We start from the raw sequence: 46,578 nt of genomic DNA on the forward strand, positions 1-46,578 counted from the left end.
CCGAAACAAGACGCCGCATGCCTCCCTCACTCCGAGCCAGACCATGCCTGACCAGCGCAAATCAAGCGATCACGTTCGGTTGAGATACGGCTTCTGATGTCAGGGTGGGTGGTCATGGGTTGGGGTCGGGGTGGAGGTGGTGGAGCAGTTGGTTGATGAGGTTCTCGGTTTCTGGCTCGATGGGGCAGTCGAGTTGGGTGTTGATGTGCTGCAGGCGGGTGAGGGCGGTGTGGATGCCTTGTCGGTTGGCGGCCTGTGCTTCGATCCGCATCCAGTCGCGGTAGAGCAGCTCCGCGGTGTTGTCGGTGTCGAGTCCGGTGGCGATGGCTCGGCGTGCGGCGGTGAGGTTGTGGTGGGGGCCCGGTGGGGTGCGGAGGGCGGCGATCGTGTGGGCGACCGTCACGATCCGGGTGGTCATTTCTTGTTGATGAGGCTCCGCCCAGGGCAGGGGTTTGTCGCCGAAGGGCCGGCCGCGGACGAGGGCGAGTGCCTGTTCCAGTTCGTCGAGCCCGGCCGGGCCGAGGTTGAGGCCACGGTCGGTGAGAAGGCGGAACTGGTCCCAGTCGCACCGCACGCTGGGGGAGAGCTGGTAGGGGTCGTCGGCGTGGTTGCGGCGTGGGACGTAGGGGTGGCCGGCGGGGTCCTGGCCGAGCGCGCGGCGTAGGCCTTGGAGGCGGGCGTTGAGGGTCCGTTTGGTCCAGGGGCGGTCGGCGTCCATGTCGGCGCAGAGTGCTTCGGCGCTGCGGCCGGGGCGGAAGTAGAGCAGGGCGGCGAGTTGTGCTTGCCGGGGGCCGTGCCCGGTGGAGGGCACGCGGTCCATCTCGACGGGGCCGAGGACGCGGAGCTGGGGGGCGCGCGTATCGGGTGGTTCGCGGTGCGGGCCGGTGTGGTGGTGCTCTTGACGTCGCGCCTCTGCTGAGGGCGCTGGACTGGTGTGGGGCTGGTCTGGGGTTGGTGCCGTTGCCGTGCGGACGTGTGCCGGAGGGGGACGCATCGCAGCCTGGGGGCGGGGGTCATGCGGCGGGGGTGTCTGCGGGTGGCGGCTGGTGGCGGTTAGGAGGGCCGGGTAGATCGTGCCGTCCTCGGTGTGCGGCTCGGGTTGCTGGGCGGCCGGTGTGGTGTGGGGTGCCGAAGCGGCGGGTCGCTGCGGCAGGTCTGCCTCTTGTGGCCCCCTCAGCTGGACCGGCTCTGGTGGCTGCTGCGGTGTGGTGGCGTGGTGTCGGGCAGACGGCGGGTCAGGCGGTGCTGTGCCGGTCAGGGCCTCTTTGAGGTGCTGGTAGTCGGACGGCGTCACGCGTTGCAGGGTGACGTCTGTGTCGGTGCCGCCTACGGGCTGCGGGCCGGTCTGGGAGGCATCGAGGACTTCTGCCTCGGGGAAGTAGGCGGTGGCGGTACGGGCGGGGGCGATCAGGGTGATGCGGGCGCGTCGGGCCTTGCCGATCACGTCGGCGAGCTGTTGCGCCGCGTCGGCGCTGAGGGTGGGTGCGAAGAGCAGGAGTGCGGGAGGGCACGCATCGGCGGGCTGCTGGTGGATCTCGAGCAGGCGGGCGTTGAGTTCGCGCAAGGTTTGGCTGGCGTGCGGCAGGTGGGTGATCGGGCGGGTGGGCAGCAGGCCGGGTAGGTCGTCGCCGAAGGCGATGGCCCAGATTTCCGTCTCGTCCGCCCAGGGGCTGAGCGCCGCTTCCACGGTGAGGGAGGCGCAGACGGCTGTGATGTCGTCGGGGCTGCCCTTGAGGAGCAGCGCGGGCAGTTGAGTGAGATCGAGCAGGAGCAGCGCGCCGTCGCGGGTGGTGCCCAGGGTGATGAGTCCGGGGCATGGAGGCCGGATGGTGGACGCGGTCTGTTCATCGAGGAGCACGGCCCTGTCGGGCAGGGTCCACCAGCGGCGTGGCCCGGCGGTGAAGGGCGGCAGCGGCTGGTGGCGGCTGTGGGGGAGGACGTGCAGCGAGCGGGCGGTGATCCGTGCTGCCCGTAGCACGCTGGTGTGGCCGTGGTGGTGGGCGAGGGTGCGCAGGGCCGTATCCAGACGGGCGATGCCTTCGCCTTGCGCGGTGGGCACCGGGCGGGGCCCGGCTGGGTGCGGCGTGGCGGGTGTGGTGGATGCGCGGCGCGCCCGCTGGATGCGGCGCAGCGCGAGTAGTGCGGTGAGCAGGGCAGCCAGGAGGGCGCCGAAGCCCAGCAGTTGATGCGGCTCCGGGACGGGGACAGCAGGGGCTCTGGGGGAGGCTGCGGGGGTGGTCGAGGAAGAGGGGGGCGCCGCCGTATCGGCGGGGGATGGGGGCACGGCACTGGCGGTCGGTGCCGGCGAAGCGGTGGTGGGCTGTTGAGCGGGCGTACTGGCGGAGGTCGTCGGGGGAGCCGCGGAGGAGGCGTCCTGCCCCTTCTGACCGCCGGGGTGGTCTTCGATGAGTTGGCGCAGAGCGAGCGTGGTGGTGCCGAAGTCGAGGTCCAGGACTTTGGGGGTGGCAAGGGTGGCGCCCTCGAGGAGCGCGAGCGCCCCGTCCTCGGGGGCCGGCGCCGGGGAAGCCGGCGCCGTGGCGTTGCCCGGGCCGGGGCTGGGGCTGCGGTGCGGCGCGGCGATGGCGTGGGGGAGTGGCCCCGCAGCCAAGGGCAGGGTTGCGGCGAGAAGGAGGACGGCTGTGGCGGTCAGTGCGCGCGGAGGGCGGGCCGGCTGCCGGCGTCTGCATGCATGGGTGAGGGTGACCATGGTCATCGCGGGAGGGCGAGGGTGGCGGAGTCGAACTGGGGCAGGTAGAAGTCGACCTGCCGCGTCCCTGCGGGTGGGGCCGGGAACTGCATGAACACCGCGACGCTTTCCGCGGGTTGGAGGGTAGCCAGGCCCGTGGTGGTCAGCGGGCGCCCCTCCGTGTCGCGCAGCACGTAGTAGCGCTTGCGGCCGTCGAAGTCCACCAGCGAGGCGCCGCCCAGGGACTGGCCGTTCTTGACGATGTCGCGTTCGTTGCCGCGCAGGGCGGCCGGGACCACGGCCTCGTCGTCGCCGATGTTCGTCAGGGTGCCGCGCAGGGTGAGGAATCCGCCCCGCATCCGTTGTACGGCGCTGATCGTCAGCTTCAGGTTGTCCTGGCCCTTGATCTCTGCCAGGGGCTTGTCAGGCTCCGTCCGGGATTCCCGCTGCGCGGCCGCGGCTGCGCCGGAGTGGGAGTTCGCCCGGGAGGCGGTGCTTCGTGCTGTCAGGTCCCGGGTGAAGTAACCGGCAGCGGCAACGGCCAGGCACAGTACGACCGCCCCCGCTGCCACCGTTGTTCGGGCCCGGGCGGGCTGGCGCGGCCTCGTGCCGGCACCTTCGGACTGCTCCTGGGGAGGCAGGGACGGGCGTCCACCTCCGGACAGGTCCGCGTTTGCGGCTGCGGAGGGAGCGGGGCTGTCTGCGAGGCGACGGGTGCTGCGCGGGTCGGAGTCGGGGCCACTGGGCGTGGAGGGGGACTGCGAGGGCAGGCTCACTGGTCCCTCCGCGGGCGGGGCCAGACGGTGATGACGTCGCCGTCGAGGGTGACGTACCGGTGCGGAAAGTGGCTGCGGACCTGGTGCAGGTCATCGAAGTTGAAATCGCCGGCCGCTTGTATGACCCAGGCGTCGCCGACCTGGGACACGGACAGGGTCCCGGCAGGCCATATATCTGCACCGGATGCGTTGTTGCTGCGAACTAATCGCGCGTCAGAGCTCATTCTCGATCCCCCAAATCGCAGTTATGGCAGGGAAGTTCCTGCGGCAGGTGAGCGCTTAGGGCTAACGCTAGTGGTTCACCTAAGCAAAGTTCAATGGGTCGGCGGTAGATGCTGGTGTGTCAGGCGAGTCAGTCGCACGCTGTGCCGTGACCGTGACCGTGACCGTGACCGTGACCGTGACCGTGACCGTGACCGTGACGTGGACGGCCGGGGGCGCTCATTGGTATCTCGGCCCCCTCTGGTCGGGGCGCTCGCTGGTGGTGGCGGAGGCCTGCTGGACGAGGAAACCGGCAACCCGCTGCTGCTGGGCGGAGGCGGCGGCGGTGAGCTGGTCGAGGGGCAGGGCCCCGGCCATGTCCCGGGCGGTGCGCTCCAGGGTGGCGGCGTCCTGGGGGCGGGCGTAGTGGGCGAACACGTCGTCGAGGTGGGGGCCGGTGATCCGGGTCGGGCCGGTGCGGCGGCCGTTGACGGTCAGGGAGGCGTAGTGCTCGTACCGGTTGAGCGTGGCCACTTCGTCCGCGCTGGGGTTGTCGCCCCATTCCGCGGTGACGGGCGCGATCGCGGTCTTGGAGCCGGCGGTTGAGGCCAGGGTGGAGGCGTTCTGCGTGAGGGACATGCGGACTGGTCCGGGCAGGCGGCCCAGGAGCTGGGTCATGCCGTGCACGGTGACTTTGTACTTGCGGAAGTCCTCGAACATCGAGGCGATGGTCTCCGGGGCGGCGCCGGTCAGTGTGATCAGTTCGTCGAAGTACAGCCGGAAGGGCCGCCGAAGGTGTTCGGGGGTGTCGCGTCGTGAGCGGCCGGCCCGCAGCAGATCCCGGGCGAGCAACGCGGTCAGCAGCCGGTCGGTGGGCCCGTTTCCGCCCGGGCACACCCACACGACCAGTCCGGCGTCCATGGCGGCGCGGCTGTTGTAGACGCCGATTGGGTGGCCGAGGAAGGCGCGGGTGACGGGGTTGGCGGCAAGCCGGGCCAGGGGGTTGAGAACGACACCGAATGCGTCCGCGGGGAAGGCCGGGAAGACCATCCTCCACCAGGAGCGGGTGTCTGCGTCGAGCCGGTCGGCCACCGCGGCCAGGGCCACGGCCCGGAAGTCGGGGTCGGTGAGCAGGGACCGGACGTGGAAGAGGGTGGCCTGGTCGTCGGGGCGGCCGGCCTGGCAGGCGGCCTGATTGACGGCGGTCAGGACGGTGAGCGCGGCGGTGAGGATGGTGAGTGCCCTCGGTGCGGTGGCGTCGTCCCAGCCCAGCACGGAAGCGAACGCGTCGGAGACCGCCTCGACCACGTCGTGGGGCGCCTGTCCGTGGTGCATGGCCAGCGGATTCCACGAACTCAGCCGTGGATGGGGACCGTGACCGCCCAGGTCGATCAGCGCGATGCGCTGCATCAGATGCTCGTGGGCCAGGAAGGTGGTGGCGCGGGGCCAGGAGTCGCGGTGCGGGTCGAGGAACATCAGGCCTCCGCCCGCGTGCGCCCAACCGATGGCCTGCGCCAGCGCGCGTTCCGTCTTGCCGCCGCCTGCCTTGCCCACCGCGCACTCGAAGAGGGTTTCCGCAGCGTAGGTGGCGACCAGGCGACGGCGCCCGTCCGGGCCGCGGTAGATGCCCTGCAGCAGCAGTTCGGGATCCCCGTGCCGGAAGGTGGGCAGGTCGTCGGCGAGCAGCGGCAGCCGGCAGTGGACGGTCGGCGGCTTGAGCAGTCCGGTCAGTTCCTCCAGCCGTACCCAGTTCGCGCGGGGCGGCCGGCACTGGCCCAGGTTCCAGCGGCGCTCGAAACCACGCTTGGTGGGCCAGTGATCGGCGCCGATCCGCCATGGCCCGATCCGCCAGCCGCGCATCGCCCACCTCGAGCGGCCACCGAACACATCCAACGCGGCCTGGAGTTGGGCGAGCCGGGCCTGGGCGCGGCCCGCCTTGTCGGAGGCGCACATCACCAGCAGCTGCACCCGTACCAGGTGGTCGTCCTCGGCGAGTTTGCCCAGTGCTTCGGCCGGCTCCACCCTGTGCGGCACGGGCGGCATCACCAGCCGGCGCCCTGGGGAGGCGTCCTTGCCCGTGACCAGCTGCTGCATCTGCCACAGCGGCGAGTCGTCCATGCCGGAGGCGTCCTGGCGTGCCCAGCGGGCCGCGCGCTGGGCCTGCCGTCGTTCGGCGCGGCGGGCGGCACTCATCAGCTGCACACGGCGGGCCCGCAGCGCCCACTTGGGGGCACGCTGGATGTCCAGGCGGATCTCGGCGAGATCGCCGAGTTCGCCCCGCAGGTCGGAGACCGCATCCACCAGCGGCTGCAGCGGATCGGGATCCAGTGGCACCTCCCGGAGCGTGGCGGTGGGCCTGCCCCGTAAGAGGAATTCCGCTCGCACCACGTGCTGGCGCGGCGTGTCGGTGATCGGCCGGGCCCGCTCGACGGTGACCTGCGGCCCGAACGGGGTGATGGACAGCAGCCGTTCGCCCCCGGCCGGGCCCTCGATGCGATACCGCAGCGGTGTGCTGCCGTCCGCGCGCAGCCGGATCTGGACCGCCTTCGAGCGGCGCGGGGCCCACCACGGCATCGCGGTGGAGGCGCGTGTCAGCTGTACGCCGCAGCGGAAGATCTCCTCCAGGCCGGGGTCGAAGTGCCGGGAGGGGAGAAGTTCCAGGGCCGTCCGCTGGGCTGCGATCCTTTCCGCCAGGCGGCGAAGGACCCACTCAGCCAGGCCCCAGGACACGGCGACAGCAACGGCCGGCACGTACCAGTGCTCGTAGAGCCAGACGGCAGCGCTGGCCAGGCCGGTGAGCAGACTGAGCGCAGGTCCAGCGCTCTGGTCGGACAGGACGGCCTGTCCGGTCAGGTCGGAGGCTGCGGAGTCCACGTCGCTGGTCCTCTCGTCGCAGGTGTCCGGGTGAAGTGCCAGTCGGTGACGCGGCCGTCGGTGTAGGTGCCGCCGCGGTCGGTGCCCGCCCACACCAGATGCACCACCGCCCGGTTCGGTTCGCCGTCGCAGCGGGCGATCGCGGCCTGGATGCGGAAGCGAGCGGTGGCGAACGCCGGGGCTACGGCCTTCCTGGAGGGCTGGATGGCGCCGGGCCAACTCGCGCGGCCGTTGCCGGTGGCGTCCGCGTGCAGCAATGCGCGACCGGCGGTGAGCAACTCCCGCTCGTCGGCGGCGGGGAGGTCGGCGGGCCAGGCCGCTTCCAGCGCGTGCTGGATGGCCTGGTCGCCCGTCGTGCCCTTGCCGTGCGGTGGCAGAGCGGATGCGAGGACCGGCGAGGGTGTCGATGTGGCGGAGGGCGTCGTGGTGGGCGGTCGGTTGGCAGCGGCAGGTGCCGACGACGGCGCTGTCGTCGCGCGTGTCGTTGACTCCGTCGTCGGCGACGACTCGTGGTCGTGCGGGCCGTGCAGAAGTGTGACGCCGGCGACGGCGCAGATGAGGGTGGTCAGCAGGAGCAGACGCGGTGGGCGTGGTGGGGTGGTCACAGCAGCCGGGCTCCTCCCGCGTAGCCGGACAGGGCGTTGACCGCGTCCATCCGGACGGCCGTGCCCGGCCGGGCTGCGTTGACCATCCGACCGCTGCCGGTGTAAATGCCGACGTGGTGGATCGTCGAATCACGGCCGGGGGCGTAGGCGTAGAAGACGAGGTCACCGGGTTCGAGGGCGCCGGGACCAAGGCCGGCGGGTATCCGCTTTCCCACCCCGGCCTGGGCGGCCGCAGTGCGCGGCAGGCGGATGCCGGCCTGGGCGAACGCATAGGTGGTCAGGCCCGAGCAGTCGAAGCCCTTGATACGCGCGCCGCTCTTGCCGCCGGGGGAGCAGCAGATCCCGTACGAGGGGCCGTGCGCGGTGCCGCCGCCCCACGAGTAGGGAACCCCGCGCTGGGCGAGGGCCGCCTCGAGGACGGTGCGGACTTTCCCGGACGCCGCGTTCAGGTCGGGGTCTTTGGCTGCCGCGGCGTACTGGTCGATCCAGCCCAGCACGTTGGCGACGTACGCACTGGAGTGGTTGTAGGCATGGATCGCCTCCTTGAGCTGGGAGCGCTGCGTCAGGTCACGGCCCGTGCCGCACAGGTAGGTTGCGGCGCCGAGCGCGGCGTCATCGGCGTTGTGCGGGTCGGCAGCCTGGTCCCCGTTCGCGTCCCTGCCGACGCTCGCCCATGTGGAGGGCAGGAACTGGAAGGGACCGACGGCACGCTCACCTTGATCGGTGCCGTCCCACGTGCCGCGGTCGGTGTCCGGGACGACGGTGGTGTTTCCCCCGGCGCCGGAACCGTTGAGGAGCACCCCGTAGATCCTTGGGCGGATGTCGCCGTCTGCGGCGATGTTCCGGCCCATGGCGTGGTTGGACTCGACTTTGGCGATTCCGGCGAGGACCGGCCACCGCATGCCCCGGCATGCCGGTACCTGTTTCCGGACTCGCTGTGCGGCCTTCCTGTACGCCACGAGCATGCGCGGCGGGATGTCCGCGGCCGATCCGCCTGCGGCGAACCCGTCCTCCGCCTGCGTACCCGGCGCCGGCGCGACGTAGGCGCTGATCGTATTGCCGACCGGTACGGCACAGCACACGGCGGCGAACATCAGCAGCACCAGCATGCATCCGAACCGCCGGACGCGGTGTCCGTGCGGCTTCACTCCTCCTCACCGTCCTCGTTGTGGCGTTGGGTCTCTTCCCGGCGCAGGCGGTCGGCCTCGGGTGCGGTGCGCCGCATCAGTTCCTGCATGCGGGCCCGGGCTTCCTCCCGCGCTGGGGTGCGAGCGCTGGAGCCACCGGCCAGATGCGGCCTGCCCTGACCGGGCCGGGGCCGCGGGCCGTCTGCGCGCGGGGGCGGCGCTGTGGCGGGGCCGTCGGCTGGTGGAGCGGGCCGCGCCCGGGCAGGGACCGGTCGGCCCGCAGACCGGCCCGAGGGCGCCTGATGTTCAGGCGCTGCGGGGCGGGAAGCGGGGGCGGTGGTGGTCGGGGCCGGCAGGCGGCGGCTGGTGAAGGGGCCGGGGCCGCCGCTGTCGCTGTTCTCCCGCAGGACACCGGTCACCTGACGCCCGGTGTCTGTCCAGGCCCGGCCGTCCTCGCGAAGGGTGTTGCCCCAGACGCGCACCTGCTGGCGTGCGTCCTGGGAGAAGCGCGAGCCTTCCGCCCGGGCCCGGCGGACGTTGGCGGGCAGGCCGGCCGTCGCCCCGTACGCGGCCCGGCCCCCGCGGTGCAGGAGGCGATAGCCGCGGTAGCGGACCAGCCGGTTGTGGGCGCGGGTGGACAGCAGCGTGCGGTCGCCTCGCTGGTCGTGCAGGACCTGACCGGTGGTGCGGTCGATGACCTGGCCGTCCTCGTTGCGGTAGCGGTCGGGTGGGCCGCCGGGGCGACGCGGTCCGAAGCCGCCTGACCCACCGTCGGTGCCGGGCTCGCCGGAGCTGCCGGGCCCACCCGGCTCCTGGTCACCATCGGTGGTGGGTTTGCGCCACTTGGCCAGCTGTTCGCCCTCCGGACGTCGGCCGATCAGCAGCCAGTGCCCGCCCTTGGCGCCGAGCCGTGCGCCCAGGCCGCCCACCGCGGCCGCGGCAGCCAGTGGTGCGAGTCCGCGTCCCGATTCCGCGCGGGCGTCGGGGAGGACGCGCCCGGTGTCGAGGGGCATGCCGGTGCCGTCCGTGAGCGAGGCGAGCGAGCCCATCAGGCGCTGGCGGGTGCCGAGGATCCCGTACCCGCCTCCTGCGCCATGTGCGGTGAAGGCGCGAAGTCCACCGCCGTAACCACCGGATGCTGTGGGGGAGTGCATGGCGAGGGCGGCGCCCAGTTCGCTGGTGTCGCCGGGCAGATGAGTACCGCCGATCTTGGCGTAGCGCATCCTCATCGCCATCCGCCGCCCGAACGAGGTGATCGAGGCCAGCAGACGGCGGTGCCCTGCCGCGCCGACGATGGCCAGGACGTCGATGAGCAGAATCCGCTCGACCATCAGATCCGGACCGTTGGTGATGGTGGCGTCGACGGCGATCCCGAAGAACGGCACGAACGCGCAGATCCCCACCACCGCGAGGACGGCGATGCCCCACAGCGACAGCCACTTCCACACCGACTGCCGTGCCGGGCCGGGCAGCATGCCCGCGATGAAGGCGATGCCTCCGGCGGCCGCGGCCGCCGCGCACACGCCCTGGGTGCCGAGCAGCACGATCGCGCTGGACAGGAGCATGCCGCAGATGAACAGTGCGGCGATCAGCAGCAGGGCCGCGCCGCCGACCCGCCACCAGGTGGGCTGCTTGGCGTAGGCGGCGCACGCCGCGCCGACGTCCCCGGCCTTCTCCAGGTCGGAGAGGAACGCGGCGAACTCTTGGTCCTCCTCGGTGACGATCGCGTTCGGGACGTCCAGTAGTTCACCCCCAGGAGTCAGGGACGGCAGTTCGCTGTCCCCGGTCGCGTTGCCGCCGTTTTTGCAGTAGTCCTTGGCCGGCCCGTGGACGAGGCCGCAGGCGTCCTCGCGGTCCTGCTTCGACTGGCGGGCGTCGTAGCCGCCGGTGACCCACTTCAGATGCACGGCGTAGGCCTTCGTGTCGGCCTTTTCGGCGGGGTCGAGGATGCGCCCGTACTGCAGGAGCATGTAAGGCTTGACGATGAGTGCGTTGGTGACCGAGTCCTGCAGTGGGCGGGCCACTTGAGCTGCGGAGACGGGGCTTTCACTCTCACGTTCCAGGCACCGGATCTCGGCGTTGCCGGACAGGTCGTGGCAGGGCCCGATGCCGGCGAGCTTGCCGCCCCAGTCGTAGGAGTTGACGCTCTGCTGGGCGACCTCGGCGGCCACCTGCTGGGACTGCCCCAGCGGGCCGTCCTCGGCCAGCAGAACGTCAGGCCGCACGAACGTCGACGCGGCCAGCGCGCCGATGAGGAGGGTGAGGAAGATTTCCCCGAGCCCGCGGCCGACCCGGCCGCGCACGATCATGAATCCGGCGAACACGAACGCCCAGGCGAGGAGCAGACCCTTCAACCCCAGCGAGTTGACGACCACCTCGTTGTAGGTGTCCGCGGCTTTCTGCGCCGGCTGGGTCAGGATCTCAAGCAGCGGGAAGCGGAACGCGACCTCGATGGCCCAGCCCGCCAGGCCGACCAGCAGCCGGATCAGGGTGAACAGCCCGGACAGGGCGAAGGCCAGGGCTTGTGTTTTGAAGCTGACGATGGAGCCGCCCTCAGCGTTCAGCTCGTAGCCGTTGACGGGCACGCCTTCGGAGGAGGTGATGTTGAGCGGGGCGAGGAGGTCCCCGGTCTCGCTGTTGCTGCCCGCCGCGTGCACAACCTGGCTGTTGACCATGACGAACACGCCGGTGAGCAGCACCAGGACGCCAGCCGAACGCAGCGTCGGGCGGTCGAAACGGACCATCTCAGCCCCGCCTTCGCCCAGTTGCGCACTTGCGCCGCCGCACCATCCGCACGGTCACACCGGCGCCCGCCGGCACCAGGCGCCGTACGGCACCGGCAAGGTCCGGCCTCTTCGTGGTGGCACGCGCGGTGGGAGCCCGCTCGCAGTACTCCTTGGCCGGGCCCGCGATCAGGCCGCACGGGTCCCGGTGTGCGGGACGGGCCGTTGCGACAGCGACTCCGGCGGTGAAGGGACGCCCGGTGTGGGGGCACCACGCCTGCGGCAGCCCGGTCCCCACGGCGAGGACGAGTACGAGCGCACAGACTGCTACGACGGCACAGATGGCGAGGACAGCCGCGGCTGTGGCGGCGCACCGCGGGCGGGCCGGGCGCGCGGAGGTCATCACAGGTGCTCCTTCGGGCGGGACTGCGTCGTCTCACCGGCCGGCGGCCCTGACTCGCCGGGCGCGGCAGGGGTCGCTCTGCGGCCGGGTGTGGTGGTGATGGACCTGGAGACGCGCGGGATGGAGGGGATGGTGACCTTGATGCGGCCGGTGTTCTGCCGCGGGCCGGTCAGCAGGAACTCGCCCTCCCGGCCGCGTTGTCCGACGGGGGACAGGCCGGTGGTCACCAGCCGCAGCAGTTCGTCGTCGTGGGGGTCGAGGCCGATGAATTCCAGGCCGCGGCGGGCGCGTTCGCGATCCGTGGTGCGGGCGAGGGCGCGGTAGGCCATCAGGCCGCGGTCGGGGCCGAGTTCGGCGGCGTCGTGCGATCCGGCGATCAGGCCCGCACCGTGTTTGCGGCCGTCGTGGAGGATTTCGTGGACCAGCGCGGTGCCCTCGGCCGAGGAGGTGAGCCAGTACAGCTCGTCCGCGACGACCGCGGTGAACCGGGCGGGGTCTTCGAAGGCGGTCTGCCGGGCGAGCGCGGCGATCAGATAGAGCACCGCGCGGCCGATCAGCGCCTCCAGCGGCTGCTGCTGCAGGACCTCGGGGTTGGCGAAGGCTTGCTTCGGCGGCAGCTTCAGCCCGGTCGTCGTGATCACGATCATGTCGGAGGTGCTGGAGGCGTCCAGGTGTACCGGCGGCAGCGCGGCGTCGAAGACCATCCGTGCCAGAGGGTTGGTGGCGACCACGCGGACGAGTCCGGCGAGGGTGGCGGCGGCGTCCTGCCGCTTGCCCACCTCGCTTCTGGCCATCTCCTCAAGGACTTCCAGCACGCGGTGCATGGACGGGGTGTCGCCGGCGGCGGCCCCCTCGACCGCGTGATGCAGGACCTCGCCGCCTGTGCTCATCGGGCTGATGCCGAGCTGCAGAGTGAGGTAGGACAGGGCGTAGTGGCGGCCCTCGGGACCGCCGAACATGCGCATCGGGTCGATGGACACCTCGGCCCGGGCAGCGTCGATGACCTGCACGCGCCCCTTGGCCGCGGCGCGGGCGAACGTCGCCCACTCGCGGACGGGGGTGCGGTCGATGCAGATCGCGCAGCCGCCACGCGCCCACACCGCTTCCGCGATCAGCTTCTGCAGCACGCTCTTGCCCGCGCCGAGGTCCCCTACGACGCCCAGGGACGCGGACGCGTCCACCTTGGGCGCATCGGCCACGTTGATCATGACCGGGCGGGTGGTACCGCTGTCCAGATCGATGCCGAGGAACATGCCGTTCGGATCGCCGACCTCGTAGGCGGTGAAAGCCCCGCCCAGAGCCCAGTCCTCGGAGATCTGGTGCTGGGTGAACTCCCCCACCGCACCCGGGCGTACGGTTCCGGGCAGGCCGAGCGCGAACAAGGCTTCCTGCAGGCCGGTCGGGCGCACGGCCCGGTAGTCGGCGCCCCCCAGCACAGCCGTCAGTGCACGTGCCCGGGCGTCACAGATGGCGGCGGTCGGCCCCCACACCGTCAGTACGGTCACGGACTGCACCTCGACCTCCACGGATGTGCGCGACAGGCGGGCGTCCAACTCGCCGAGATCACGGGCGGCTTCGGTCAGCGAGGCCGGCATGCCGGTGGGGCGGGCGTCGTACTGGTCGGCCTGGTCGATGAGTTCGTTCTTCTTGCGCCGCACCTGCTCGCGGGCCTTCTCCGCCGGGACGAGGGCGAGGTCGATGGTGTAGTCGACAGGGAAGTCGAGAGATTCCAGTTGGGCGAACAGGTCAGCGGCGCTCTGGCTGACCGCGGGCGGGCACTCGGCCAGGGCGAGCTGCGCCTGGTAGCCCACCCCGGCGTCGGATTCGACCTGCAGCCAGCGTCGCCCGAGCGGTGAACCGCTGTTCACCCGCCACCAGGCCTTCCGCCCGGACCGCGTGATCCAGCCGGAGCTCCTGAGGCCGTCGACGTCATCGAGGCCGAAGTCAATGCCCCCTTCCTGCAGCCGTACTTGGCCAAGGTCGGCGTAACTGGGGGAGCGCAGCACACCGTCCCGCAGCTGCCCGCCGTACAGGTCGCTGGTCTCGGCCTCCGTCAGCAGCGGCTCCGCCAGGCCGCGGTGCAGGGCGTGCTGGATCATCCACACGACCTCCGCCGGGCGGGCGGGACGGAAAGCGATCCCGCCGCCGAGAGCGGCTTCCACCCGTGCTGCCTGTTCGCGGTAGGCGGTCACCTCACGTCGGGCGACGGGCGCCGGGCGCATACCGAGCATCGGTGACAGCTCCGCCCACGCCGCCCCGAGGGACGCCGACACCTGCAGACCAGCCGTCTCGATCTGCAGCGGAACCGCCAGCCACAGGGTGCGGCGGTGCATCTCCTGCCCGTCCAGCAGATCGAGCGTGGCTTCGACGTTCTCCACCCACGGATGCGCACCCGGCGTCTCGTCGGCCGGCCCGACGCCCTCGATCATGCGCAGAGCGATCTCGCCGGGATCGACCTGCGCGCACAGCCCGAACAGCCGCGGCGCCCCGGACAACGACCGCACCAGATGCGTGATCTTGGCGAGCTGTTCGTCACGGACCGCCGCAGCCACGTAGCTGCCCTGCACGTTCTCGTGACGCTGTCCCTGCGCGTCCGGGCCCGGGTGCAGCCGGTAGACGGCCCACACGCTGCCGTGCGTCGACCACACCAGGTGTCCGGCAACGTGACGGATCGGCACCCTCACCGCACACTCCTCGGCCCGGTCTGCTCCAGCAGTTGCTGCACGCCCGAACGCGGCCGTGTCGGGACGGAGGAAGCCGCCGCCTGCTGGTGGGGTGCGGATGAGGAGCCCTGGCCCGCGGCCGCTGTCGCGCGCGGCCGTCGACCCTCCCGCTGCCGACGGTGGGAAGGGGACGGGGCCCGTACCCCGGTTCCGGGCGCGGCTTCAACGGTGAAGCCGCCCACCAGCGCTTGAGGGCCCCGATCGCGGGCAGCGCGACCGCCGATCCGCCCGCCCCGCGGCTGCCGGCCCAGCCATATCCAGCCCAGCGCGGCCTGCAGCGGGGCACGGCCTCGGATCTTCGGACGGCGCACCGCCCAGATCGCCAGCAGCCAGGCCGCGACGGGGACCGGCCCCATCCACGACCACCACGAGACCGACTTGATGAGGAGGAAACCGCCGACGGTGGCGAGGGCGATCTGCGCCGGCGTGTACGGGCCGAGGGGAATCCTCCAGTCCGCGACCTTCCCCAGCACCCAGGGATGACGCCGAGCAGCGGTGTAATAGCGGCCCACCCGTCCCGCTGCCGCCGCGCTCACAGCCAACCCCCAGGGCCGCCGAAGTCGGCATCGCGCAGCGAGCCGGACGCAGGCCTGCCGCCGGGAACGGCGGGCGCGCCCTTGGCCGGGTGCTTGACCTCGTCCTCGAACATGTCCGCCAGGTCCTGGCGGGACCCGTACAGACCGAGTGCGACGATCATCAGCAGGAGCGCGCCGATACCCGCCTTCAGGCTGAACTTCTGGATCATGATGATGACGACGAGGACGATCAGGCCTGCCTGCAGACCCTTGGTGCCCCAGCGCTCGAACATGTCGATCCATGACTCGCCGAACTCATCGAGCCTGCCCGCAACAAGCAGACCTTCCCCGGTCATCACGAGCGCTCACCCCCGCCCTGAGCGGTGCCGTTCCGAAGCGCTGCGATCTCCCAGCGCCCCGAACGGGACGTGACGGAAAGTTCATAGGCCAGTGGCCACCGCCCGCCGGTGTCCCGGGCTTGAACCTGCGCCAGGAGGCGGACCTCCGTGCCGTCAGCCGGCATCTGCTCGCCGGCCGCGCTCTCCTCGACGGCGGACACCTGCGTGACGGTGACCGTCTCGTACGGGGCGGGGGAAACGGTCGCCAGGCTTACGCCGGGCGCAAGGTAGCGGGTCACTTCCCCGGCACCGGTCAGGTAGGCGGCGAAGAACCCTTCGAGGGCGGAAAACAGCTCACCCTCGGGGACGCTGACGCCGTACACCGACTGCGGCACCTCGGCCCGGCCGGGGCCGGCCACCACACCCGGCGCGCCGGTCACCGTGAACGAGCCGCCTGTGCGGTCAGCGGTCACCGACAGCGCGTAGTAGCGCAGTTGGCCGTCCGGGTACTGCGCAGCCACCGTCACCGACCACGCGCCCTGCCCGCGCTGCGCACTGCGCACCGCCGTCACCGACTCCGGCGCCGATTGCGTATCCGCCTCCTCGGCCGGATCGGGCAGTTCGACGTCCGGGCCCATGGCCTGCGCAAGGCGGGCCTGAGTACTTGTGGTGTCGTCCGCGCTGCTGCGCAGCCACGCAGCGACGAAAAGCTGCGCATAGCCTGCCGGGTCGGCGGCCACCGCCGTGGTGCGCACGGCGGCAGTGGGTTTGTCCGCCGTGGCCGCCTCGACGGTGGCCGGAGTGGAGGTGATGGCGAGGCCCAGGGCGATCGGGCCGGCCGCGATGACGGTCCACACCGCCAGGCGCGACAGACGCACCCGGCGCCGCATCGCTTCCAGTTGCACCCCTGCCGCCGTCGTGGCAGCGGCCTCGTTCCGCAGGGCGTGCTTGCCAGGGGATATGGTCGAACTCCCAGGTCAGAAAAGGTGGTTGCTGACCGTGAGGAAACTCGCGGGCCCCGACCCGACCACCGACCATGAAGCCCCGACCACGGTCACGATAGGGACACGAAGCCTGTGGTCGGAGGCGTGGCGGGCCCGACCACAGGCCCGACCACGGCTCAATGGCACACCGCCGACCGCCCACCCTTTCCGCCCCCGGCCCCGCGCGGCCAGCTGCCCGGCAGGCGGTCCGCCCCCTCCAGAACACGCGGTCCCCGGCGAAGCCAGCCCCAGGGCAGCACCCAACCCCGCGCACCAGAAGGCAGGAGGTACTGGGCGGCGTGCGCGGCCGCGGCCGCAAGCCGGGCTGCGCACAACCCCGACTGGTTGCGCAGCCCTGCTGCGCACCGCCCATTTCACGATGCGCAGTCGCTCTGCGCACTGCGTGCGCGGCTGCGAGCTTGGTGGCCGTGGTCGCCCCCACCACGGCAGTTGAGGCGAGTGTGTTGCCGGATCGTGATGGTTGGTCGGGGCCGGTGGCCGTTGGTCTGGTCGGGGTCGGCGAGTGGTCTGGAGTGCATGGAATCCAGGCACGCCCTCACGCCCGAGAGCACCGCCCGCCTGACGTCGGCGAGCCCAGCGTGTTGCCGTAACGAGCGGGCACGGCCGACGGGAGGACGACAGCGGTGAGGGGTCTCGGGGCGGGAATCCGCCGCGGGCTGATGGCGGCGGATCAGTTCACCCAGATCGCCAACGGCCTCTTCCGCGACAGCCGTCTGTCGTTCAAGGCGAAGGGGGTCTTCGGCTATGTCAGCACGCACCGAAACGGCTGGCAGGTCACGGTCGCCGGCCTCGTCCGTGTGGGCCCGGACGGACGGGAAGCGGTACGCACCGCTCTGCGGGAGCTGGAGGCGCACGGCTACCTGAGCCGTCGACGACTGCGCCGCCCCGACGGCACGCTCGGCGAGATCGTCTACTGCATCACCGATCGCCCAGCCGCGCCGGACTCCGCGTCGGTGGACGCCTCTTTTGCGACCGCGTCTCTGGAGGCCGGGTCTGCCGGCCGTTTCGAGGCGGGGATCCGGCGGGGAGTGATGGCGGCGGATCAGTTCACCCAGATCGCCAACGGCCTGCTCCGCCACAACAAGCTGTCGTTCAAGGCCAAGGGACTGTTCGGACTGCTCTCCACCCATCAGGACGGCTGGCGGATGACGGTTGCCGACATGGCGCGCCGCGGCCGCGACGGCGAGTCAGCCGTCAAGAGCGGGCTGAAGGAACTTCAGAACCATCGCTTCCTGGCCCGTGAACGCGAGCGCGACGAGCACGGAACCCTCCGCGCGGCCGCCTACTTCATCACCGACCTGCCCGCCCTGCAAAACATCAGGTCGCAGCCAAAGTCGGGTTCCCCACCAGCGGACAACCCTACGTTGGCTGACCGGCCCCAAAAGAACACCAACAGAAAGAACACCCACCAGCAGAACACCAGACCCCTCCCTCCCGGTGCCAGCGCCACGCGACCGCGTCGCGCAGCACCGCCGACCCGGCGGGCGGCACCGGCGGCCGCGGACGTAGCCGTGGACCTAGAACCGGGCGTCCGTTTGCTACTGGCTCTAGGCGCCCAATGCCCCGAACTGCTGCTGACCGGCAAGGCCCTCACTGAGCAGGGCCGGATCGTCACGGCGATGCTGGCTGCCGGCTGGAGCAATGAGCAGCTTCAGCAGGTCATAGCCGGCCGGCCTCTGCCGCGGCCCGTGCGCACCTCGGTGGGTGCGATCATCTCCGCCCGCCTTCGCGCTGCCCAGGCATACCCTCCGCCCGCCCTTGCTGCCAGCCACCACACCCCAGCAACGGATGACCAGCCACCACGATCAACCGCCACCGCCCGCACGGTGAGCGAGGCCCTCACCTACCGGGCGCTCGTCGAGTGCGCAGGCTGTGGCCTTCCCGCCACCGCCCCGGGCGAGGACCTGTGCCCGGCCTGTCTGGGCTGGCCCGCGTGCCGCACCTGCCCGGGCCCCACACCGCGCCGCGCCCGCCCCGACAGCGACGGCCGCTGCACCACATGCGCCACGACGTTGGACGACCACCCGGAAGGGAGCAGGCCGTGAACGATCTGCTCGACACCCCCTTGCTGCTCATTTACGAAGGCACCCCCTGGGGGCCGCGCGTCTGGACCGCGGTGACGGCAGCCACCCGATACGCCCCATTTGAACTGCGCCGCTCAGCCGAGATCGGCCACGCCGTGCTGCGGGAAGAGGTCTACGTCCTCCAGAACCACGACGCCCGCTCTGTCGCTGCCGACTTCATCGGAGGCGGACGGCTCAGCACCAACTCGCCGACCAGGTCGCACAAACCATGTACCGCGCTGCCCGTGACGAAGGTCCGCCGATTCGCAACCCAGCAGCGGGCCCAGGCAGCCCTCCTCGCCGCGCCCACCGGGCGTCCGTGCAACACAACCCAGCTCCATGCCCTACACACCATCGCGGAAGGGAACCGCCCTCATGTCCCAGCCTCAGCCGCAGTCTGAGTCCGCCTCGGCCGTCCGTACCCCGCGGGTCTACTTGTTGTTCGCGCACGAGCCGTACCACCCCGCCTCGGACACCCGGGAGATCAACACCACCGTGGTGGCCGCCGCCTCCCTGCTTCACCCTGCGGTACGCCAGCCCGACGGTGCCCGGATCCACAACCTCCTCACCCTGGGCCGCAGGCCGGGTGAGATCGTCCCCCTGTCCACCCTCACCCACGAACTGAACGGCGGCGCCCTGTGGCCGCAGGTCGGCGACTGGGAAGCCGTCACCGGTGAGCTCCTCCAGCTCGTACGGGGCGGCCAGTGCGACGGATTCAGCCTCGGCCTGCCGTTAGTCGCCCGTGCCCTGCTCTGCGCCGGCCCCGACAGCCAGGTGGTCCGTGCCCACGTGGGCGACGGCAGCCGTCTGACGACGTACGGGCCCGATGACCGCGGCACCGTGCTCGCCGAGATCGACAAGGTCCTCGCCCCCCTTGTGACCGAGCACGCACTGTGGCCCGGAGACGACCTGCTGCCCCCGCTCAGCCACCCCTCATGAGCCGATGGCTTGTGCAGCGTGCTCCGCTGCGCACAGCCACTGGCGAGAAGCGACGGATTCGCCGATCTGCCGGGCGGCAGCGGCGGCTCGGTCAACGGCTGTGTCAGAGGGACTGTAAGACGGGCTCGTCTGTAGTCGGGGCCCCAGCACCTGAGCTCGCAGTGGTCGCGCTGGACAGGGCAGGCAATTCCGGCTGTCCGCGACGGGCGCGGACAGCCGGAACGGGCATGTGGTTATGGATGTGCGAGCTGTTGGAAGAGGGGGCTGATCTGGTCTTGGTCCGCGATGAGCGGGAGTGTGTCGAAGTACAGTTCCCACTCGCCGCCGGGCCCGAAGCGGTCCACCATCCCGAACGGGATGTCGTTGCCTTTCGGGCCAGAGACCGTACCGTGCCATTCCACATATGTGGTGGTCCTGCCGAACGCGACCTGTCCGGCATTGAAGCGGACGTCGGCCGTGGCGAAGAACCGCTGGAGATACAAGGGACACGACCCGCGGCAGTAGCGTGTGCCCGTTGATGATCGAGGGGGCCGAGGCCTGGGCCCGCACCGCACCCGAAGTTGTGGCGCTTGGCTGACGCGAAGCGGCTCTGTCGCTCCCGGTCAGCCTCGCGGGCACGGACGCGTGACGTCCTATGTCCGCGCGGTTACGTTGCCCCGCCTCACCCCTGGCCGCCCGCCTACATGCCCGAGGCGCGCTGGGGATGTCGTGCACGTGGCAGACGCCCCTGACTCACCTGGTGCGCCAGCGGGGAACGTGTGGGCGGAAGACAGAGATCCAGTGGTCGGGCCCGTGCCGGCGGGCGAGCTGAGTTCATGGGCCACACGCCCGTCCGCCGAAGGCCATGGCCGCGATGCCCTCTGCCGCGCCGCCGAGGTGGGCAGGCACCTGGCGCCGGACACCGCCGGACTGCTCCAGCACACCCGCCCCGCCTTCTGCCTCCTCACCACGGCGGAGGGCCGTTGCGGCATCGAGCGGATCAGCCCCGTCCATGGCTGTCGAGCGGCACGGCACCCCTTGGCCCCGGGCCGGCTCTGCTCGCTCTGGTCGGGAACGTCGCCGGCGCGCGCCGTGCACCGGAGCGCACGCGCGGCGCCGTCGCGGGCGCGCATGGGTGAGGTGGCACTAACGGCCCGGAGACGGCTGCGAAATGCCAGGGAAACGAGCCGTCCCTAATTTCTGTCATCCGACAGGAATTTCGCAGGAACTCGCCTCCGCGACAGGGGAACCGCCATGACCGTGACCGCCGATCCCACACCACCTGCATCCCCCTCACCCGGCGACACGGGTGACGGCTCGCTCGCCGAGTTCGGCTACCGCCAGGAGCTGCGGCGCCGGATGGGCCGCTACGCGTCCTTCGCCGCCGGATTCTCCTTCATCTCCGTGCTGACCACGGTCTTCCAGTTCTTCGCCCTGGGCTACTCCTTCGGCGGGCCGCTGTTCTTCTGGACCTGGCCCGCCGTTCTCGTCGGCCAGTTGCTCGTCGCCGCCTGCTTCGCCGAACTCGCCGCCCGGCTGCCCATCGCGGGGGCGATCTACCAGTGGGCGAGCAGGCTCGGCAGCCCGGCCTTCGGCTGGTACGCGGGCTGGATCATGGTGGTCGGCCGGGTCGTGGTCGTAGCGGCCGCCGCACTCGCGCTGCAGGTCGTCCTGCCCGCCATCTGGTCCGGCTTCCAGATCGTCGGCGGCGACCCGGCACCGACCACGACCAGCGGCGCCGCCAACGCCGCCCTGCTGGGACTGGTCCTGCTCGCGCTCACCACACTCCTCAACGTCCTCGACAACCGGGCGCTGTCGGCCGTCAACACCATCGGAGTCACCGCCGAGATCATCGGCGTGGCCCTGATCGTCACCCTCCTCGCCACCCATGCGGAACGCGATCCCGGCATCACCCTGCACACCGGTGGCGAGGGCGGCCTGATCGCGGCACTGCTGGTGGGCTCATTCACCGCCGCGTACGTCCTCATCGGCTTCGAGAGCGCGAGCGAGATGAGCGAGGAGACCGTCAACCCCCGCCGCACCGCACCCCGCACGACACTCAGCGCGCTGACGACCTCCGGCCTGTGCGGCGGACTGCTGCTGCTCGGCGGACTGCTCGCCGCACCCAGCCTCACCGACGGGCGACTGGCGACCGAGGGCCTCAGCTATGTGCTGACCAGCACGCTCGGCGACGGCCTCGGCAAGGTGCTGCTCGCCGATGTGGCCCTGGCCATCTGTGCCGCGACCCTGGCGATCCAGACCTCGGCCACCCGCATGCTCTACTCCATGGCGCGGGACGGAGTCCTGCCGCAGTCGGCGCGGCTGGCGAAGGTGCCGCGACGGACCGGGATGCCCGGCACGGCCGCGGTGGTGGTCGGCGTCTGCGCCGGGCTGCTGCTTCTGCTCAACCTCGGCTCGCCGCAGGCGTTCCTGGCCATCGGCACCACGTGCATCGCGATGGTGTACCTGGCGTACGCGATGGTCACCGGCCCGATGCTGATCCGGCGGCTGAAGGGCCAGTGGCCGCCGGCGGACGGCGGCGACCGCGACGAGCTCGGCAGGCCGCTGTTCTCCCTCGGACGTTGGGGGCTGCCCGTCAACGTGCTCGCGGTCGGCTACGGGCTGTTCATGACCGTCAATCTCTCCTGGCCGCGTGGAGAGGTGTACGACCCGGAGGGTGGCCACTGGTACTTCCAGTGGTTCACCGTCCTGTTCGTGGGCATCACGGTCGCCACGGGTGCGGCATACCGCCGGTATCGCAGCCGCAGCCTCAGCCGTGCCGCATCCATGACAGAGGACCTTGGCGGCCGGGCTGCGTCCGAGCCCGACCTCGACGAGGCCGTACGAGGCTGAACGCCTCGGCGCCGGCCGACGCCGCGTCAGGCACCCGCCGCGAGGAGCTGCTGCCCCTCGCGGCGCAGCCGTCCCAGCGACCGCTGCGGTACGCCCGCGACCCGCAGCGCCGCGTCGGCCGTGGCGGCCGCAAGGGCCTGCGGATCGTGGCCGGGGCCGGCGCGCCGGATGAGGATCACGCTCTCGGTGAGGCCGAAGACGAGGTCCGTGCGCAGCGCCAGGTCCTCCGCGCCGAGCGCCGCCCCCGGTTCGGTGGCGGCCAGCAACTCGCCGTAGGCCGCCTTGAGTTCGACCCGGACCCGGTGGAAGACGGCGAAGCGCTCGGTCTGCACCTCGGGCAGGAGGTAGAGCGCCCCGAGGTTGTGTGGGCCGCTGCACAGCAGTGCCACGTCGGAGTGGCACAGCGCCCACAACCGTGCCTCGGGGGACGCCTGCGTACGGGAGACCAGTTCGTGCGCCACCTCCAGCGAGGGGCGGACGGTCCCCTCCATCAGGGCGGCGAGGATGGCTTCCTTGCCGTCGAAGTAGTGGTAGAGGGACGCCTGACGCAGGCCTGCCCGCTCGGCGACCGCGCGGGTCGTGGTCGCGGTGTAGCCATGGGTGGTGAACAGCTCGGCCGCGGCGGCCAGGACCTCTTCGCGCGGCTCCAGCCCGCTGGCGGGGCGCTCCTGGGCACGCGGACGGCCGACTCTTCTGCTGCTGCGGGTGTTCACGCTGTGATCCTCGCACAGGCCCGCGCGACTCCCTGGAGCGCACGTGTCCCGGTCCCGCGTGGTGAGAGTTTCCGGTAACTGGCCCGAAACGCACGGGCAATGGCCTCGAATCCCTCGCCCCCTAATTTCTGTCGCACGACAGAAATTAGGCCGAGTCGGAGGTTGAGCCGTGGCAGCAGCGTCACTGACAGCGTCGACGCAGGGCGCGCGCGACCATGCCCGCGCCCAGGAGGGCACGACGGTCGACACCATGCCCGTACTCCCCGCCGGCAGCTGGCCCGCGCCTCCCGATGGCGTCGTCGCCGAGAACATCGTGTGGGCCGAGACCGTGGCGGGCGGCAACTACACCCACCAGGTCCTGGCCCGCGGCACCGAACTGCGGCTGACCGACCTCACCGGCGACGCGTGCGCGCACCTGCTGCTGTTCAGCGCAGACCGTCCCTGGGAGCGGCTGAACACCGCCGACACCGTCAAGGTGCTCTGGAACGCCTACCTCGGCGAGGGGCACCTGCTCCTGTCCGACCAGGGCCGGATCCTCGCCTCCGTCATCGAGGACACCTCCGGCCGGCACGACTGCCTCACCGGCACCTCCACCCTCGCGCGCAACACCGAGCGCTACGGGGACGGAACCCCTCAGTCCCCCTCTCCGGCCGGGCGTGAGCTGTTCAAGCTCGCCGCCCTCAAGAACGGGCTCGCCCCGCGCGACCTCCCGCCGTCCCTCTCCTTCTTCCAGGGGGTCCGGATCGCCGAGGACGGCTCCACCGAATTCACCGGCTCCGCGGGCCCCGGCAAGACCGTCACGCTCCGCGCCGAGCAGGACATCACCGTCCTCATCGCCAACGTCCCGCACCCCTTGGACCCGCGCCCCGCCTACACCTGCACCCGGCTTGAGGTCCTCGCCCACCGGGCCCGGCCGACAGGCCCCGATGACCCGCTGTGGGACGCCACACCCGAGGGCCGCCGCGCCTTCCTGAACACTGCCGGCCACCTCACCGCCCGGGGGATCGCATGACCACCACCGCTGCCGGCCGGGTCGTCTCCGACGACACCGTCCCGGCCCGCGCCGCCTGGTCCGCCGTCGTCCGCACAGGCCAGCTGCTGACCATCACCGACCTGCACGGCAACCAGGCCGCCGACTTCCTCGTCTACGACGCGCACGACACCTCCGTGCGCTACAGCGCTCCCGACACCATCCACGCCCAGGGCAACATCTTCCTGACCACGGGCTCGGTACTGCTGTCCAACGAACACACGCCCCTGATGACCGTCGTCGAGGACACCTGCGGGCGGCACGACACCGTCGGCGGGGCCTGCTCCAAGGAATCCAACACCCTCCGCTACGGCCACCACACCTGGTCGCAGCACGCCTGCGTGGAGAACTTCCTCGCCGAGGGCAGCAAGCACGGACTCGGCAAGCGGGACCTGGTCTCCAACGTCAACTGGTTCATGAACGTACCGGTCGACAAGGACGGCACCCTCGGCATCGTCGACGGCATCTCCGCCCCGGGCCTGAAGGTCGTCCTGCGCGCCGACACCGACGTCCTCGCGCTGCTGTCCAACTGCCCGCAGATCAACAACCCCTGCAACGGCTTCGACCCCACCGCCGTGCGGATGACGATCACCGAGCCGGACGAGAGCGACGAGGGCTGACCACCATGACCTTCGACACCCTGCTGGTCGCCAACCGCGGCGAGATAGCCACCCGCATCATCCGCACCGCCCGCCGACTCGGCCTGCGCACCGTCGCGGTCTACTCCGACCCCGACCGCGGCGCCGCGCACGTCCGCCTCGCCGACGAAGCCGTACGACTCGGCCCCGCACCCGCCAAGGAGTCCTACCTCGACGCCGCATCGGTCCTGCAGGCCGCAAAGGACACCGGCGCCGGCGCCGTCCACCCCGGCTACGGATTCCTGTCCGAGGACGCCGGCTTCGCGCGCCGCTGCGCCGAGGCCGGCATCGTCTTCGTCGGCCCCACCCCCGAACAGCTGGAGCTGTTCGGCGCCAAGCACACCGCGCGCGCCGCCGCGCAGGCGGCGGGTGTGCCGCTGGCCCCCGGCACCGGGCTGCTGCCCGACGCGGCCGCCGCCCTCGCGGCGGCCGAGGCGATCGGCTACCCGGTCATGCTCAAGGCGACCGGCGGCGGCGGCGGCATCGGCATGCAGGCCTGCCACGGCCCTGCCGACCTCGCCGACGCCTGGGACCGGGTGCAGCGGGTGGCAGCCGCCTCCTTCTCCTCCACCGGCGTCTTCCTGGAGCGGCTGGTGGAGCGGGCCCGCCACGTCGAGGTGCAGGTCTTCGGCGACGGACACGGCAGGGTCGTCACCCTCGGCGACCGCGACTGCTCACTGCAGCGCCGCAACCAGAAAGTCCTGGAGGAGGCTCCCGCCCCCGGCCTTCCGGACCACATCCGCCGTCAACTCGCCACCAGCGCCCGCGACCTGTGTGCGGGGGTGGACTACCGCTCCGCCGGCACGGTCGAGTTCGTGTACGACGCCGTCCGCGAGGAGGCGTACTTCCTCGAGGTCAACACCCGCCTCCAGGTGGAGCACCCGGTCACCGAGGAGATCTACGGCATCGACCTCGTGGAGTGGATGCTCCGACTGGCGCAGGGCGACACCACGGTCGTCACCCAGCCCCCGGCGCCCACGGGCCACGCCGTCGAGGCGCGGGTGTACGCCGAGGACCCCTCCCGCGACCACCGCCCGAGCGCGGGCCTGCTGACCCGCGTCGCCTTCCCCGGGGACGTCCGCGTGGACACCTGGGTGGAGACCGGAACCGAGGTCACCACCTCCTACGACCCGATGCTCGCCAAAGTCATCGCGTACGGCGCCGACCGCGCGGAGGCCCTCGACCGCCTGGACGCGGCCCTCGCCGCGACCCGCGTCGACGGCATCGAGACCAACCTGGGCCTGGTACGCGCCGCGCTGCGGGACACCGACGTGCGCGCGGCGGCCCACTCCACCGCCTCGCTCGCCGCCATCGTCGACCCGACACCACGCATCGAGGTCGTCGCGCCGGGCACCTTGACCACTGTCCAGGACTGGCCCGGACGCACCGGCTACTGGCAGGTCGGCGTCCCCCCGTGCGGGCCGATGGACGACCTGTCCTTCCGGCTCGGCAACACCGCGCTCGGCAACGACGAGGGCGCGCCCGGCCTCGAATGCACGCTGCAGGGCCCCTCCTTGAAGTTCACCCACCCGACGACGGTCTGCGTCACAGGCGCTCCCGCGCGGGTGACGATCGACGGCACCTCCGTATCGCAGTGGGAGCCGGTCACCGTCGAGGCCGGACAGACCCTCGCCGTCGCGGCGCCCGAACAGCACGGCCTGCGCACCTACGTGCTGTTCGCGGGCGGTCTGGACGTACCGGAGTTCCTCGGCAGCGCGGCCACCTTCACCCTCGGCCGGTTCGGCGGGCACGGCGGCCGCGCCCTGCGCGCGGGCGACGTCCTGCACGGCGGCCAGCCCCGCACGCCGACCTCCACCGTTCCCCCTGACCAACGCCCCGTCTTCGGCGGCGAGTGGCGCCTCGGCGCGGTCGAAGGCCCGCACGCCGCCCCGGAGTTCTTCACCGAGGACGACATCCGCGACTTCTACGCCGCCGACTGGAAGGTCCACCACAACTCCGCGCGCACCGGCGTCCGCCTGGTCGGACCCAAGCCGCGCTGGGCGCGTACGGACGGCGGCGAGGCGGGCCTGCACCCGTCCAACATCCACGACACGCCGTACTCCGTCGGCGCCGTCGACTACACCGGCGACATGCCCGTCCTCCTCGGCCCCGACGGACCCTCCCTCGGCGGCTTCGTCTGCCCGGCGACCATCGCCACCGGACAGCGCTGGAAGCTCGGCCAGCTGCGGCCCGGCGACACCGTCCGCTTCGTCCCGGTGACCGCCGCGGCGGCCGCCGAGCTGCGGCGCCACCCGGCCGCAGCCCCGCCCGCCGACCGCGACGTGATCGTCGACGGCGGCATCCTCGCCCGCCTGGAGGCGACCGCATCCCGCCCGACGGTCACCTACCGGCGCAGCGGCGACGACAACCTCCTCGTCGAGTACGGGCCCATGCAGCTCGACCTCAGCCTGCGCATGCGCGTCCACGCGCTCGCCGAGGCACTGGCCACCCGCGACGTCGACGGCATCGTCGACCTCACCCCGGGCATCCGCTCCCTGCAGGTCCAGACGGACCCCGACGTGCTGCCGCAGGACGAGCTCCTCGACATCGTGCTGCGCGTGGAGGAGCAACTCCCGGCCACCGACGAACTGGTGGTGCCCAGCCGGATCGTGCACCTGCCTCTGTCCTGGGACGACCCCGCGACCCGCGAAGCCATCGCCCGCTACATGGCCGGCGTGCGCGACGACGCCCCCTGGTGCCCGTGGAACATCGAGTTCATCCGCCGCGTCAACGGCCTGGAGACGGCCGAGGAGGTCTACCGCACGGTCTTCAACGCCGAGTACCTGGTCATGGGGTTGGGCGATGTGTATCTGGGCGCGCCGGTCGCCACCCCGCTGGACCCGCGGCACCGGCTGGTCACCACCAAGTACAACCCGGCCCGCACCTGGACCGCGGAGAACTCGGTCGGCATCGGCGGCGCGTACCTGTGCATCTACGGCATGGAGGGCCCCGGCGGCTACCAGTTCGTCGGCCGCACCACCCAGGTGTGGTCCGGCTGGCAGCAGCGCGGCGCCTTCGAGCCGGGCAAACCCTGGCTGCTGCGCTTCTTCGACCGGATCAAGTGGTACCCGGTCGAGTCCGGCGAACTCCTGCAGCTGCGCGCGGACATCACCTCCGGCCGGTTCGTGCCGAAGACCGAGGAGGGCACCTTCTCGCTCGCCGACTACCAGCGGTTCCTCGCCGAGAACGCCGCATCCATCGCGGAGTTCCGGGCCCGGCAGGGCGCGGCGTTCGCCGCCGAGCGCGACGCCTGGGAAGCAGCTGGGGAGTTCGCCCGCGCCGACACGGCCACCGAGGTCGTCCCGACGCCCGCCGACATCAAGGTTCCCGAGGGCGGCCACCTGGTCGAGGCCGAGTTCACCGCCTCCGTCTGGCAGGTCAACGTCGAGGTCGGCGACCGTGTGTCGGCCGGCCAGCAACTGCTCGCACTGGAGGCGATGAAGATGGAGTCCCGGGTCCCGGCCCCCGCCGACGGCATCGTCACGGAGGTCCTGACCAAGCCGGGCAGCCAGGTCGAGGCGGGCACCGCCCTCGTCGTCCTCGCTCCCGCCCACACCACCCAGGCAGCCGCCTGATGCCGAAGTCACAGGAGAGGCGACTGAAGCCGTGCCCGGCGGGGCGCGCGATCGCACAGCAGGACGAGGACAGGCGCGCGGCCGGCCGAGCACAGGAAGGCAGAACCGGATGAGCGGCAGGTACCGCACGATCACCGCCGTGGAGCGGGTACGGGCCGCATACGCGCGCGTGGCGCAGGTGGACCGGCCCGAGGTGTGGATCAGCCTGCGCCCGCAGGCCGAGGCGGAGCGGGACGCCGCCGCTGTCGACGCCCAGGTCGCCGCCGGCCGGCGGCTGCCGCTGGCGGGGACGGTGTTCGCGGTCAAGGGCAACATCGACGTGGCCGGGCTGCCGACCACCGCCGGCTGCCCCTCGTACGCTTACCTGCCCAAGGCGGACGCCCCGGCCGTGGCCCGCCTGAGGACTGCGGGCGCCGTGGTCCTCGGCATCACCAACCTCGACCAGTTCGCAACCGGCCTGGTCGGTACGCGCAGCCCCCACGGCGCGGTCCGCAACGCCGTCGACCCGCACTACGTCTCGGGCGGCTCCTCGTCCGGCTCGGCGGTCTCGGTCGCGCTCGGCATCGCGGACTTCGCGCTCGGAACGGACACCGCGGGGTCGGGCCGGGTACCGGCGGCCTTCAACGGGATCGTGGGCCTCAAGCCGACCATCGGGCTGGTCCCGACCGAAGGCGTCGTCCCGGCCTGCGCGTCGCTCGACTGCGTGACGGTCTTCGCCCGCACCCTCCCGGAGGCCGAGCGGGCGCTGTCCTGCATGGCGTCGCCCTCAGAGCGGCAGCTCCCGGCGCCCGCACAGCGGCGGCCGGGCCCGTGGCGGATCGCCGTCCCTACACCCGCACAGCTCGGCGAGTTGGACAAGGGCTGGGCCGAGGCCTTCCGGACAGCCGCGGACGTGCTCGCCGACGCGGGCGCCGAACTCCTGCCCATCGACCTGAAACCCTTCACCGAAGCCGCGGCCATGCTCTACGAAGGCGCGTTCGTCGCCGAGCGTTACACCGCCGTCGGCACCTTCATCGACAGGCACGCGGACTCCGCGGACCTCGACCCGACCGTGGCCACGATCATCTCCCGCGCCCGGGACATCCCGGCCCACCGGCTCTACGCCGACCACGAGAGGCTGTCCTGCCTGCGCACCAAGGCGCTGGCTGCACTGGGCGACGCGGACGCGCTGCTCCTGCCGACGACACCGGGCCACCCGACCATCGCCGAGGTCACGGCCGACCCGTTGGGGGCCAATGCCCGGCTCGGCCGCTTCACCAACTCGACGAACCTGTTCGACCTGGCGGCAGTCGCCGTCCCGGCCGGCGAGGTGAACGGTCTGCCCTTCGGCGTCATGCTGATCGGCCCGGCGTCCACGGACGAGCGGCTCGCCCGCATCGCCAGGCTGCTCACCTCCCCGCCGCTGCGGCTCGCGGTGGTCGGCGCACATCTGTCCGGGCAGCCACTGAACGGACAACTGCTCGCCCTGGGCGGCCGACTGGTGTGCACCACCACGACCGCGGACACCTACCGGCTGTACGCGCTGAACACGGTGCCTCCCAAACCGGGCCTGGTCCGGGCCCGTGAAGGCGGTGCCGCGATCGAGACCGAGGTGTGGCAACTGCCCGCCGAGGGCCTCGGCGGGCTCCTCGGGTCGCTGCCCCGCCCGATGGCACTGGGAACCGTGGAACTCGCGGACGGAAGCCTCGTACCAGGCTTCCTCTGCGAGCCCGAAGCCCTCGACGGCGCCCGCGAGATCACCGCATTCGGCGGCTGGCGCGCGGCACTCTCGGCCCTGGCAAGCCTTCCGTGACGCGCGGGTGTACTTCGTGTGCCGGTCGCCCTTCGTCACAGGCAGCGTCGTCGGAGCAGCGCCATGATGACGACGCGGAGGCATCCCTGCCCGGCCGGCCATGATCTGCTTCTGGAGTTTCAGGCCGTGATGCGGAGTGAACGGGGTGGCGATGCCTTCGACGACCGCGGGCTCGTCCTCACGGAAGGCGTTGGCCGGGCAGCGAGGGCGAGAGGCGAGCGGCTGTGAGCTGCTGGAGCCGGTCCGGCAGCGAGGCGGCGTCGCGGGTGTCGAGCATGTCGGCGAACTGACGCACCAGCGGGCGTCGGCGGGTTGCCTGGCCGCATACGCTGACGGCTCCCGTCCTGCGAACAGGGGAGGGAGCCGTCCAGGTGTGGCTGGAGGCGTGGTGCCTTCAGCGGGTTATGCGTGGCGGTGGGTGCGTCGGTTGCCGGTGAGCAGGCGGTAGAGGGCGAGGAGGATGAAGGAGCCGGCGATCGCGGCGACCCAGGTGGAGAGGTCGAAGAATCCGTCGATGGAGTCGACGCCGAAGATCACCTTGCCGAGCCAGCCGCCGAGCAGACCGCCGGCGATGCCGATGAGCATGGTGATGATGATGCCGCCGGGGTCCTTGCCCGGCATCAGCATCTTGGCGATGGCGCCGGCGAGCAGGCCTATAAGGATCCACGCGATGATGCCCATGGTGTCTCTCCACTTCGTCGTATAAGGGCTGTGTAAGTTCACCGTCTGCACCGATCCCGCCCGGATAAACGTCTTCTGCGCCGCCGGTAGTGTCGGCTTCTGTCCGGCAGTGCCGTCTCTGGATGTGCGCGGGGGGTTGGCATCAGGGGGGCATTGATCGAAGTTTTGGTCCTGTCGGAGTCGCCGTGTGCTCCGGTGCGGGCGCGGACGCAGGAACCAGACGCATGCGGGAGCCTTGGGCAGCGAGGGCGGCGGGCTCGGACAGCGCGGTGCTGCGTACAGGGGTAGCTCCATTGGGGGGCACGGGCAGTCGGAAGGCGGGGCCGAGGATCGGCCGTGTCAGCGGCCGCCGCGGCTGGCGCGGTGACGGGAACGGAACTGCCGCAGCGGCAGATCTTGGCTGTCCTCGCCCACGCTGCGGCGGTCGCAGGACTCGCGCTCCTCGCCCTCAGCGACCGGTTTGCCTTCCGCCTCAGCGTCGTGTTCGACCGGTTGCCGGGAAACGACGGTCGACAGCGCCGAGAACCCGATTGAGGGCGAGCGGGCGCGAGGGCATTACACGGCCACCGACGCGCTGCCCCCGCGCCCGCCGGTGCCGCCGCGTGGGTCCCGGCTGTCAAAGGCAGGCGGCTCAGATCCTTGTCCGCTGCCCGCCGAGAGAAGTCACGCTCAGGCTGATCGAGAGGCGGGATATGGGGTACACGCCGGCGCATGGCACCGAAGAACGATCGTTTCAAGCTCCGGCAGGTGATACGGCAGATGCGCCGCATCCGGGCCTTCTACGCGCTGGGCGCCCTTCTGTGGGCGGCGACTGCCGCCTGGGGAGGTTGGCAGAGTCCCGGCAGTCGGCAGATGTGGGTGCCCGTACTCCTCTTGCTGGTCTTTGCCGGTCTGCTGTCCGCGACGTCCCTGTGGCTGCGCCAGCATCGGGACAACGACGCCGACCGGCCCGCCCGCCACGCGGCTCCACGGAGGTCGGCGTTCCGTCGGCACGCGAGCGCCTGACACGCGGACCTGCGAGCCCGGGACCTGTGGACCCGGGTCGGCGTTCAGCTGGTCAGGGAGCGCGGACCGGGTCCGAACTCCCGGCGCGACACGCCCACGTCATCCGTCCGTGAGCCGAGTGGTACATCGTCCACGACGCCCGCCGACGCTCAGCCCGAGGCCATCCCTTTCCGCCGCTGGAGCACAGCACAGCGCGGGTCGTTCAAGCAGCGCAACAACTCGTCGCGGGCCTCGTCCTCGGCTTGGAAGTGACCGGGGAGTTGCGTGGCTGGGCGATCGATGACCAGACCGGGTGGGCAGAGGAGCACACGCCGGCAGTCAATCAGCACCCCTTCGCGCTCCCGCCAAAGCTCGCCAGTCTGACCGACGATCAGCTCCGCCACAGCACGCCGCGGCACAGCAGCCTGGCTGGACGCACAGATCTCGCATGTGGCGGGCGCCGAGGAGCTCAACGACCGGCTCCGGCCACGGTGTGTCGAGGCCGGTCAGTGGCGCTCTCCCCTTTGTACGGCGGCAGAAGCGGCGGTGCCGTGGATGTACGTGGTGACCGCACGGCGCAGGGCGGTGTGGGCGTCCTGGCTGCGCTCGCGCCCGGCGCTCAGCGCCGCCTCGACGTCCGCGTCGAACCGGCCGTAGTCGTCGGCCGAACCGGGCTCGATGTCGCTCAGATCAATCGCCGACCACGCGGCGGCCATGGCGGCGGCGTGCAGCTCGGGGTCGGCGGTGAGGATGGCGAGCCGGTCGCGCGCCCGCGTGATCTCCGAGCGGGCCCGGAACAGAGCGGCCCGGTCCTCCCTGGTCCCCGCCTGGCCCTCGCGCAGATCGGCAATCAACAGCCAGAAGAGTTCGCGGTACTGCAGGACGGCGGCAAGCAGCTGGTCGGCGGTGTCAACGACACGCTGGTGCTGTTGTTCGGCGCGGTTGCGACGGTCGGTCAGGAACTGGGTGGAGCTGGCCAGAGCCACGCCGGCGAGGGTGCCGACCACTGCTATGAGCGCGTCCCACACGGAGGTACCTCCTTCGAAGTGTTCGTGGTGGTAGGCGGGTTACTGGTCGCTGGGCCTCTGCAGAAGGGGGCATCCGTTCCCCGACCGGCACCAACCGGCTTCCGTCGCCTGGAGGATTGTGTCGCGGCGGCGAGCAGTGATCAAGGTTCGGCAAGGTGGGCTCGACGGAGGCCAGTCCCTTCAAGTCAGCCGCTTCAGCTAGGTCGTCGAGGATCCACCGGAGCCGGGCTGTGGAAAGGTTGGGCTTCAGCCAGGCCAGGAACCATGCCCCACGCGGGCTCCGACCCGGCCGCCTATGAGGTTGCTCATGGCCCCGTTATGTGTTCAGCGCTGTGGGTGGCGGTTGCCGGGATCAGGATGGTGCCCTGGCGGCTGGCGTCCTGGACTTGGCGCTCGACGGCGCAGGTGCACTGGAACCGTGCGTCCAGGCGGAATGCGAGCTGCTCGAACCGGGCCCGGGTGGCTCGTTGTGGCAGTCCGCTCATGTGAACTTTGGGCTTACTTGTCCGGCGGTGTCCACATCACTCTGACGCGGTCGGCGGCGATGTCAAAGCCGAGCAGTGGCTCCGTACCGCCGCCCTCGGGGAAAAGCAGGACTGATTTGCCCAGCCGTCGCCCGATCACCGCCATGAAGGTGCACAAGACGTCCAGCTGTTCTTGTCCGTGGAGTTCTCTGAGGTCTACGTCGAAGTCGATGCGCTCGTCTGCGAGGAAGCGAAAGATCGCACAGATTCCGGGATCCGGCCACACTGTCAGGTTCAGGCACTCGGCGTCGGCCGGGCGGGAGAGGACGGCGTCGGCTCGGGGCAACGGCAGCACCGCGTTGCCCTCGGCGTACTCGAAGGTCCAGCCCTGCTCCTCGATCAGGTCGAGCACGACCTGCCAGTCCGCCGCTGTCGTCTCCTCGACGAACACGTCGGGGAGGTAGCCCCCATCGGCTGGATCGAGCAGCCACGCCACCTGGTCGTCCCACAGCAGATAAGCCATCTCGCCATCTTGCCCTCCGAGGCATGCCGGGCCGACTGAGTTTCCACCGGTCCTGTGCGCCTGTCTGCTGGCCTCGTCAACCGGCAAGGTCCAAAGAGCACCGTGGCGTTCGTGTTGAGGAAGACGGGGCCTTACCCGCCACCCCTGTTGGCGCGGGAGACGCCCCCCATGGCCGTTGGACGGGCCAGCGGTGGGAGGGCTTGGCCCGCCGCATCTCGACGTGCGGCGACGAGGGCGTGCTCTCGTTCCGGCACGCTCAGTGCTACGCCCCCGTACACCCATTTTCGGTTCCAAGCGTTCACGCGGCAGTCGGACCGACGGACTTCTCTTCCCCCATGACCCCGTGGCCGAAGTGTCGTGTGATCCGCCGAACTGCGCTTCCGTTGCACATGTGCAGTCGTCGCTATCAGGCGGCGACGAGAGTGGCGTTGTTAACGACTTCCGTGATCCGGCACAGAGCGTGTGGAGCGGTCGCGGAGCGTTGACTCGATGTTCGTTGGGCTCGTGGATGGCTACTCGAGCGCCAGGTATTCAGGTGACGGATGACTCAGCTCGGGGTGTTCCACCGCGTATCGATCGCCGTGGATCGACAGCATGGCCCAGTGCCATGCCTCGTCGTGAAAGACCAGTCCGCGAAACGACGCTTCGGCCGATTCGTATGGGTAGAACTCCAGGGCGGCCTCTCTCGCCTCCTCTGGCGCCAGCCCGCCGTGATGCTGCATGACCCATGCGTAGGCCCGCCGCTCGGCCTGCAGGTAGTCGAGATACTCCGCTTCGTTCCATGCCACGGCGTAAGGGTAGACCGGTCGCCGAAGGGGTCGGCGCGCCAGGTAACCCGACGTTCAGGCGGCCGCCATCGCCCCGGATGCGGCCTGGTGGGCCGCCCCCTGACGTACACCATCGTCCGTCTCGAGCACCTCCCGCACCGCATCAGCCTCTGCGCCGCGCTCATCGCCGCCCGGTAAATGGGCCAGGCCAGTGAAGGGCTCGATTCCCAGCGGCGCCCTCTCCGACCTCGTCTGCGAGATCCGCGGCACCCGCATCGCTGTCTCAGCTGAGGTAGCCGAGCAGGATGCCTGTTGAGAGCGGCGCTGAAGTTGTGCATGAGGGCCAGCGTTCATGTTTGGATCGCCCGGTCAGCGGCGTTACCCCCAGTCGGCCTCACCCCGTCGTGCTTTCTTTCACGGGCAGCCAGGGATGATGCCCGCGTGGTGACACACCTTGAGCTCTTCGCGGACTACTTCCAGATCCACGTCCTGGACGACGACTCCGAGGCGACCGAGAGGGGCATCGGTGATGTGTGGACCGATCAGGCCGTACTGGACGGGCTCGGCGTCGCCGAACATGCCCTGGCCATCGGCACGGCTGTCAACGTAACTGTCGACGTCCATATCGATCTCCTGACGGGCCAACCAGGCGATGACAGCGACGATTTCGACCACGTCGTCGAGGCCAGTCTCAACCTGGCCTCGGGGCGAATGGTCGTTCTGGGCTGCACTGACTACACCCCCGAGGCAGCACGCTTCGACATGCCCGCCGGATGGACCCGCATCCGAACGTCTCGGCGGAATCTCGAAGCCGTAGCCTTCCCCGACCTCGACTGCGAGGACGAGCCTGAGGACATGGAGGAGATTCGGATCCAGGCATGGCCTGCACCGCACGCACTGCCCGACATCATCAAGCGATGGACACGGCCCGACGCATAGGCCGTGAGCGGGTGTTCGGGTTCATTCTGTCGTCGCATGCTGTTCGCCGTCCTCTGGCGCGGCGACGACGGTCTGGAGGTCCAGTACAGCCTGCCCAGCAGGCCCTGTTCCTGCAGCCCTCCGACGACATGACGGGGGAGGGCCGAGTCGAGGCGATGGCGCTGCGCCGGTATGGGCGGAGCGCGCGGCATGGCGCTCGTGCGCCGTACCGCCTCGCCCGGGCGCCTGCGCGGCCATGACGCTCACCAAGTCGCTGCGGACAGGCGGCTCAACCCCTGTCCGTCCCGTCCGTACCCCGGGCTGTCCGGGGCAGGGGGGAAGGCGAGACCGGTCGGCGTGCTGAGGCCGGTGAAACCGAGCGTCACCTGTCCTCCTCCTGTCTCGCGGACGCGCACCACGCGGTTGTTGAACCCGTCGGCCACGTACAGGTGGCCGTTGCCATCGAGGGCCAGTCCGAGCGGGGAGTTCAGTCCGGTGACGGCAACGGTGCTCTGCCGGCCGCTTCGGGTGGCGACCTTCACCACGCGGTTGTTGCCACTGTCGGCGACGTACAGGTCGCCGCCGGTGCCCAGTGCCAGACCGGTCGGCTGGGAGAGGCCCGTCGTGGGCACGGTCTGCTGGCCGCCCCCGTCCACCGAGACCCTGACGATGCGGTCGTTGACGAAGTCGGAGACGTACAGATGCCCGTCAGATGCCCAGGCCAGCCCCCAAGGGTGCAGCAGTCCCTCCGTGGCCAGCACCGTCCGACTCCCGCTGTCGGCGGCGACCCTCACGATCCGGTCGTTGAAGCTGTCCGCGATGTATAGGTTCCCGGCCGGGTCGACCGCGAGCCCCAGCGGCCGCGACAGATCGCCCGCCGGTACGACCGACTGCTCTGCGCCGTCCGGAGGCAGGACGACGACCCGGTTGTTGCCGGTGTCGGAGACGTAGAGCCGGCCGGCGGCGTCCCAGGCCATGCCGGTCGGACGCACCAGGCCGTCGAGGGGGACGGTGACCTGTTCACCGCTGTACGCGGACAGGGTGAGCACCCGGTTGCCGCCGTAGTCGGACACGTACGGGGCCGGGTCGACGGGCGTGCGGGTGTCACCGGCCCGGACGGCGTCCGTCGCCCCGGCGGGCAGCGCGCAGAGCAGGACCAGTGCCAGCGCGGCGGCCAACCGCCGTGACCACCTCCGGGCCGGCCAGCCACCGTTCCTCGCCGATCCGGCCGTCATCCGTTCCATGACTCACCCGCCTGTGTGCTCGGACGGTCGGCTCCATGCCGTACCCCTCGCCGACCCTAGGAAGCGCCGCGCGCCGGTGCGGGAGCCACGCCACCGGCTGTCAGCCCGCCACTCCAATGCCCCGGAGCGCGTCAGTCCGGAGGGCGCCGCGGCCAGGCGCTCGGGCAGGAGGACTTGGCGCGCCCTCGGCGTACCCGACCCAGCGCAACATCCAGGTACTCGAAGCCGAGATCCCTCCATGAGTACGGTCACCGGGTGGGATCGAGAAGGATCTTGCGGACCCTGTCGGAGCGGTCGGCAGAGTCCACGACCACCGTGCCTGTCACGGCGGCCGGATTGACCAGCAGTGAGCGGTAGTCGGCCGGGCCCTGTGCTTGGTGCGCGGGCGGCGGGGCGGTGGGGTGGTAGCCGCCGGGCGGTCACACGCTGAGCGCCTCCCGGACGGTCTGTTCGGCGTCCGTGCCGCCCACGCCGGAGGAGGTCACCCGGCCCGCCTCCAGGACGCAGTAGTGCTGGGCGGCGCGCATGGCGAAGCCGACGTGCTGCTCGACGAGGAGGACGGAGAGTCCGCCGCCGCGGGTCAGGGCGAGGACGGTCTCCTCGATCTCCGCGACGATGGAGGGCTGGATGCCCTCAGTCGGCTCGTCGAGCAGGAGCAGCCGTGGCCTGGTGATCAGGGCACGGGCGATGGCCAGTTGCTGGCGCTGGCCGCCCGACAGCAGGCCGGCGCGGCGGCTGGACACCTCCCGCAGGACGGGAAAGAGGTCCAGCACCTCCGCGATCGCCTCCCTGCCCCCACCGCGGCCGTCGGCGACCAGTTGCAGGTTCTCGGCGGTGCTCAGATGCGGGAAGGACTGCTGGCCCTGGGGGACGTACGCCATCCCGCGGGCGACCCGCTGGTGCGGGGCGAGGCGGGTGATGTCCTCGTCGTCCAGGAGCACGCTGCCGCTCCTCGGCTTGAGCAGGCCCATCGCGACGCGCAACAGGGTGCTCTTGCCGGCGCCGTTGTGCCCGAGGACTGCGGCGACGCCGTCCTTCGGGACGGTGACCGTGACGTCGTGCAGGACGGGGCTGCGGTCGTAACCGGCCCGGATGTTCCTGATCTCCAGCATGGCGTCAGGCCTCCTGCGTCGACGCGACGGGTGCCGAGGACGCCACCTCGGGTTCGGAGGCCCGCCCGAGGTAGACCTCCTGGACCTTGGCGTCGGCCTGGACCTCGTGGACCGTGCCCTGGCTGAGCATCCTTCCGGCGTGCAGGACGCTGACACTGCGGGCGAAGGAGCGCATGAAGTCCATGTCGTGCTCGATGACGACGACGGTCCGCTCCTCGCTGATGCGCTGCAACAGCTCGCCGGTCGCCTGGCGTTCGTCGTGGCTCATCCCGGCCACCGGCTCGTCGAGCAGCAGCAGTCGTACGTCCTGCACGAGCAGCATGCCGATCTCCAGCCACTGCTTCTGGCCGTGGGCGAGAACCCCGGCCGGACGGTCGCGCAGCGCGGACAGACCGATCGTCTCCAGCGCCTGTTCGACCGGCTCCGGGACGCCTTTGCGGCGCCGCAGCATGGTCCACGGACCGCGTCCGGCGCCGGCAGCGATATCCAGGTTCTGAAGGACCGTCAACTCCTCGAAGACCGTGGCCGTCTGGAACGTACGGCCGATGCCCATCCGGGCGATCGACTGCACCGGCCTGCCCAGCAACTCCCGGTCGCCGAAGCGGGCCGAGCCGCCGGCCTTGACCAGGCCGGTGACGGCGTCGACCAGTGTGGTCTTGCCGGCGCCGTTCGGGCCGATGAGGAAACGCAGGTCGCCGGGGTGGATGTCCAGGTCGACGCCGTCGACGGCGGTGAAGCCGTCGAAGGTCACGCGCAGATCGCGGACGGTCAGTCCCTCGCCAGTCATGCGGTCTCTCCTGAACTGATGGGGCGGGTACGGCGGTTGCGTACGACGGTCGTCAGGGAGGCGAGGCCGCCTGGCAGGAAGCCGACCGCCAGCACGAACAGCAGGCCCTGCAGATACGTCCACGCGGCCGGGAAGGCGTCGGACAGCGTGCTCTGCGTCCAGGCGACGGCGACCGCGCCGAGTACCGCGCCCACCAGCGATGCCCGGCCTCCGACCGCCGCGCCGATGACGAAGCCGATGGATGGCACGATTCCGATCAGGGCCGGGGAGATGATGCCGACGGCCGGGACGAAGAGGGCCCCGCCGAGCCCCGCCAGCCCGGCCGCGACGACGTACGCCACCAGCTTGACGTTGGCCGGGTCGTAGCCGAGGAAGCGCACCCGCTCCTCGGAGTCCCGTACCGCGATGAGGAGTTCGCCGTACCGGCTGACGAACAGCTGACGGACCAGGACCATCACCAGCAGCAGGGCCGCCGCGATGATGAAGTACACCGTCCGCTGGTTGACCGGGTCGCGCAGGTCGTAGCCGAAGAATCCCTGGATGTCGGTGAGGCCGTTCGTGCCGCCCGTGGTGGCCTGTTGGCCGATCAGCCAGATCGCCAGGGCCGCGGCGAGGGCCTGGCTCAGGATCGCGAAGTACGCGCCCTTGACGCGGCGGCGGAAGACGAAGAAGCCGAGGACGGCGGCGACCGCCATCGGCAGCAGCACCGTCATGGCCAGCGCGAAACCTGGGTTCGCGAACGGTTGCCACCACCACGGCAGGGTGTCCGAAGTGCCGTACAGCTGCATGAAGTCGGGGAGCGTCTCGCCGGTCGCGGCGGCGTCCGCCAGCTTGAGGTGCATGGCCATGGCGTAGCCGCCGAGGCCGAAGAAGACGCCCTGGCCGAGCACCAGCAGCCCGCCGCGGCCCCACGCCAGACTGACGCCCACGGCCACGATCGCGTAGCACAGGTACTTGGCCAGCAGCGAGAGCCGGAAATCGGGAAGGACGAGCGGCGCCAAGCCGAGCAGCAGGACGGCGCCGAGGAGGAACCCGCCGGGCACCCGGAAGCGTGTCAGCACACCGGGGGCCGGAGTCTTGGCGGTCGCGGGGGTCATGGTTGTCGTCATGCCAGGCTCCGGGTGCGCAGTGTGTACAGGCCCTGGGGACGCCACTGGAGAAAGGCGACGATCGCCACGAGGACGGCGACCTTCGCGACGCTGATCGTGGTCGAGTACTCCAGCACCGCCTGGAGCACACCGAGCACGAAGGCGGTGATGACACTGCCCTTCAGCTGCCCGATGCCGCCCACGACCACGACGAGGAAGGCGTCGACGATGTAGTTGGTGCCCATCGTCGGGCCGATCGGGCCGACCAGGGTGAGGGCGACACCGGCCACACCCGCCAGGCCCGAACCGATGAAGAAGGTCGTACGGTCGACCCGTTCGGAGGCGATGCCGGACACCTCGGCGAGGTCGCGGTTCTGCACGACGGCCCGGATCCGGCGGCCCAGCGGCGTCAGCCGCAGCACGAGGGTGAGGCCGAGGACGCAGCTCAGGGCGAGGCCGAGGATGAACAGCCGGCTGGTGGCGAGGGTGAAGCCCGCCACCGAGATGTTGCCGGTCAGCAGATCCGGGGCGCGGGTCTGCACGTTGGGCGCGCCGAAGATGTCACGGGCGAGCTGCTGGAGCATCAGGGAGACACCCCACGTCACCAGCAGCGTGTCCAACGGCCGGGTGTACAGGCGCCGGATCAGCAGCCATTCCAGCAGTGCGCCGAGGCTGCCGGCCACGAGGAAGGCCAGCGGAAGCGCGACGAGCAGCGAGACGCCGGCACCGCTGATGGACTTCTGCACGACGTACGTCGTGTAGGCACCGGCCATGATGAACTCGGCGTGGGCCATGTTGATCACGCCCATCTGACCGAAGGTCAGCGTCAGTCCCAGGGCGATGAGCAGGAGGACGGCACCGATACTGATGCCGGTGAAGGACTGGTTGAGGATGACCGTCATGAAGCGGCTCCGGGTCGGGGACGGGCGTGCGGTCCGGGGCGCGGCCCGGCCTCGGTGACGAGGCCCGGGACTCGCGCGGGGCCGGGGCTCAGGAGAGACCGGAGGCCCAGGTGTAGCCCTTCAGGTACGGGTCCGGCTTGACCGGCTTGCCCGAGTTCCAGACCTCCTCGATAAGGCCGTCCGCGCCGACCTTGCCGATGCGGGCCGTCTTGTACACGTGCTGGGAGGCGCCGTCCACGGTGACCTTGCCTTCCGGGGCGTCGAGTTCGATGCCGTCGGCGGCCGCCTTGACCTCGGCGACGTCGAACGAGCCGGCCTTCTCGACCATCTCCTTCCAGAGGTAGACCGAGACGTACGCGGCCTCCATCGGGTCACTGGTCGGCTTGTCCTTGCCGTACGCGGCCTGGTAGGCCTTCACGAACTCGGTGTTGGCCGCGCCCGGCGTGGTCTGGTAGTAGTTCCAGGCGGTCAACTGGCCCTCCAGATACTGGGTGCCGATGCTCTTGACCTCCTCCTCGGCGATCGACACCGACAGCACCGGCATGCTCTTCGCGGTGAGACCCGAGGACTTGTACTCCTTGAAGAAGGCCACGTTGCTGTCGCCGTTGAGGGTGTTGAACACCGCGTCGGCACCGGAGTCCTTGACCTTGTTGACGATGGTGCTGAACTCCGTGGAGCCCAGGGGCGCGTAGTCCTCCCCGACCACCTTCATGCCGTTGGCCTCCGCGTACGCCTTGATGATCTTGTTGGCGGTGCGCGGGAAGACGTAGTCGCTGCCCACCAGGTACAACCGCGTCAATCCCTGCTTCTTGAGGTAGTCGAGTGCGGGCACGATCTGCTGGTTGGTGGTCGCGCCGGTGTAGAAGATGTACGGCGACTGCTCCAGTCCCTCGTACTGCACGGGGTAGAACAGCAGCGACTTGTGACGCTCGAAGACCGGCTTGACGGCCTTGCGGCTCGCCGAGGTCCAGCAGCCGAAGGTGGCGACGACCTTGTCATCGGTGATCAGGCCCTCGGCCTTCTCCGCGAAGGTCGGCCAGTCGGAGGCGCCGTCCTGGCTGACCGGCTTGAGCTTCTTGCCGAGCACGCCACCGGCGGCGTTGATCTCCTTGATGGCGAGGAGCAGCGAGTTGTGGACGGTCACCTCGCTGATGGCCATGGTGCCCGACAGCGAGTTGAGCAGCCCGACCTTGACGGTGCTGCCGGAGGTGTCGGCCTTGGCCGCGGTGCCGGACGACGTGTCGTCGCCGGTCTTGGCGCCGCACGCGCTGAGGGCGGCGGACGCGCCGATGGCAGAGACGCCTGTCAAAAGACCGCGACGGCTGATGCTGGGCCCGGACATGCGGTACCTCCTTGCCCCGAAGGGGCGTGGGAACGAGAGGAAGAATCGGGGACGGGGATGCGCGGGCACTCAGCGTGTGAAGGGCGGCTGGTGGGCGCGCGCATTCCCAGCCGTACGGTGCGGTGGCGGCCGAGCTGGTCGTCTGAAGTGCGGTCACAGACTGCGCCCGTGCTGTTACCCCGGCGTTTCGGCGCCGTTGATGAGTAATTTCTTTTGGAAGCAACTCGGTGCGAGCCACGCCGTGAGCCGACGTCTCGGATGTCCCAAAGACCACTGGTGGGGGCGTACTTGGGCCCGGGAAGGGCTTACTTGCCCTGGAAAGCATCTCCCGAAGGGAGGTAGGGTCGGCGCTGTGAGCCGCTTCTTCGTGGCCTGCCGAGGAGGATCGAAGTGCTGTCAGAGCCGCCGCGCGATCTGACCCGACTGCTCAGCAGCGCGGAGCGGTTGATGACCCGTCGGCTGGCCGCCGCGCTGGAGGACGAGCAGTGCTCCGTCGAGGAGTGGCGGGTGCTCGCACTGCTCTCGGACGGCCGCGGACACACCATGTCGGACATCGCTTCCTACGCGCTGATGCCCGCGCCCAGCCTCACCAAGCTGGTCGACCGGATGGTGTCGGCGGCCCTGGTCTACCGCCGCAAGGACCCGGGGGACGGCCGGCGCGTGCTGGTCTACCTCTCCGCCCGCGGCCGGACCCGGCACCGTGCCGTGTCGGTGCCGGTGCAGCGAGTGCACGAGCAGGTGCTGGGCGAGCTGCCCGGCGTACAGGAGCTGGCGGAGGGGCTTGCGCGGCTGGAGTTCTTGCTGGAGCGCGGCTCGGAGCAGGTCAGAGCTGAGCGGTGATCTCGAAGTCCAGGGCGTCCGCCCGGGCGAGATACAGCCGTTGTTCGAGATGGTTGCCCCGCAGCCGCAGAGCGCCCCGGGGGCCCTCGTAGCAGATCGTCTCGTCCGGGCCCGCCGGCGCCGATGCGCTCAGCGATCCGCGTTGTTCGGCGAGCGCGCCGAGCAGCAGGAAGCCCTCGAAACAGGACTCGCCGAGACTCCCCGCGACCGGCGCCTCGTCACCGAAGCGGCGGGCGTAGCGGTGGCCGAAGGACAGGCTCTCCGAGGTCATCAGGGAGTCGAAGTATCCGGCCGCCGCCCACAGTCCCTCCGACGCCTCCGCGCCGGAGGCGAGCAGCAGGTTCTCGTCCATGTGCGTGCTCAGCCGTACGCACCGCTGGTGCAGGCCCGCCGCGGTGAACGCCCGGTTGAAGCGCACCGCGTCGTCCCCGAGCAGCAGCATCAGTACCGCGTCCGCCCCGCATGCCTCGACCCGGCGCACCACGGGGCCGAACTCCGCCGTGCCCAGGGGCACGAACACCTCGTCCACCACGCTGCCGCGGCACTCGTCGGCGAACCGGCGCGCGGTACGTGCGGTCACCCGCGGCCAGACGTAGTCACTGCCCACCGTGCACCAGCGGCGCACACCCGTGGACTCGGCCAACAGCCGCATCGCGGGGGCGAGTTGCTGGATGTCCGTCTCTCCGGTGAGGAAGACGCCGGGGGTCTCCTCGCCGCCTTCGTACTGGGCGGTGTAGATGTACGGCACCCGGTTGGCGATCCGCGGTGCCAGCGCCTGGCGTACCGCGGAGTCGTGCCAGCCGACGACGGCGTCGACCGCGCCGAGCGCGACCAGGCCGGCCACCTCGTCCGCGACCTGCCGGGGTGCGGCGCCGCCGTCCACGACGACCAGCCGTACTTCCCGGTCCAGGATGCCGCCCCCGGCGTTGAGTTCCTCCGCGGCCAGTTGCGCCGAAAGCTCGCAGGACAGTCCGAAGATGCCGGCCGGGCCGTGGAGGGGGATCACGAGTGCCACCAGGAGCACGTCCCGGCGGCTCGGGGACAGGTGTGCTGCCGTCGAGTGCACAGGGCACCTCCGGGGATTACGCGGCGTCCGCGGAGTTCAGCCCCGGCGCCCTTGCTGAGGACCTCCCGCACCGACGGAGCCTAGACCGGTGCGGGGGCCTTGACAATGCGCCAAAGTCCGACCGCCTGACAGGGCTTGCGCTGCGCTCGGGCAGCGGCTGGTCGCCGCCGGCCAGGCGCACACCGGCGGCCCCAGGGATGCCACCTGCGCCAGCCTTGCCCCATCCATCGGCAGAACCCGGGCCGGCGCATCATGGAGAGTCGAGAGCAGCTTCCCGATGTGGCACCGATAGAGGTCGTTCTCCTTCCGAACCTCGTGTGTGGATCGGACGGGGCAGACGCCGAAGAGGCCCTCGGGCGTCGAGTGATCGGGCTCGAGTGGTGTTCACCGGCCCACTGAGCCCTCGCCCCACGCCCTTCAGCTGCCCGCCGCCACCCGCCGTACCACCGCCAGCGCCTCGCGCACGGCCTCGGGGATGTCCGTCACGGGGAAGCGTGCCTGGCGGATCACACGCTCGCGGTCCACCACCAGCACCGCCCGCTTCAGACGCAGTGCTTGCCCGGCGCGGAACACCGGTAGCCGCAAAGCTGCGGCGAGGCGCAGGTCGACGTCCGAGAGCAGAGTGAAGGGGATGCCCTCCTCGACAGCGAACACCCTCTGCTCGTCCGGGCGTTGAGTGCTCACCCCGCGCACCTCGGCGCCTGCGCCGCGGAAATCGTCGTACGCGTCGCGGAACAGCCGGTTCTCCAGCGTGCAGCCGACGGTGCCCGGGATGTCGGCCCAGCCGTCCGGCAGCGGGCCGGGGCGACCGGTCGCCGGGTAGCAGAACAGGACGGTGGCCGCGGTCTCGGCCACCGGGTCCAGTGGCATACCGCTCTGGTGCCCGGGCAGTTCCAGGCCGGGCAGCCGCTCGCCCACCAGGCCCGCCACCCGCCGCGCCTCGGCACTGTCCTCGTCGGCGGTGCCGCTCAGTGAGCCGTCGCCGAGCAGCCAGCGGTCCGCCCAGTCCTGCATCGACAGCAGCACGGGCAGCAGGCCCCGCCCGCGCTCCGTCAGCCGGTACTCGTAGCGCACCGGGCCGCTCTGATACGGAACCCTCGTCAGGACCTCCGCCTGCACCAGCTGTGCAAGGCGCTCGGTCAGTACCTTGCGGGAGATCCCCAACTCCTCCTGGAGCGCGTCGAACCGGTGGTGCCCGCGGGCGGTCTCCCGCACCAGGAGCAGGCTCCACCAGTCGCCGACCACCGCCGCCGCCTGTGCGATCGCACAGGCGGCGTCCCGTTCAGGCACCGACCTGGCCATGGGGCTCCTGTCTCCTGGGGGCAGTACCGAGTGCTGAAAACCATCTTGCGCCATGCGGTGAGTTCCCGATAGGAACTCACAGGACGCAAGTAAGTTCCCAATAGAGACTCACTGGAGGACGGGCATCGCATGAGCGAGACAACGACGGTCCCGAAGCGTGATCGCCGAACGACCCGCCACGCGGCCTCTCCGCGGTCCGTCTTCTGGCGCTACTGGGCCGCCGCCACCGTCAGTAACGCGGGCACCGCCGTCACCGCCCTCGCTCTGCCCTTGGTCGCCCTCACCGTCCTCGACGCCACGGCACTCCAGGCCACCCTGCTCGCCGCCGCCGGACAGATCCCCTGGCTGCTGCTCAGCCTCCCGGCCGGAGTGATCGCCCAGCGCGTTCCGCTCCGACGTCTCCAGGTCACCCTCGATCTCGTACGGTTCGCCGCTGTCGGATCTCTCCCGCTCGCCTGGTGGCTCGACCGGCTCACCTACCCGCACCTGCTGCTCGCCGCTCTGGTCATCGGCGCCGCGACCGTACTCTTCGACATCGCCAACTCGACCTTTCTGCCTGCCCTGGTCCCGGCCGGGCAGCTCACCGCCCGCAACAGCCTGATGTCGGGCACGCACGCCGTCACCGAGACCGCAGGACCCTCCGGGGGCGGCCTTCTCGTGCACGCCGCGGGCCCGGTCGGCGCGCTCTTGGTGGACGCGGCCAGCTACCTGCTCTCCGCCGGGCTGCTGCGTACCCTCCCCGAGCGCCGTCCCGCCACCCGCAGCGGCGACGGCGCCCTCCGGCTGATCCGCGAGGGCTGGACCTACGTCACGCGGCACCCGGTGATGCTGCCCTGCATGCTCTGGGCCACCGCCACCAACTTCGTCTGCGCCGCCCTGGTCGCCCTCACCCCCCTCTACCTGGTCCGCGAGGCCGGGCTGACGCCCGTACAACTCGGCCTGGTACTCGCCATGGACGGCATCGGCGCGCTCACCGGATCCGCCGTGGCGGCCCGGGTGATCCGGCGGTTCGGCACCGCCCGTGGCCTCGTCGGAACCGCGCTGGCAGGCGGCGCTGCCGCCCTGTTGGCCCCCTTGACCACGTCCGCGGCCAACGCGTACTGGTTCGCCTTGGGAAACGCCGGTTTCGCGTTCGGCGTCGTCATCGGATCGATCACCACCCGCACCCACCGGCAGACCGACTCCCCGCCCGAGCTCCTCTCCCGAGTCATGGCCACCGTCCGCTTCGTGTCCTGGGGCGCCCAGCCGCTCGGCGCCCTCACCGCCGGCCTGCTAGCCACCTGCGCAGGAACGCACGCGGCTCTGTGGATGGTGTGCATCGCCGCGCTCCTGCCGCCGCTGTACCTGTTGACGGTCCCGGTGGGCCGCCGCCGGGACCTCGCCTGACACGTCCTTGACTTCCTCCCCCTCCTGAAGGAGGGGGATTCCTACGGCTCGCGCTGTAGGGGTTTCTGCTTCGTTGCCGACTGCCCGCCCGGAGTGCTCCGTTGAGGTCTTACACCGGCTCCACAGACAGATGCCGTCAGCCCGACGGCCAGAATGTTCTTCGCCGCGTTCACGTCCCGGTCGTGGGTTGTCCCGCAGCCGGCGCACGTCCATGCGCGGACGTTCAGCGGCATCCTGTCCTGCAGGGCGCCGCATGCGGAGCACAGCCTGGAGGAGGGGAACCAGCGGTCGACCGCGATCACTTCACGGCCGTACCAGCGGGCCTTGTACTCCAGCAGGCTCCGCAAGTCCGCCCACGCCGCATCGCTGATGGCCCGGGCCAGCCTTCTGTTCTTCACCATGTTCCGGATGGCGAGGTCCTCGATCACGATCGTTTGGTTCTCACGAACGAGGCGAGTGGTGAGCTGGTGCAGGTGGTCACGCCTGCGGTCGCTGATGCGGGCGTAGACCTTGGCAACCCTGCGGCGTGCCTTGACCCGGTTCGATCCCTCCCCCTTCGCCTTGCGGGCAAGTTCCCGCTGGGCCCT

The 46,578-nt window shown here is 70.9% G+C and carries 37 protein-coding genes; 13 read left to right on the top strand and 24 right to left on the bottom strand.

Annotation, left to right across the window (positions count from 1 at the left end; genetic code table 11):
- Nucleotides 1–112: 112 nt before the first annotated feature.
- The 10 genes from ACWDRW_RS35050 to ACWDRW_RS35095 all read right to left on the bottom strand — a co-directional run bounded on the left by ACWDRW_RS35050 (nt 113) and on the right by ACWDRW_RS35095 (nt 15,933).
- On the bottom strand, nt 113–2,608 hold the full coding sequence (locus tag ACWDRW_RS35050) for a bacterial transcriptional activator domain-containing protein (protein ID WP_451730872.1): 2,496 nt from the start codon (nt 2,606–2,608) through the stop codon (nt 113–115).
- 101 nt (nt 2,609–2,709) lie between these two features.
- A complete protein-coding gene (locus ACWDRW_RS35055) occupies nt 2,710–3,258 on the bottom strand; it encodes a hypothetical protein (protein ID WP_451730873.1) in 549 nt (182 codons plus the stop codon).
- 645 nt (nt 3,259–3,903) lie between these two features.
- Entirely contained in the window at nt 3,904–6,537 is a 2,634-nt protein-coding gene (locus ACWDRW_RS35060) for an ATP/GTP-binding protein (protein ID WP_451730876.1), read from the bottom strand.
- Nucleotides 6,513–7,142: a hypothetical protein gene (locus ACWDRW_RS35065; RefSeq protein WP_451730879.1), complete on the bottom strand. Its 630-nt coding sequence runs from the start codon at nt 7,140–7,142 to the stop codon at nt 6,513–6,515. The genes ACWDRW_RS35060 and ACWDRW_RS35065 overlap by 25 nt, the downstream gene beginning before the upstream one ends.
- Nucleotides 7,139–8,290, bottom strand: a complete 1,152-nt coding sequence (locus tag ACWDRW_RS35070; RefSeq protein ID WP_451730882.1) for a C40 family peptidase — start codon at nt 8,288–8,290, stop codon at nt 7,139–7,141. Before ACWDRW_RS35070 ends, ACWDRW_RS35065 begins: the two co-directional genes overlap by 4 nt.
- On the bottom strand, nt 8,287–11,013 hold the full coding sequence (locus ACWDRW_RS35075) for a hypothetical protein (protein WP_451730885.1): 2,727 nt from the start codon (nt 11,011–11,013) through the stop codon (nt 8,287–8,289). The genes ACWDRW_RS35070 and ACWDRW_RS35075 overlap by 4 nt, the downstream gene beginning before the upstream one ends.
- A gap of 381 nt (nt 11,014–11,394) precedes the next feature.
- Nucleotides 11,395–14,079 carry an ATP-binding protein gene (locus tag ACWDRW_RS35080; RefSeq protein WP_451730888.1) on the bottom strand — a complete coding sequence of 895 codons (2,685 nt, stop codon included), beginning with the start codon at nt 14,077–14,079 and terminating at the stop codon, nt 11,395–11,397.
- Nucleotides 14,076–14,654 (bottom strand): hypothetical protein, encoded by a 579-nt coding sequence (locus tag ACWDRW_RS35085; RefSeq protein WP_451730890.1) that lies wholly within the window; start codon nt 14,652–14,654, stop codon nt 14,076–14,078. The genes ACWDRW_RS35080 and ACWDRW_RS35085 overlap by 4 nt, the downstream gene beginning before the upstream one ends.
- Nucleotides 14,651–14,989 (bottom strand): hypothetical protein, encoded by a 339-nt coding sequence (locus tag ACWDRW_RS35090; RefSeq protein ID WP_451730892.1) that lies wholly within the window; start codon nt 14,987–14,989, stop codon nt 14,651–14,653. Before ACWDRW_RS35090 ends, ACWDRW_RS35085 begins: the two co-directional genes overlap by 4 nt.
- Nucleotides 14,989–15,933 carry a conjugal transfer protein gene (locus ACWDRW_RS35095; RefSeq protein WP_451730964.1) on the bottom strand — a complete coding sequence of 315 codons (945 nt, stop codon included), beginning with the start codon at nt 15,931–15,933 and terminating at the stop codon, nt 14,989–14,991. Before ACWDRW_RS35095 ends, ACWDRW_RS35090 begins: the two co-directional genes overlap by 1 nt.
- A gap of 665 nt (nt 15,934–16,598) precedes the next feature.
- Here ACWDRW_RS35095 and ACWDRW_RS35100 point away from each other — a divergent pair.
- The 4 genes from ACWDRW_RS35100 (at nt 16,599) to ACWDRW_RS35115 (ending at nt 21,809) form a co-directional block, all read left to right on the top strand.
- Nucleotides 16,599–18,020: a hypothetical protein gene (locus ACWDRW_RS35100; protein ID WP_451730895.1), complete on the top strand. Its 1,422-nt coding sequence runs from the start codon at nt 16,599–16,601 to the stop codon at nt 18,018–18,020.
- Nucleotides 18,017–18,439 carry a hypothetical protein gene (locus ACWDRW_RS35105; protein ID WP_451730898.1) on the top strand — a complete coding sequence of 141 codons (423 nt, stop codon included), beginning with the start codon at nt 18,017–18,019 and terminating at the stop codon, nt 18,437–18,439. The genes ACWDRW_RS35100 and ACWDRW_RS35105 overlap by 4 nt, the downstream gene beginning before the upstream one ends.
- Nucleotides 18,414–18,977 (top strand): hypothetical protein, encoded by a 564-nt coding sequence (locus tag ACWDRW_RS35110; protein ID WP_451730900.1) that lies wholly within the window; start codon nt 18,414–18,416, stop codon nt 18,975–18,977. The genes ACWDRW_RS35105 and ACWDRW_RS35110 overlap by 26 nt, the downstream gene beginning before the upstream one ends.
- A gap of 1,233 nt (nt 18,978–20,210) precedes the next feature.
- Nucleotides 20,211–21,809: an amino acid permease gene (locus ACWDRW_RS35115; protein ID WP_451730902.1), complete on the top strand. Its 1,599-nt coding sequence runs from the start codon at nt 20,211–20,213 to the stop codon at nt 21,807–21,809.
- Between the two features lie 26 nt (nt 21,810–21,835).
- Here the strand turns inward: ACWDRW_RS35115 and ACWDRW_RS35120 are convergent, their stop codons facing one another.
- The gene (locus ACWDRW_RS35120) at nt 21,836–22,522 is read right to left on the bottom strand and encodes a TetR/AcrR family transcriptional regulator (protein ID WP_451730905.1); all 687 of its coding nucleotides are present in this window, start codon (nt 22,520–22,522) and stop codon (nt 21,836–21,838) included.
- Nucleotides 22,523–22,691: 169 nt separating this feature from the next.
- Between ACWDRW_RS35120 and ACWDRW_RS35125 the strand changes: the two genes are divergently transcribed.
- From ACWDRW_RS35125 to atzF, 4 genes are all read left to right on the top strand, one after another.
- Complete coding sequence (locus tag ACWDRW_RS35125; RefSeq protein WP_451730908.1) at nt 22,692–23,534, top strand: urea amidolyase associated protein UAAP1; 843 nt, start codon at nt 22,692–22,694, stop codon at nt 23,532–23,534.
- Complete coding sequence (locus ACWDRW_RS35130; RefSeq protein ID WP_451730911.1) at nt 23,531–24,172, top strand: urea amidolyase associated protein UAAP2; 642 nt, start codon at nt 23,531–23,533, stop codon at nt 24,170–24,172. Before ACWDRW_RS35125 ends, ACWDRW_RS35130 begins: the two co-directional genes overlap by 4 nt.
- A 5-nt stretch (nt 24,173–24,177) precedes the next feature.
- Entirely contained in the window at nt 24,178–27,765 is a 3,588-nt protein-coding gene (gene uca / locus ACWDRW_RS35135; protein WP_451730912.1) for an urea carboxylase, read from the top strand.
- A 109-nt stretch (nt 27,766–27,874) separates the two neighbouring features.
- Nucleotides 27,875–29,557: an allophanate hydrolase gene (gene atzF / locus ACWDRW_RS35140; RefSeq protein ID WP_451730915.1), complete on the top strand. Its 1,683-nt coding sequence runs from the start codon at nt 27,875–27,877 to the stop codon at nt 29,555–29,557.
- Nucleotides 29,558–29,959: 402 nt separating this feature from the next.
- Here the strand turns inward: atzF and ACWDRW_RS35145 are convergent, their stop codons facing one another.
- Nucleotides 29,960–30,238 (bottom strand): GlsB/YeaQ/YmgE family stress response membrane protein, encoded by a 279-nt coding sequence (locus ACWDRW_RS35145; protein ID WP_451730918.1) that lies wholly within the window; start codon nt 30,236–30,238, stop codon nt 29,960–29,962.
- 336 nt (nt 30,239–30,574) lie between these two features.
- Here ACWDRW_RS35145 and ACWDRW_RS35150 point away from each other — a divergent pair, with 336 nt between their 5' ends.
- Together ACWDRW_RS35150 and ACWDRW_RS35155 are read left to right on the top strand one after the other, a co-directional pair.
- Nucleotides 30,575–30,772: a hypothetical protein gene (locus ACWDRW_RS35150; protein WP_451730920.1), complete on the top strand. Its 198-nt coding sequence runs from the start codon at nt 30,575–30,577 to the stop codon at nt 30,770–30,772.
- 177 nt (nt 30,773–30,949) lie between these two features.
- Complete coding sequence (locus ACWDRW_RS35155) at nt 30,950–31,243, top strand: hypothetical protein (RefSeq protein WP_451730923.1); 294 nt, start codon at nt 30,950–30,952, stop codon at nt 31,241–31,243.
- A gap of 485 nt (nt 31,244–31,728) precedes the next feature.
- On the opposite strand, the gene ACWDRW_RS35160 is transcribed toward ACWDRW_RS35155, so the two are convergent.
- The 3 genes from ACWDRW_RS35160 to ACWDRW_RS35170 form a co-directional block, all read right to left on the bottom strand.
- Nucleotides 31,729–32,250 carry a hypothetical protein gene (locus ACWDRW_RS35160; RefSeq protein WP_451730926.1) on the bottom strand — a complete coding sequence of 174 codons (522 nt, stop codon included), beginning with the start codon at nt 32,248–32,250 and terminating at the stop codon, nt 31,729–31,731.
- Nucleotides 32,251–32,748: 498 nt separating this feature from the next.
- Nucleotides 32,749–33,237 (bottom strand): hypothetical protein, encoded by a 489-nt coding sequence (locus ACWDRW_RS35165; RefSeq protein ID WP_451730929.1) that lies wholly within the window; start codon nt 33,235–33,237, stop codon nt 32,749–32,751.
- 512 nt (nt 33,238–33,749) lie between these two features.
- A complete protein-coding gene (locus tag ACWDRW_RS35170) occupies nt 33,750–34,025 on the bottom strand; it encodes a hypothetical protein (protein WP_451730931.1) in 276 nt (91 codons plus the stop codon).
- A 420-nt stretch (nt 34,026–34,445) separates the two neighbouring features.
- On the opposite strand from ACWDRW_RS35170, the gene ACWDRW_RS35175 reads away from it, so the two are divergent.
- Nucleotides 34,446–34,943: a hypothetical protein gene (locus tag ACWDRW_RS35175; RefSeq protein WP_451730934.1), complete on the top strand. Its 498-nt coding sequence runs from the start codon at nt 34,446–34,448 to the stop codon at nt 34,941–34,943.
- A 242-nt stretch (nt 34,944–35,185) separates the two neighbouring features.
- Here the strand turns inward: ACWDRW_RS35175 and ACWDRW_RS35180 are convergent, their stop codons facing one another.
- The 6 genes from ACWDRW_RS35180 to urtA all read right to left on the bottom strand — a co-directional run bounded on the left by ACWDRW_RS35180 (nt 35,186) and on the right by urtA (nt 41,397).
- Entirely contained in the window at nt 35,186–36,100 is a 915-nt protein-coding gene (locus tag ACWDRW_RS35180; RefSeq protein WP_451730937.1) for a virginiamycin B lyase family protein, read from the bottom strand.
- Nucleotides 36,101–36,585: 485 nt separating this feature from the next.
- On the bottom strand, nt 36,586–37,278 hold the full coding sequence (gene urtE / locus ACWDRW_RS35185) for an urea ABC transporter ATP-binding subunit UrtE (RefSeq protein ID WP_451730940.1): 693 nt from the start codon (nt 37,276–37,278) through the stop codon (nt 36,586–36,588).
- 4 nt (nt 37,279–37,282) lie between these two features.
- On the bottom strand, nt 37,283–38,065 hold the full coding sequence (gene urtD, locus ACWDRW_RS35190; RefSeq protein ID WP_451730942.1) for an urea ABC transporter ATP-binding protein UrtD: 783 nt from the start codon (nt 38,063–38,065) through the stop codon (nt 37,283–37,285).
- Nucleotides 38,062–39,174, bottom strand: coding sequence for an urea ABC transporter permease subunit UrtC (urtC, locus tag ACWDRW_RS35195; protein ID WP_451730945.1), 1,113 nt, complete (start codon nt 39,172–39,174; stop codon nt 38,062–38,064). Before urtC ends, urtD begins: the two co-directional genes overlap by 4 nt.
- Entirely contained in the window at nt 39,171–40,055 is an 885-nt protein-coding gene (gene urtB / locus ACWDRW_RS35200) for an urea ABC transporter permease subunit UrtB (protein ID WP_451730948.1), read from the bottom strand. The genes urtC and urtB overlap by 4 nt, the downstream gene beginning before the upstream one ends.
- 88 nt (nt 40,056–40,143) lie before the next feature.
- Entirely contained in the window at nt 40,144–41,397 is a 1,254-nt protein-coding gene (urtA, locus tag ACWDRW_RS35205) for an urea ABC transporter substrate-binding protein (RefSeq protein WP_451730950.1), read from the bottom strand.
- A 390-nt stretch (nt 41,398–41,787) separates the two neighbouring features.
- Between urtA and ACWDRW_RS35210 the strand changes: the two genes are divergently transcribed.
- Nucleotides 41,788–42,237 carry a MarR family winged helix-turn-helix transcriptional regulator gene (locus tag ACWDRW_RS35210; RefSeq protein ID WP_451730953.1) on the top strand — a complete coding sequence of 150 codons (450 nt, stop codon included), beginning with the start codon at nt 41,788–41,790 and terminating at the stop codon, nt 42,235–42,237.
- Here the strand turns inward: ACWDRW_RS35210 and ACWDRW_RS35215 are convergent.
- Nucleotides 42,221–43,303, bottom strand: coding sequence for a substrate-binding domain-containing protein (locus tag ACWDRW_RS35215; protein ID WP_451730954.1), 1,083 nt, complete (start codon nt 43,301–43,303; stop codon nt 42,221–42,223). The two genes, ACWDRW_RS35210 and ACWDRW_RS35215, sit on opposite strands and share 17 nt — an antisense overlap.
- Nucleotides 43,304–43,720: 417 nt before the next feature.
- Nucleotides 43,721–44,605: a winged helix-turn-helix transcriptional regulator gene (locus tag ACWDRW_RS35220; protein WP_451730956.1), complete on the bottom strand. Its 885-nt coding sequence runs from the start codon at nt 44,603–44,605 to the stop codon at nt 43,721–43,723.
- 129 nt (nt 44,606–44,734) lie between these two features.
- Between ACWDRW_RS35220 and ACWDRW_RS35225 the strand changes: the two genes are divergently transcribed.
- On the top strand, nt 44,735–45,991 hold the full coding sequence (locus tag ACWDRW_RS35225; protein ID WP_451730959.1) for an MFS transporter: 1,257 nt from the start codon (nt 44,735–44,737) through the stop codon (nt 45,989–45,991).
- Between the two features lie 41 nt (nt 45,992–46,032).
- Here ACWDRW_RS35225 and ACWDRW_RS35230 read toward each other — a convergent pair.
- A partial coding sequence (locus tag ACWDRW_RS35230) for an RNA-guided endonuclease TnpB family protein (protein WP_451730962.1) occupies nt 46,033–46,578 on the bottom strand: 546 nt, incomplete at its 5' end.

It is taken from the genome of Streptomyces sp. NPDC003635, from assembly GCF_053587635.1.

Excerpts from the sequence above, each read along its gene's own strand:
- ACWDRW_RS35165 (WP_451730929.1), bottom strand. The coding sequence starts at position 33,237 with ATGGCTTATCTGCTGTGGGACGACCAGGTGGCGTGGCTGCTCGATCCA.
- ACWDRW_RS35115 (WP_451730902.1), top strand. The coding sequence starts at position 20,211 with ATGACCGTGACCGCCGATCCCACACCACCTGCATCCCCCTCACCCGGC.
- uca (WP_451730912.1), top strand. The coding sequence starts at position 24,178 with ATGACCTTCGACACCCTGCTGGTCGCCAACCGCGGCGAGATAGCCACC.
- ACWDRW_RS35075 (WP_451730885.1), bottom strand. The coding sequence starts at position 11,013 with ATGGTCCGTTTCGACCGCCCGACGCTGCGTTCGGCTGGCGTCCTGGTG.
- ACWDRW_RS35155 (WP_451730923.1), top strand. The coding sequence starts at position 30,950 with ATGGCACCGAAGAACGATCGTTTCAAGCTCCGGCAGGTGATACGGCAG.
- ACWDRW_RS35220 (WP_451730956.1), bottom strand. The coding sequence starts at position 44,605 with ATGGCCAGGTCGGTGCCTGAACGGGACGCCGCCTGTGCGATCGCACAG.
- ACWDRW_RS35145 (WP_451730918.1), bottom strand. The coding sequence starts at position 30,238 with ATGGGCATCATCGCGTGGATCCTTATAGGCCTGCTCGCCGGCGCCATC.
- urtC (WP_451730945.1), bottom strand. The coding sequence starts at position 39,174 with ATGACGACAACCATGACCCCCGCGACCGCCAAGACTCCGGCCCCCGGT.
- urtA (WP_451730950.1), bottom strand. The coding sequence starts at position 41,397 with ATGTCCGGGCCCAGCATCAGCCGTCGCGGTCTTTTGACAGGCGTCTCT.
- ACWDRW_RS35110 (WP_451730900.1), top strand. The coding sequence starts at position 18,414 with ATGTCCCAGCCTCAGCCGCAGTCTGAGTCCGCCTCGGCCGTCCGTACC.
- ACWDRW_RS35090 (WP_451730892.1), bottom strand. The coding sequence starts at position 14,989 with ATGACCGGGGAAGGTCTGCTTGTTGCGGGCAGGCTCGATGAGTTCGGC.
- urtE (WP_451730940.1), bottom strand. The coding sequence starts at position 37,278 with ATGCTGGAGATCAGGAACATCCGGGCCGGTTACGACCGCAGCCCCGTC.
- urtD (WP_451730942.1), bottom strand. The coding sequence starts at position 38,065 with ATGACTGGCGAGGGACTGACCGTCCGCGATCTGCGCGTGACCTTCGAC.
- atzF (WP_451730915.1), top strand. The coding sequence starts at position 27,875 with ATGAGCGGCAGGTACCGCACGATCACCGCCGTGGAGCGGGTACGGGCC.
- urtB (WP_451730948.1), bottom strand. The coding sequence starts at position 40,055 with ATGACGGTCATCCTCAACCAGTCCTTCACCGGCATCAGTATCGGTGCC.
- ACWDRW_RS35130 (WP_451730911.1), top strand. The coding sequence starts at position 23,531 with ATGACCACCACCGCTGCCGGCCGGGTCGTCTCCGACGACACCGTCCCG.
- ACWDRW_RS35225 (WP_451730959.1), top strand. The coding sequence starts at position 44,735 with ATGAGCGAGACAACGACGGTCCCGAAGCGTGATCGCCGAACGACCCGC.